This window comes from Sutterella massiliensis, assembly GCF_016899755.1.
Lineage (GTDB): Bacteria > Pseudomonadota > Gammaproteobacteria > Burkholderiales > Burkholderiaceae_F > Sutterella > Sutterella massiliensis.
This window is the reverse complement of the sequence record NZ_JACJJC010000004.1, coordinates 1-57,671: the sequence shown is the minus strand read 5'-3', so window position 1 is coordinate 57,671 and position 57,671 is coordinate 1. Positions and strand designations below refer to the sequence as shown.

46 protein-coding genes, 2 tRNA genes and 2 rRNA genes (1 of these 50 running past the window's edge) are annotated in these 57,671 nt (G+C 60.4%); 27 read left to right on the top strand and 23 right to left on the bottom strand.

What is annotated here, in order from left to right:
• On the bottom strand, nucleotides 1-703 hold the beginning of the coding sequence (gene cysS, locus H6A60_RS03725; RefSeq protein ID WP_205102070.1) for a cysteine--tRNA ligase. The gene continues 704 nt to the left of window position 1, outside the view; 703 of the gene's 1,407 nt are visible here — the first part of the coding sequence; its start codon is at nucleotides 701-703; the stop codon falls past the left edge of the window.
• Nucleotides 704-1,005: 302 nt separating this feature from the next.
• Between cysS and H6A60_RS03720 the strand changes: the two genes are divergently transcribed.
• From H6A60_RS03720 to H6A60_RS03705, 4 genes are all read left to right on the top strand, one after another.
• Nucleotides 1,006-1,575, top strand: coding sequence for a tetratricopeptide repeat protein (locus tag H6A60_RS03720; RefSeq protein ID WP_205102069.1), 570 nt, complete (start codon nucleotides 1,006-1,008; stop codon nucleotides 1,573-1,575).
• An 81-nt stretch (nucleotides 1,576-1,656) separates the two neighbouring features.
• A complete protein-coding gene (locus H6A60_RS03715) occupies nucleotides 1,657-2,241 on the top strand; it encodes a peptidylprolyl isomerase (protein WP_205102068.1) in 585 nt (194 codons plus the stop codon).
• Nucleotides 2,242-2,411: 170 nt separating this feature from the next.
• The gene (locus tag H6A60_RS03710) at nucleotides 2,412-2,909 is read left to right on the top strand and encodes a peptidylprolyl isomerase (protein ID WP_205102067.1); all 498 of its coding nucleotides are present in this window, start codon (nucleotides 2,412-2,414) and stop codon (nucleotides 2,907-2,909) included.
• Between the two features lie 158 nt (nucleotides 2,910-3,067).
• Nucleotides 3,068-3,853, top strand: coding sequence for a UDP-2,3-diacylglucosamine diphosphatase (locus tag H6A60_RS03705; protein WP_205102066.1), 786 nt, complete (start codon nucleotides 3,068-3,070; stop codon nucleotides 3,851-3,853).
• Between the two features lie 262 nt (nucleotides 3,854-4,115).
• On the opposite strand, the gene H6A60_RS03700 is transcribed toward H6A60_RS03705, so the two are convergent.
• The 3 genes from H6A60_RS03700 to H6A60_RS03690 all read right to left on the bottom strand — a co-directional run bounded on the left by H6A60_RS03700 (nucleotide 4,116) and on the right by H6A60_RS03690 (nucleotide 6,756).
• Complete coding sequence (locus H6A60_RS03700) at nucleotides 4,116-4,508, bottom strand: NAD(P)H-dependent oxidoreductase (RefSeq protein ID WP_338054833.1); 393 nt, start codon at nucleotides 4,506-4,508, stop codon at nucleotides 4,116-4,118.
• Nucleotides 4,509-4,539: 31 nt separating this feature from the next.
• Entirely contained in the window at nucleotides 4,540-5,616 is a 1,077-nt protein-coding gene (locus tag H6A60_RS03695; RefSeq protein WP_205102065.1) for an alpha/beta hydrolase, read from the bottom strand.
• Between the two features lie 252 nt (nucleotides 5,617-5,868).
• The gene (locus tag H6A60_RS03690) at nucleotides 5,869-6,756 is read right to left on the bottom strand and encodes a LysR substrate-binding domain-containing protein (RefSeq protein WP_205102064.1); all 888 of its coding nucleotides are present in this window, start codon (nucleotides 6,754-6,756) and stop codon (nucleotides 5,869-5,871) included.
• 185 nt (nucleotides 6,757-6,941) lie between these two features.
• Here H6A60_RS03690 and H6A60_RS03685 point away from each other — a divergent pair, with 185 nt between their 5' ends.
• Together H6A60_RS03685 and H6A60_RS03680 are read left to right on the top strand one after the other, a co-directional pair.
• Complete coding sequence (locus H6A60_RS03685; RefSeq protein WP_205102063.1) at nucleotides 6,942-7,580, top strand: flavodoxin; 639 nt, start codon at nucleotides 6,942-6,944, stop codon at nucleotides 7,578-7,580.
• Nucleotides 7,581-7,652: 72 nt separating this feature from the next.
• The gene (locus tag H6A60_RS03680) at nucleotides 7,653-9,065 is read left to right on the top strand and encodes a DUF362 domain-containing protein (protein ID WP_205102062.1); all 1,413 of its coding nucleotides are present in this window, start codon (nucleotides 7,653-7,655) and stop codon (nucleotides 9,063-9,065) included.
• 165 nt (nucleotides 9,066-9,230) lie between these two features.
• On the opposite strand, the gene H6A60_RS03675 is transcribed toward H6A60_RS03680, so the two are convergent.
• Entirely contained in the window at nucleotides 9,231-11,057 is a 1,827-nt protein-coding gene (locus H6A60_RS03675) for an aryl-sulfate sulfotransferase (RefSeq protein ID WP_205102061.1), read from the bottom strand.
• Nucleotides 11,058-11,341: 284 nt separating this feature from the next.
• Here H6A60_RS03675 and H6A60_RS03670 point away from each other — a divergent pair, with 284 nt between their 5' ends.
• Complete coding sequence (locus H6A60_RS03670) at nucleotides 11,342-12,400, top strand: LysR substrate-binding domain-containing protein (protein ID WP_205102060.1); 1,059 nt, start codon at nucleotides 11,342-11,344, stop codon at nucleotides 12,398-12,400.
• A gap of 98 nt (nucleotides 12,401-12,498) precedes the next feature.
• Here H6A60_RS03670 and H6A60_RS03665 read toward each other — a convergent pair whose 3' ends face one another.
• The 7 genes from H6A60_RS03665 to H6A60_RS03635 form a co-directional block, all read right to left on the bottom strand.
• Complete coding sequence (locus H6A60_RS03665; RefSeq protein WP_205102059.1) at nucleotides 12,499-12,900, bottom strand: thioredoxin family protein; 402 nt, start codon at nucleotides 12,898-12,900, stop codon at nucleotides 12,499-12,501.
• 101 nt (nucleotides 12,901-13,001) lie between these two features.
• Nucleotides 13,002-13,682 carry an ABC transporter ATP-binding protein gene (locus tag H6A60_RS03660; protein ID WP_205102058.1) on the bottom strand — a complete coding sequence of 227 codons (681 nt, stop codon included), beginning with the start codon at nucleotides 13,680-13,682 and terminating at the stop codon, nucleotides 13,002-13,004.
• Nucleotides 13,683-13,686: 4 nt separating this feature from the next.
• Entirely contained in the window at nucleotides 13,687-14,886 is a 1,200-nt protein-coding gene (locus tag H6A60_RS03655) for an ABC transporter permease (protein WP_205102057.1), read from the bottom strand.
• A 136-nt stretch (nucleotides 14,887-15,022) separates the two neighbouring features.
• Entirely contained in the window at nucleotides 15,023-15,415 is a 393-nt protein-coding gene (locus H6A60_RS03650) for a DUF4418 family protein (RefSeq protein ID WP_205102056.1), read from the bottom strand.
• A gap of 148 nt (nucleotides 15,416-15,563) precedes the next feature.
• Nucleotides 15,564-16,046, bottom strand: coding sequence for a rhodanese-like domain-containing protein (locus tag H6A60_RS03645; protein WP_205102055.1), 483 nt, complete (start codon nucleotides 16,044-16,046; stop codon nucleotides 15,564-15,566).
• A gap of 278 nt (nucleotides 16,047-16,324) precedes the next feature.
• A complete protein-coding gene (locus H6A60_RS03640) occupies nucleotides 16,325-18,295 on the bottom strand; it encodes a multiheme c-type cytochrome (RefSeq protein WP_205102054.1) in 1,971 nt (656 codons plus the stop codon).
• A gap of 974 nt (nucleotides 18,296-19,269) precedes the next feature.
• A complete protein-coding gene (locus H6A60_RS03635; protein ID WP_205102053.1) occupies nucleotides 19,270-21,348 on the bottom strand; it encodes a sensor histidine kinase in 2,079 nt (692 codons plus the stop codon).
• A 373-nt stretch (nucleotides 21,349-21,721) separates the two neighbouring features.
• Between H6A60_RS03635 and H6A60_RS03630 the strand changes: the two genes are divergently transcribed.
• Complete coding sequence (locus tag H6A60_RS03630) at nucleotides 21,722-23,311, top strand: tyrosine-type recombinase/integrase (protein ID WP_239477562.1); 1,590 nt, start codon at nucleotides 21,722-21,724, stop codon at nucleotides 23,309-23,311.
• A 37-nt stretch (nucleotides 23,312-23,348) separates the two neighbouring features.
• On the opposite strand, the gene H6A60_RS03625 is transcribed toward H6A60_RS03630, so the two are convergent.
• From H6A60_RS03625 to mltG, 3 genes are all read right to left on the bottom strand, one after another.
• Nucleotides 23,349-24,389, bottom strand: a complete 1,041-nt coding sequence (locus H6A60_RS03625) for a DNA polymerase III delta subunit-related protein (RefSeq protein WP_205102052.1) — start codon at nucleotides 24,387-24,389, stop codon at nucleotides 23,349-23,351.
• Nucleotides 24,380-24,994 (bottom strand): dTMP kinase, encoded by a 615-nt coding sequence (tmk, locus tag H6A60_RS03620; RefSeq protein WP_205102169.1) that lies wholly within the window; start codon nucleotides 24,992-24,994, stop codon nucleotides 24,380-24,382. The genes H6A60_RS03625 and tmk overlap by 10 nt, the downstream gene beginning before the upstream one ends.
• Nucleotides 24,995-25,212: 218 nt before the next feature.
• Nucleotides 25,213-26,910 (bottom strand): endolytic transglycosylase MltG, encoded by a 1,698-nt coding sequence (gene mltG, locus H6A60_RS03615; RefSeq protein ID WP_205102051.1) that lies wholly within the window; start codon nucleotides 26,908-26,910, stop codon nucleotides 25,213-25,215.
• Nucleotides 26,911-27,172: 262 nt separating this feature from the next.
• Here mltG and ygfZ point away from each other — a divergent pair, with 262 nt between their 5' ends.
• From ygfZ to gsiD, 8 genes are all read left to right on the top strand, one after another.
• Nucleotides 27,173-28,117 (top strand): CAF17-like 4Fe-4S cluster assembly/insertion protein YgfZ, encoded by a 945-nt coding sequence (ygfZ, locus tag H6A60_RS03610; protein ID WP_205102050.1) that lies wholly within the window; start codon nucleotides 27,173-27,175, stop codon nucleotides 28,115-28,117.
• A 385-nt stretch (nucleotides 28,118-28,502) separates the two neighbouring features.
• On the top strand, nucleotides 28,503-28,835 hold the full coding sequence (locus tag H6A60_RS03605) for an H-NS family nucleoid-associated regulatory protein (protein WP_205102049.1): 333 nt from the start codon (nucleotides 28,503-28,505) through the stop codon (nucleotides 28,833-28,835).
• A gap of 179 nt (nucleotides 28,836-29,014) precedes the next feature.
• Entirely contained in the window at nucleotides 29,015-29,917 is a 903-nt protein-coding gene (locus H6A60_RS03600; protein ID WP_205102048.1) for a DMT family transporter, read from the top strand.
• Nucleotides 29,918-30,007: 90 nt separating this feature from the next.
• Entirely contained in the window at nucleotides 30,008-31,753 is a 1,746-nt protein-coding gene (locus H6A60_RS03595; RefSeq protein ID WP_205102047.1) for a C69 family dipeptidase, read from the top strand.
• A 751-nt stretch (nucleotides 31,754-32,504) separates the two neighbouring features.
• A complete protein-coding gene (locus H6A60_RS03590; RefSeq protein WP_205102046.1) occupies nucleotides 32,505-34,430 on the top strand; it encodes an ABC transporter ATP-binding protein in 1,926 nt (641 codons plus the stop codon).
• Nucleotides 34,431-34,681: 251 nt separating this feature from the next.
• A complete protein-coding gene (gene gsiB, locus H6A60_RS03585) occupies nucleotides 34,682-36,214 on the top strand; it encodes a glutathione ABC transporter substrate-binding protein GsiB (protein WP_205102045.1) in 1,533 nt (510 codons plus the stop codon).
• A 99-nt stretch (nucleotides 36,215-36,313) separates the two neighbouring features.
• Nucleotides 36,314-37,234, top strand: a complete 921-nt coding sequence (gene gsiC / locus H6A60_RS03580) for a glutathione ABC transporter permease GsiC (RefSeq protein WP_205102044.1) — start codon at nucleotides 36,314-36,316, stop codon at nucleotides 37,232-37,234.
• Between the two features lie 18 nt (nucleotides 37,235-37,252).
• Nucleotides 37,253-38,152 (top strand): glutathione ABC transporter permease GsiD, encoded by a 900-nt coding sequence (gsiD, locus tag H6A60_RS03575; RefSeq protein ID WP_205102043.1) that lies wholly within the window; start codon nucleotides 37,253-37,255, stop codon nucleotides 38,150-38,152.
• Nucleotides 38,153-38,467: 315 nt separating this feature from the next.
• On the opposite strand, the gene H6A60_RS03570 is transcribed toward gsiD, so the two are convergent.
• Complete coding sequence (locus H6A60_RS03570) at nucleotides 38,468-39,520, bottom strand: type II asparaginase (RefSeq protein ID WP_205102042.1); 1,053 nt, start codon at nucleotides 39,518-39,520, stop codon at nucleotides 38,468-38,470.
• A gap of 788 nt (nucleotides 39,521-40,308) precedes the next feature.
• Here H6A60_RS03570 and H6A60_RS03565 point away from each other — a divergent pair.
• Both H6A60_RS03565 and H6A60_RS03560 read left to right on the top strand, forming a co-directional pair.
• On the top strand, nucleotides 40,309-41,133 hold the full coding sequence (locus tag H6A60_RS03565; protein ID WP_205102041.1) for a nucleotidyltransferase domain-containing protein: 825 nt from the start codon (nucleotides 40,309-40,311) through the stop codon (nucleotides 41,131-41,133).
• Between the two features lie 104 nt (nucleotides 41,134-41,237).
• Entirely contained in the window at nucleotides 41,238-41,711 is a 474-nt protein-coding gene (locus H6A60_RS03560; RefSeq protein ID WP_205102040.1) for a peroxiredoxin, read from the top strand.
• 102 nt (nucleotides 41,712-41,813) lie between these two features.
• On the opposite strand, the gene dnaA is transcribed toward H6A60_RS03560, so the two are convergent.
• Complete coding sequence (gene dnaA / locus H6A60_RS03555) at nucleotides 41,814-43,193, bottom strand: chromosomal replication initiator protein DnaA (RefSeq protein ID WP_205102168.1); 1,380 nt, start codon at nucleotides 43,191-43,193, stop codon at nucleotides 41,814-41,816.
• A 218-nt stretch (nucleotides 43,194-43,411) separates the two neighbouring features.
• Nucleotides 43,412-43,487, bottom strand: a tRNA-His gene (locus tag H6A60_RS03550).
• Between the two features lie 401 nt (nucleotides 43,488-43,888).
• On the opposite strand from H6A60_RS03550, the gene H6A60_RS03545 reads away from it, so the two are divergent.
• The 6 genes from H6A60_RS03545 to H6A60_RS03520 all read left to right on the top strand — a co-directional run bounded on the left by H6A60_RS03545 (nucleotide 43,889) and on the right by H6A60_RS03520 (nucleotide 50,535).
• Nucleotides 43,889-45,166 carry a nickel-dependent lactate racemase family protein gene (locus H6A60_RS03545; RefSeq protein WP_205102039.1) on the top strand — a complete coding sequence of 426 codons (1,278 nt, stop codon included), beginning with the start codon at nucleotides 43,889-43,891 and terminating at the stop codon, nucleotides 45,164-45,166.
• 329 nt (nucleotides 45,167-45,495) lie between these two features.
• Nucleotides 45,496-46,179: a nickel pincer cofactor biosynthesis protein LarB gene (larB, locus tag H6A60_RS03540; RefSeq protein ID WP_205102038.1), complete on the top strand. Its 684-nt coding sequence runs from the start codon at nucleotides 45,496-45,498 to the stop codon at nucleotides 46,177-46,179.
• A 35-nt stretch (nucleotides 46,180-46,214) separates the two neighbouring features.
• Nucleotides 46,215-46,958: a nickel pincer cofactor biosynthesis protein LarC gene (gene larC / locus H6A60_RS03535; RefSeq protein WP_205102037.1), complete on the top strand. Its 744-nt coding sequence runs from the start codon at nucleotides 46,215-46,217 to the stop codon at nucleotides 46,956-46,958.
• Between the two features lie 51 nt (nucleotides 46,959-47,009).
• Nucleotides 47,010-47,861 carry an ATP-dependent sacrificial sulfur transferase LarE gene (larE, locus tag H6A60_RS03530; RefSeq protein WP_205102036.1) on the top strand — a complete coding sequence of 284 codons (852 nt, stop codon included), beginning with the start codon at nucleotides 47,010-47,012 and terminating at the stop codon, nucleotides 47,859-47,861.
• A 165-nt stretch (nucleotides 47,862-48,026) separates the two neighbouring features.
• Nucleotides 48,027-48,572, top strand: coding sequence for a CreA family protein (locus H6A60_RS03525; protein ID WP_205102035.1), 546 nt, complete (start codon nucleotides 48,027-48,029; stop codon nucleotides 48,570-48,572).
• Between the two features lie 49 nt (nucleotides 48,573-48,621).
• Nucleotides 48,622-50,535, top strand: coding sequence for a class I SAM-dependent methyltransferase (locus tag H6A60_RS03520; RefSeq protein WP_205102034.1), 1,914 nt, complete (start codon nucleotides 48,622-48,624; stop codon nucleotides 50,533-50,535).
• Here H6A60_RS03520 and H6A60_RS03515 read toward each other — a convergent pair whose 3' ends face one another.
• Nucleotides 50,536-50,928 (bottom strand): hypothetical protein, encoded by a 393-nt coding sequence (locus H6A60_RS03515; protein ID WP_205102033.1) that lies wholly within the window; start codon nucleotides 50,926-50,928, stop codon nucleotides 50,536-50,538. It lies immediately after the preceding gene.
• Between the two features lie 15 nt (nucleotides 50,929-50,943).
• A tRNA-Ser gene (locus H6A60_RS03510) sits at nucleotides 50,944-51,034 on the bottom strand.
• Nucleotides 51,035-51,791: 757 nt separating this feature from the next.
• On the opposite strand from H6A60_RS03510, the gene H6A60_RS03505 reads away from it, so the two are divergent.
• Nucleotides 51,792-52,676, top strand: coding sequence for a DMT family transporter (locus tag H6A60_RS03505; protein WP_205102032.1), 885 nt, complete (start codon nucleotides 51,792-51,794; stop codon nucleotides 52,674-52,676).
• 192 nt (nucleotides 52,677-52,868) lie between these two features.
• Here the strand turns inward: H6A60_RS03505 and H6A60_RS03500 are convergent, their stop codons facing one another.
• Nucleotides 52,869-54,299 (bottom strand): C69 family dipeptidase, encoded by a 1,431-nt coding sequence (locus H6A60_RS03500; protein WP_205102031.1) that lies wholly within the window; start codon nucleotides 54,297-54,299, stop codon nucleotides 52,869-52,871.
• Between the two features lie 265 nt (nucleotides 54,300-54,564).
• Here H6A60_RS03500 and H6A60_RS03495 point away from each other — a divergent pair, with 265 nt between their 5' ends.
• A complete protein-coding gene (locus H6A60_RS03495; RefSeq protein WP_205102030.1) occupies nucleotides 54,565-56,139 on the top strand; it encodes an FAD-dependent oxidoreductase in 1,575 nt (524 codons plus the stop codon).
• A 96-nt stretch (nucleotides 56,140-56,235) separates the two neighbouring features.
• Complete coding sequence (locus H6A60_RS03490; protein WP_205102029.1) at nucleotides 56,236-57,186, top strand: LysR family transcriptional regulator; 951 nt, start codon at nucleotides 56,236-56,238, stop codon at nucleotides 57,184-57,186.
• An 86-nt stretch (nucleotides 57,187-57,272) separates the two neighbouring features.
• On the opposite strand, the gene rrf is transcribed toward H6A60_RS03490, so the two are convergent.
• Nucleotides 57,273-57,387: ribosomal RNA gene (rrf, locus tag H6A60_RS03485) — 5S ribosomal RNA — on the bottom strand.
• Between the two features lie 100 nt (nucleotides 57,388-57,487).
• Nucleotides 57,488-57,671 (bottom strand): 23S ribosomal RNA (locus tag H6A60_RS03480); the annotation flags it as partial.

Here is a 57,671-nt window from a genome sequence, read left to right as displayed (position 1 = left end):
GCGGGAAGACGAGGTCCGGGCCGCCGCCGTGAATGTCGATCGTTTCACCCAAGAGCTGCATCGACATGGCCGAGCACTCGATGTGCCAGCCCGGACGACCCTTGCCCCACTTCGAATCCCACTGCGGTTCACCGGGCTTGGCGCGCTTCCAGAGCACGAAGTCAAGCGGATCGCGCTTTCCGGCAGCCACCGCAACGCGCTCGCCCGAGCGCAGGTCGTCGATCGACTTGCCGGACAGATGACCGTAGGGACGGAAGCTGCGCACCGCGTAGTCGACGTCGCCGTCTTCGGCCTTATAGGCAAAGCCCTTTTCTTCGAGCTTGCCGACCAAGTCGAGCATCGCCGGAATGTATTCGGTCGCGCGCGGCTCGTGCGTGGGCGCAAGGCAGCCGAGCGCGAGCATGTCTTCCTGCATGGCGCGCGCAAATTCGTCCGTGAGCTCGTCGGTCGTGATGCCGCGTTCGGCCGCGCGGCGGATGATCTTGTCGTCAACGTCGGTAATGTTACGAACGAACACAACTTCGTAGCCCGACGCTTCGAGCCAGCGGCGGATCACGTCGAAGGCGACGAACGTGCGGCCGTGGCCGATGTGGCAGTAGTCGTAGACCGTCACGCCGCAGACGTACATGCGCACGCGTCCGGCTTCAATCGGTTCGAAAGGCTTCTGTTCTCGGGAAAAAGTCGAATAAATAGAAAGCGACATGACAGTCCTGCATCCCTTGCGGCCGCAAGGCGGCCGATGCTTGATGCGGGTTCGCCTTCGGGCGCCCGTTTGACCGTCGGGGCGACAAGTCCCGTAGGGCCGCAGGCGGCAAACCCGCTAAAATCATTGGTTGAATTTTCGAAAGTATAGCCGTCCGCGAGCGGTAGCCACCTTCGAGCACAATTGCTCTCAGCCGTAAGGACTAACCGACCGGCCGCCCCTCGGGGCTCGGGTGCGAAGCGAGCGATCGTCGGAGAAGCTTTCGAAAAGATGCTTACGACAGAATTCAACAGCCAACTCACATGCGAAGCACCTCCTTCATTGCAGGGGCTGCCGCAGCGGTTCTCTGCTGCGCGCTCTTCGGCCCGGCGCCCGCCGCTTATGCGGCGCCCACGGAAATGCAGACGCTAGCGTCGACCCTGCACGACTCGCAGTTCTCCGAGCGCGTCGAACGCCTTCTCAAGCAGAATCGCCCCGCGCAGGCGGTCGAACTTGCCGACATCGGCATCGCGCGCAACCCGCGCAACGCACAGCTGCAGTTCATGCGCAGCATCGGCCTCGAGCGGCTCGGCCGCACGGAAGAAGCCGCGAAGGGCTTGAGAAGCCTCATCGCCGCTTATCCGGAAATCCCCGAGCCCTACAACAACCTCGCCGTGATCGAAGCGGGCTTCGGCAATCTGGAAGAAGCCGTGCGTCTCCTCAATCAGGCGCTCGCGATCAATCCGGAATTCGCCACCGCAAGAAAGAACTTGGGCGACGTGTTCCTTGCGCTTTCGATCGAAAGCTACGAGCAAGCCGCGCCCGTTCTTACCGGGAACGACGCGCTGCAGACGCGCCTCAAGACGCTTAAGCGTCTCGTCGAAAAGCGCTGAAACGGATAACGGGGAACTTCGGAGCGCCTAACGCCCTTCCCCGAAAACATTGACCAACCGCAACATACGAAAGAGCCACCCATGCAGCTACGCAACCGCCTTCTTATTGCAGCGCTTCCCCTGACGCTTCTTGCCGGCATCTCGCAGTCGGCTTCTGCCGCCCCTGCGGCGCCGCGCGTTGAACTCGACACCTCGATGGGCAAGATCGTCGTGCAGCTCGCTCCTGATCGCGCGCCGATCACGGTGAAGAACTTCCTGCGCTACGTCGAGGAAGGCCATTACAACGGCACGATTTTCCATCGCGTCATCGCCGGCTTCATGATCCAGGGCGGCGGCTTTACGCCTGCGATGCAGGAAAAGCCCACGCACGATCCGATTCCGCTTGAAGCGCGCGGCGGCCTTCGCAACGACACGTACACGATCGCCATGGCGCGCACGTCCTATCCGCACTCGGCGACTTCGCAGTTCTACATCAACGTCGCCGACAACGACTTCCTCAATGCCGACCAGGCGCAGGACGGTCAGGGCTACGCGGTCTTCGGGCGCGTTGTCTCCGGCACGGAAACGGTCGACAAGATTGCCGCCGTGAAGACGGGCGTAAAGAACCGCATGAGCGACGTGCCCGTTGAACCCGTGATCATCAAGAGCGCCAAGGTGCTCAAGTAATCCCCGGAAGCTGTGCGAAAATATTGCCCCGCAAAGCTTTGGACGGCGTGAAGGCGTCTTTAGACCCCTTCGCGCCGCCGCCCATTCGGACGCTCCCTTGCGGCAGCCTGAAGGCCCTTTGCCGAGCGTCCGACCATCGATTTTTCAATCAGTACATTCATTAAAAGAAAATGATCCGCTTTACGACCAACAAAGGCATCATCGACATCGAGCTCGACCACGAACACGCTCCGAAGACGAGCGAAAACTTCGAGCACTATGTAAAGACGGGCTTCTACAACGGCACGATCTTTCACCGCGTCATCGCCGGCTTCATGATCCAGGGCGGCGGCTTTGAGCAGGGCCTCAAGCAGAAGACGACGCTGCCGCCGATCGAAAACGAAGCCGCCAACGGCCTCAAGAACGATCGCTACACGATCGCCATGGCCCGCACGACGGATCCGCACTCCGCCACGGCGCAGTTCTTCATCAACGTCGCCGACAACGACTTCCTCAACCACACCGCTCCCACGCCGCAGGGTTGGGGCTACGCCGTCTTCGGTCGCGTTGTTGCCGGCCAGGACGTCGTTGATGCGATCGCCCGCGTGCGCACCGCCACCCGTGGCTTTTACGGCGACGTGCCCGTTGAAGACGTCGTAATCGAAAAGGCCGAAATTATCCCCGAATAAGATCGGCCAGAAGCGAACGCTCGCTTCTGGCGCTTCAAGCGCCGACGCGGGTGTTTCGCGCAAATTCTCCGCTCGCCCTGCCGGCCTCAAACCGCCGGCAGCGGACAGCCGACGCGGTTTCGGCACCGAGCTTCCCGTACGCACTCAAAGGCATTCCGATGGACATCACCAACGTGCCGGCCGCTGCCGGCCTCACGAGCATTGCGCCGCTCTCGAATCCGATCATCATTTCGGACCTGCACCTTACCGAAAAGAAGCCCAAGACCATCATGGCCTTCGTGCGCTTCATGAAGACGGTTGCGCCTCGTTATCCGGAACTCGTCATTCTCGGCGACCTCTTCGACTTCTGGATCGGCGACGACGCTGCCGAAGCCGCGGAGCCGATCATTGCGCTCCTGAAGCTTCACGCTTCGACGGGGCGGCGCGTGATCGTCATGCCGGGCAACCGCGACGTCATGCTCGGCAAGGGCTTTGCCGAAGCCTCGGGCGCCGAGCTCGTGCGCGATCCGATCGTCGTTGAAATCAAGGGCCGCAAGGTTCTCCTCGCGCACGGCGACCAGTGGTGTCTGCGCGACGAGGAATATCAGAAGTTCCGTGCGATGACGCACGATCCGCGATGGCAGGCCGCAGCGCTCTCGAAGAGCGTTGCCGAGCGCCTCGCCATGGCGCAGACGGCGCGCGCGCAGAGCGAAGGCGACAAGCGCGTTAAGAGCGAAGCCGAAATGGATGTTGTCGACTCGGCCGTTGCCGAAGCCGCGCACGCCGCCGGCGTCGACCTCGTTATCCACGGCCACACGCACAAACCCGCCGCCCACGTGGGCGCCACGATCGAGCGCTGGGTTGTGCCGGATTGGGAGCTGGACGACGTCGCCGAAGGCGCGACGGGCCGCAGCGGCATGATCTCGTTCCTTGAAGACGGCCGCCCGCAGATTCAGATGTTCTAACCGGCACTGACTTCTTGCTCGCTAGCCGACGCAATGATCGGCGATCCGGTTGGATTGGAAAAGGGAGCCTCCTCTGCTTTTCGCTTGAGGAAGCTCCCGTTCTTTATTTGCGATACTTTTTACGCTTTGAACTTAACGATCAATTTTCTCCTGCAGCCCAAAAGCGATTCCTGCTGCAAGCGGAACGCCTTTCGCCTTTTCCGGCTTGACCGATCGCTCGGCTAACCCGCACTCAGCAGTACTTTCAAGCGAGAAACGGCCGCTACCAGCGCATCACGCCATCGCAGAAGATCCGCTTCGATCGTCGGATTCTTATAGACATCCGTGACAGCGAAGGTCGAACCCAACGGTCGCATGCCCATGTACGCGTTCGCCCGTCTGCTCCGCAGACCTTCGGGTGAGTGAGTACTTCATCCTGCCAGCGAATGTACTGCCTGGGTGCCGTCATCGCCCAGATTGGCGTCTGCACAAGAAGAAGGCGTGCTGCCGCAACCTTCGCCACCCCTTCCTCGAGAACCCATGCCTTTTTGAGGTCGGTCTCTAGAACAATGAAGTCAGCCGCGGCGAACGCCTCGCGCGCAAACGATGCCAACGTATCGTTGAGACGTCCGCCTTCGCCGTCGAGACGCTTTACGCCTGCGTTGACAATCAACACTTTTTCGTTCTTTGGCTCATTTCGCAACCTGTCACTTCAAATACGTCTTAAAGAAATCTTCGATTCTCTCGAACGGCACTTTCCTGTCGTAGAGATCCGTGTGATTCGCATCTTCCACGATGAGAAGCGATTTGTTGTCGCCTTTGAGCCGCTTGAAGAGGTCTTCGCTAAAGTAGCGCGAATGCGCCTTTTCGCCGTGCACGAGCAAAACGGCGCTGCGGATCTCTTCCGCGTAGCAGAGGATCGGCATATTGACGAACGAAATCGACGAAGTCGTGTTCCAGCCGCCGTTCGAATTGAGCGAACGCTTGTGGTAGCCGCGCTCGGTCTTGTAATAATCCCAATAGTCAAGAACGAACTGCGGCGCATCGGTTGGCCGCGCATCCGGCAGACCGCCCGCGAGCGTGTAGCGGCCCGCGCGGTAGTCGACCGTGCGCTGCGCATTGAGCGCTTCGCGCAACGCGAAACGTGCGTCGACATCGGTCTTGTCGAAATACCCTCGGGCATTAACGCGGCTCATGTCGTACATGGTCGACGCCACGGTCGCCTTGATTCGCGTGTCGGCCGCTGCGGCATTCACCGCCATGCCGCCCCAGCCGCAGATGCCGAGAATGCCGATGCGTTCGGGATCGACGTCTTCGCGCGAAAGAAGATAGTCAACGGCTGCCGAGAAGTCTTCCGTATTGATGTCGGGCGAAGCCACATAGCGAGGCGTACCGCCGCTCTCGCCCGTAAAAGACGGATCGAAAGCGATCGTCAGGAATCCGCGCTCGGCAAGCGTCTGCGCATAAAAGCCCGAAGCCTGCTCCTTCACGGCTCCGAAGGGGCCGCTCACCGCGACGGCCGCAAGTTTACCGTCTGCATTCTTTGGCAAATAAAGATCTGCCGCGAGCGTGATGCCGTAGCGATTCACGAAGAGAACCTTTTCGTGCAGAACCTTCTCGCTCTGCGAAAACACTTTGTCCCACTGAGACTCAAGCTTGAGTTTCTCCACTTTGATCAGACTCGATTCGGGCATATTTGCCTCCTCTGCCGAAGCCGCGCCGACGCCGGCGCCGATGACGGATGCCGCAAGAAGCGCGGCTAAACATGCTTTTTTGAGCGGCATGGTGCGACTCCCAACAAACCGCGCGCACTCGGTATGCCAAGCGGCACTCGAACGCGGCAGCGGCTCTTCTGTGCAAAAAACTTCCGGGAGTGCCCTGCCAAAAGAAGCTTGCGAGCGTCCCGACCGGCGTTTGAGTGTAGGAAAAAATCCAATGAATAACAAATGCTTATAAGCAATTCCTATTTATGCTTTTTAGGCATTTGATGGACTACGAGCGAACAACGAAAAAAACAGCGAACGGCCAATTGAACGCTACGCGTCGAGCGCCGCTTCTTCCTCGCGAAGCAAATCGAGCAGAAGCTGCGCGGGCTTAGAAAGGCGCCGCTGCTTCTCCCAAGCGACGATCACGTCCGCCTCGAGCTTCGGATAGAGCGGCAGCCAAATGACGCCGCTACCCGGTTCCGGGTTGATGATGCCGCGCAGCGCAAGCACGTGACCGACGCCGGCTTGGGCAAGGAGATAGGCGTTGTAGAGGAGATTGAAGGTGCCAACGATATGAAGGTCTCGCGCGAGGTAATTGAGCCAGCCCGCGAACTCGTTTCGCTCAAACGCCTGGCTCGAACAGAGAATTGGCTCGTCAACAAGGTCGGTCACCTCAATGCGGGTCTTGCCGGCATAGGGACCGTCTGCTCGGGTGAGAACGCCCCAGACATCCTTGGCATGCAGACGCAGCGTCGAATAGGCCGAAATGTCGGCCGTACCCACAAAAACGCCGAAGTCCGTCACACCCGAGTGCAGTTCGGCTTTGACGGTCGGCTCCGCACCGCTCACGATCGTGCAGCGCACCTTGGGGGCGACCGCCTGCAGACGCTTGATGGCGCGCGCAAGTGTTTTCAAGGCCGGGGTTTCGCCTGCCGCGATGCGGATTTCACCGGCAAGCTCATCCTCTTCGAGCATTTCGCGTTTAGCACGATCGCAAAGCTCAACAATCGACTTCGCACGTTCATAAAACCGCTCGCCCTTCGCCGTAAGGCGCAGCTTGCGATTCGAGCGAATGAAGAGCGCATGACCGAACTCTGCTTCCAGGTCCATGAACTGGCGCGACAGCGTCGGCTGCGTGACGCCGAGCCGCTCGGCCGCGCCCGAAATGCTTTCCGCTGCGACAGCGGCGATGAAATAGCGAAGAACACGGACTTCCACGAGAGCCTCCCGAAGCATGCCTTATAAGCATAAAATCATCAAAACCAAAAGCATTTGATATCTTATGGCCGTTCTTCGATACTTGGCTTAAGTGCTGAAGCGAAAGCCCGCGCCAAACAGGTTCTTCGACCTCGCATTGACGGCAAGCCGCTTTTTCGCCAGTGTCTTTTTCGCCGAGAATCGCCATGAAAGATCCGCGAACTGCTTTTCGCCCCAACCACTCGAACGGCGTGCGGCGCACGCTTATCAAGCGCTCGCTCGCTGCAGGCGCCCTCTTCTTCACGCTTTCAAGCACCTCGTTGCCGCTTTGGGCCGCGGCCGGTAGAACGAAGCGCGCGGCGCCTCGCATCGTCGTTCTGTACTTTTCGGCGACGGGCACAACGAAGCGCGCGGCCGAAACGATCGCGAGGATGACGGGCGCGCCCATTTGGCGCATTGAGCCCGAAGTGCCTTATCCGGACAAGATGCGTGCCGTCGCCGACAAAGTCAAAGCCGACGAGAAAGCCGGCATTTGCGTCCGCCCCAAAGCACCGCTCCCTGAAGCACTTCGCAATGCCGACATCTACATCATCGGGTCGCCCGTCTGGAGCGGCACGATGCCCGCCGTGCTCGCGGACTTTCTGCGCAGCGAAGGCTTTGCCGGGAAGCGCATCCTGCCGTTCACGACGCACATGGGAAGCAATCTCGGCGACATTCCGGAAGCGATGGCGGCTGCCTGCCCGCAAGCGCAAGTCGCCCCCGGTCTCGCGCTCCGTGCGCCCGCTGACGACACGATTCGTCCGGAAGTCGCCTTTTGGCTCAAGCAAACGGACGCTCGACCTTAACGAGCGCTCGAACAATCGGCCGAGAAGTTCAGCCTTCCCGCTCTTTCCCATCGCCTCCCGAGGAATTCCATCATGTCGCTCTCCCGTCGTTCACTCCTAGCCGCTGCCGCCTCCGCAGCAGCAGCAACAGCTGCCGCGACCGACCTCTCTGCCGAGCGGACCCGCTCGAACGAAGTCGGGACGCCCAAAGCCGAGTTTCCGGACGCAAACGTTTTCCGGAAACACGCGGCGCTCGGGCGCGGCATCGGCGTGATGCCGGGGCGTGTTGCTTGGGTGCACGCCCCGAACGCCGTTCACTGGACGGGCGAAGGCTACTGGTGGGAGCTCGAGCACTATAACCACGAAGTCGTTCGCCGCATGCTCGAGCGCGCGATTGCGTCCCTCGCGGGAGAAACCGTGCCGGCAGCGATTGACGAGGCGCCGCCGGCGGACGTCATGCGACGCGCGTGGATGAAGCTTTTTGTTGCGCACAACCGCAGAAGGCTTGGCAACTCGAGTGAGACGCAGACGGGCTACCGCTCGCGCGAAAAAATTGCCGTCAAAGTGAATATGAACGGTTCGGGCGCCTACGGCTCTAGCGCGCCGGGCTTCACGGAAGAGAGTTACGGCAATGCCGTCCTCATGCGTGCGCTTCTCGACAATCTGGTCGAGCACCTCGGCGCCTCGCCAGAAGACATCGTCTTCTACGACGCGGGGCGCATTTTTCCGAATTACCTCATGCAATACGTCGCTGCCGGCCAATACGAGCACGTACAGTTCCGGCATCGGGCGCCGGGAACTGCACTCGACGCCGAACCCGACCGCTCGGCACGCATTCGCTGGGCGGGTTCGATTCGCGGCGAAGCTTCCTATATTCCGCACTGCGTTACCGAAGCGACATACCTCATCAACCTCGCGAACCTCAAAGGCCATTGCTACGGTCTTACGCTTTGCGGCAAAAACCATTTCGGTTCGTTTGTCAACGGCGACCGCATGCGCGCTCCGCAAGCGGCCGGTCTGCACGGCAATGTTGCGGGCGCTAGCCGCGGCGACTATTCCGTACTCGTCGACCTGATGGCACACGCGCATCTCGGCGGCAAAACCGTGCTCTACCTCCTCGACGGCCTTTTGACAGCGACGGGCGAGAGCGTCGCTTTGACGGAAGCGGCAGCAAAGTGGTCGATGCCGCCCTTTAACGGCGGCTTCTCTGCGAGTCTTTTTGCGTCGCAGGATCCGGTCGCAATCGACTCGGTTGGAGCCGACTTTTTGATGAACGAGCCCAACATGACCTCGCGCAATTCGGCATTGAAAGGCAACGACGGCGTCGAAAACTACCTGCACGAAGCCGCACTCGCGGGAAGCGCCCCGTCGGGCACCCCCTACGAAGACGGCTCGGGTCGGCGCGTGCTGTCGCTCGGCGTGCACGAGCACTGGAACAACACGGTCGACAAGCAATACGGACGCAATCTCGGGCATGCGGAAGGCATCGAACTTGTTCGCGTCTGAATTCGCGAAAAGCAAGTCCAGCGTTCGAAAAAAATCCCGAGTCGGCGCAGAGGCTTTCCCGGGACGAAGTCAGAGAGAAACTGACGAAGGTGAAGATGCGTTGCAGGCGGGGCGCAACGGCTGAAGATCCGTTGATGTGCGCCCCGCTGCGGCGCTCTCGAAAAATTACTTGGCGTTGAAGGCCTTCTGAACGTCAACCACCATGGCCTGGTAGCCGGAGGTGTTTTCGAGCTGAATTTCAAGCGACGGTTCCTTCGCACCCCACTTGAACTCGTTGATGAAGGGGTTCGGGGCCGATTCGAAGGCGCCGGTCTTGAAGTTGAAGGCCGCGCCGGCCGTGGCCGAGTAGACGAACACCGAATCCTTGTCCGGCATGTATTCGGTGAGCGACGTCACGGGGCTGTACCATTCGTGGCCGCGTTCCTTGCCGTATTCCCAAACCTGTTCGACCGTCATCTTCTTCTGGTCGATCTTGTAGATCACGGCACGCGAATACTTCATGTCGGGCATCGGGGGCTGTTCCATGCCGCGGGCGTCGCCGTTGTCGAAGACCGAGAGATAGAAGATGTTCTTGTCGGACTTCGAGTCGATGCGCCAGCCCGTATGCTGCGTCCAGCTCCAGTCAAAGCCGCCTTCGCAGGTCGAACCTTCGCACTTGATGGGCTTGCCGTCCTTGTCGACCGGCGTGAGGACCTTGTCTTTGTACTTGTCGCTCCAGCCCTCGGGCGAACCCATGATCCACTTCACCTGCTTGTCGCGGCCGATCTTGATAAGCGCGGACTGGTGACGGGAAGAGATGATGATCGAGTCGTCGGTCGGGTCATAGTCGACGGAGTTGACGTGCGCCCAGTTGCGGCCCGCACCCGAACCCACGATATCGCCGAACTGGTCGTTCTTGTCCTGCGCGGCGAGCTGATCGGCCGTCATCGTCTGACCGGCCTTCGAGGCATCGATGTTAAGGCACACGGCACCCTGGTCAAGCGCCTTCAGAACGACGTCGCGATAGGGGTCAAGGATGTCGAAGAGACGCCATTCGTCAACGACGACGCCGTTTTCATCGACTTCAATGATCACGTCGCGGACAGAGCGGACATGCTTGCCGTCGGGGCGCTTGACGTCGGACGAAGCGACGCGAACGAGATAGTGGCCGTTTTGCATCGGATCCATCGCGTGCGAGAAGTCGTTGTAGCCGTCGGGCAGGCGGTGGTTCCAGATTTCACGGCCCATCAGGTCGTACTTGACGTAGCGCTGGCCGTAGCCCCACGTGAAGGCGCCGTCCTTGTTCTGACGGAAGCCCATCATGATGCCGGCCTTGTAAATGTCGTTGAAGTCGAAGATGGGGTCTGGATTCATGTACCAGCGGATTTCGCCCGTCGTGTCGATGATGGCGTTCTGCGGATAGCGGTTCCATTCGAGCGCGCCGCCGATCGGGTTGTTCCAGACGGCACGCGTCGAGTCCGCAGGCGCGGCGATCATGTTGTTGACGAGGATGAGACGGTCCTTGAATTCGGGGTCGACTTTCTTGACGTTGACCTTGAAGAAGGAGTCGCGCACGCCGGCGTAACCGGCCTGCTGCAGCGACGCGGGCTGCGCATAGATCTTGTAGCTTTCGGAGACCTTTTCGGATTTGCCGAACGCCGTCTTCGTGTAGGAGACCTCAACCGTGTTGCGATAGCCGCCGTAGAGGCCGAAAACCGGGATGCCGCCGTGCGTGCGCGCCTGCGCGTCGCTCACCTTGTACTTGATTTCCTGGCCGCCTTCCTTCGGCACGATGCGAACCGTGATGTCCGTGAGGACATAGCCGCCGTTGCGAATGACGGCCGTGAGCGGCGCAATCTTGTACGGGTTCATGATCACGGCGCCGATCTTGCCCGTCGTCGGGTAGGTGACGTGCGCACCGCTTGCGCCGCCCATTGCCATGGCGCCGCTCGAAAGAGAGGCGGCGGCGGCAAAAGCAACGGCACCGGCAAGAATCGTTTGGCGGATATCCATCTGAGTATCTCCTTTTGTTTGTTGGAATCGTCTGCGTGGATTGGGGCCTCAAGTTGCGTGCTGGTCGTTTCGCACGTCTAAATCAGCCCTTTGCAACAGAACGCAGCCCGCGAAGCACAGAGAATTTCCACTCGGAACGCCTCTTCGGGCTCGCTAAAATTCTAGGAAGAGCCCCGCCGCAGCAATAGACTGATGTTCCTCAGGTCTCTTGCTGAAAGTGCGATACACAATTCCTTTTTATGAAGATGTCTTCGGAACCGTCCTCAATTTCATCGAACGAAGCTTTGCTTGATGACATTTCGCTCGGCGACATGCGCTTTCTCTGCGCACTGATCGAATCTCGCTCACTCACGGAAGCCGCCAAAGCCACGGCGAGCAATCTCTCGAGCGCCTCGAGACGCCTGAAGCGCCTGCGCGAACTCCTGGGCGATCCGCTCTTTTTGCGCTCGACGCCCAACATGATTCCGACAGCGCGCGTTCTCGCGCTCGAGCCCGTGATCCGATCGATCATTCGTTCGAGCGCCGATCTGCTCGAGCCGGAAGTATTTTCGCCCGCAACCCTCAAGCGAACCTTCCGCATCGGGGCGGTCGACAACGCCATTTTTGCCGTTATGCTCGGCGTCCTCGAGAAGCTCTGCGAAAGTGCCCCCGGGGTGAGCGTCGAAATCCGCCAAATCGAAGACGACCTCTTTGACGAACTCGCGTCGGGTGCCATCGACCTCGCCGTGCTGCCCTCAACGCGCCCGATCCTGCCGAGTTTTCGCGAGAAGCTTCTCTATCCGGTGACGTATTCGCTTTGCGTGCGAAAGGGGCACCCGCTCGAGAAGTACTGGCTCGAGCATGGTGAGCTGCCGATTGAGGAGATCTCTCGCTACCGCAAGATCGTGGTCTCGAACCGTTCGCTCAAAGAACGCCAGCAGTTCGTTCTCGACGAGAGTCGCTTTCTCGGACGCAGCGTTCAGGATGCCGCTTTCTCTGTGCCCTATTTCCTAGCCGTTCCGGCACTCCTCGAACGCACGAATTTCACGGCCATTCTTCCGAAAGACACGGCGCTCGCGCTCACAACCTATCTGCGCGAGCCACTCACGGTGCTCCCCTACGGTCCGAACGGCCAGGAAGCGACGCTCTACTACACGCGCATCATCTGGCACGAGAGAACGGACCGAGATCCGGCTCTCGTCTGGCTGCGCGGCCTCTTCGCGACCTATGCGGGCTGCGACGTATCGGATTCGGCGGATACAACGCAGGAACCATCTGCCGTCAACCGTGAATCGTCGATGCCGGAAAAACTGTCTGCCGGGCTATTGAGCGACAGACCGTTCAATCCAGCTCGGTCGCGCTAAAAAGCCGCCCGGCATTCGCTGCCGAGCGGCTTCTCCAATTGAACGATTGGTTTTCGTGCCGCCCGCCATACAAAGCTTGCGGACGGCGCACCCCAAGATCACTTCTTATCGGATTCATCCGGTCCTTCGAGCAGGATGTTGACGCGCTCGCGAAGCGTATCGTGATCGATCTGGCCCTTGTGGATCCAAATCGGTTCACCCGTCTTGTCGTAGAACATCTGCGAAGGCATCGTTTCGATAAGATACTTGTCTTCAATGCCGCGATACTCGTCGACATTGATGATGACGAACGCGACCTTATCGCCGTACTCCTTCTGCAGGTCGCGCATGACCTGTTCGGTTTCGGGGCAGCCTGCGCACCAGGGCGCACCGAAGTCGACCACCGTCACCTTGCCCGCGACGGGGAAGGGCTCCTTCTTCTGTTCGGCAGCGGCGGCACCGGCGGAAAGCGCAATGAGGGCCGAGCCGAGGACGGCTGCGACGAATTGACGACGAAACATGTTCCTGTCTCCTAGATGAGGAAATTGATGCGGTCTGATGCGTCGGATTGTAGCGAGCAAAGCGCTCGTTCAACCTTAAGCACCGTCTGCGGCAAGCCGCTTCAGGCTTTCGCGCGTTCGGTGAGCACGCCTTCGGCCATGTCGTAGAGCCGGTCCGAAACGTCGACGCTGAAGGTATCGTGCGTCACCATGAGAACGCCCGTCCCCTTGTCGGCCAAGCGGCGGAAAATCGAAACGACTTCGCGCGCCGTCTGCGCGTCGAGACTTGACGTAGGTTCGTCTGCGACAATCACCTTCGGTTCGCACATGAGCGCGCGCGCAATCGCGACACGGCGCAGCTCCCCACCCGAGAGTGCACTCGGATACTGGTTTGCGAGGTCGCCAAGGCCGACCTCTTCGAGAAGCTGCTGCGCGCGGCCTTCGGGTTCCGGACCACGGTGGGCGAGGTACCACGGCAAACGAACGTTGTCGAGCACCGTCAGCGTCGAGAGCACGCCCGCGCCTTGCGGGACATAGCCGACCGAGCGGTTGCGCAGCTCCGAAGCTGCCTCGTCGGTAAGCCCCGAGAGGGGCGTCGAGCAAAGCACGGCTTCGCCTTCGGTCGGCGAAAGGAGCCCTACGATGATATTGAGAAGCGTCGATTTGCCCGAGCCGGAGCGACCGAGCAGCGTGACGAATTCGCCTTCAGCGACAGCGAGCGTCGCGTTGCGAAGCGCCCAGAACGGGCGGCCGCCGCGTTCGTAGCGCTTGCCGACATTCTTCACTTCGATGAGATTGGCCATTTCGCTATTCTCCTTCGCGCAGCGACGTGTAGATGTCCTTGCGGCCGATGCGCCAGGCGGTCGGCAGCGCCGCAAGCGGGCAGGTGATGACGCCGGCAACGAGCGCAATCGCAAAGGCTTCGATCCAAGCGGCCGCTTCAGGCGCAAGGTACGGCAGCCCGATCGTCTTCGAAATCGACACCGAGAAGAAATTCACGACAATAAAGCCGAAGAAAATCCCGACGACGGCCCCGATTGTCGAGAGCATCGTCGATTCGCCGAGGACGATCCCGATCACGCGGCGCTTCGAGGCACCGAGCGCGCGCAACGTGGCGAATTCTTTCTGACGTTCGTTGAAGGCAAAGAAGTAGACGACGAACATGACAAGCGCAGCGACGAGCCAGAAGACGCCCGCGACCGAGTACATGACGCCTACGATCTTCTGAAGTTTCGCCGACGTGTCGCTCATCATGTTCGAAGCGAAGACGAAATTGACGTTCGCACGCAGCCCCAATTGGTCGAGCACGCCGTCGGAAATCGAAATCGGGTCGACGCCGGGCTTAACGCGCACGAGGATGGCCGAGAGCGATTTTTCAATCTGATCGGCTTTTTCGGGCGTGGCGATTTCCCCGAGCTTGCGCGCCATATCGAGCGTCATAAAGATCGACGAGTCAAAGCCCATGCCCGTCGGTTCAAGTCGTCCGACGATCTTGAACTTCTGGTTGTAGAACATGAGCTCGGAGCCGATCTCGCCGAAGATGTAGTCGCCGACGATGACTTCATTCTCTTTGAGCGGATGGTCGGATGCTTTCTTCAACCAAGGACCGACAACAAAGTCCGTTGCCTGGTCGATACCGATCAGCTGCACCTTCACCGAACAGCACTGCGCGTCAAGCGACGAAATGAAGAGCTGCCCCGAAGCCTGCGCGACGCCGTCGATTTTCTGCACGACATTGAGGAGCGACTCGTCGATGTAGAAGGTCGTGGGTTCGGCACGAAGAATGACGCTTTCGATTTTCTTGCCTTCGCCCTGCGGCACGACGAGGAGGTCCGCCCCCATGCGGGCGGAGAGCGACTGAATGCCCGCCTGCAGATTGGCCGAAACCATGGTGCCCGAGAAAAGCATGAAGGAGAAGATGGCCACGATGAGCGCGAGACTCATCGAGCGGAAGGGCTTTTGCGAGAGATTGGCGAGCGCAATGCGCAATGAGGAGAGTGGCGGCATCGTTCTACCGTATGGAAATGCCCGCTTGCCTGAGGAAGCGGGACGTCTGCAGTCCTATCGGTCCCCTCGCGGGGCGGCTGCAGCTTCGTCAAGCGGCTGCGTACGCTTCAGGCGCATGCGACCGCTCCCAAATTCGTCAGTCGTGCTTCTTCGAGAGGCGCCAGAAGTCCGCAAGCGCAACGAGCGCAATGGCGGCACCCCAGACGACGAGCACGGGTTCGGTGATCGTGTGGCAACGCATGAGCGGATTCGGGCAGGCACCGATCAGGAAGGTCGCAAGCGACACAACAAGGATGCCGTTCAACGCGTTGGCGATCTGCAGCCCCATCGCGATCTCGCGAGCGGCAAACTGCATCGCAACGCCCAGAACGGCGATAACCATACCGAGTCCGCCCACAGCACGCAGCATCCAAATGCAGCGCATGGGCGTTTCACCGCCGCAGTGCGGCAGTCCGTACATGGCGGCGAGCGCAAGCGCTGCGCCGACGATCATCATCACAAAACCGGAGAAAAAGGCGGGTTTCTTCATGACGAGCTCCCGAATCGGAAAAGGACGGACTCAAAGCGACAGGGGAAATCCGTGCGACGCAAGTCCGCACGGGCGTACGCCTTCAGACCGATCGAGGGTATCGGCCGGCAATTGAGCGCAGAGACGCAGCCGGCCGGGAGGTTGCAGCTTACTGCTGCGCTTCGCGGCGTTGACGCGCCGCTTCGAGCCCCGGATCCTGACGACCCGTGCCTTCGAATTCATAACCGTGCTGTACCCAGCCCTGGATGCCGTCGGGCATGAGATAGACGTTCTCGTAGCCCATTTCAATCGCAACCTGCGAGATCTCGAACGAGACATTGCAGAGGCGATTGATGCAGTAGAAGATGAGGAATGTGTTCTTCTTGTCTTTGGGCAAGAGCTTTTCCCAGCCTTCAACGTTCGTCTTGATGGCGCCCTTCAGATGGCTCTGCTCGTAGATGTCTTCGGGGTTGCAATCAAAGAGATAGACACCGGGCTGACCGATCACCTTGGCGACGCGGCTCAGGGACAGCGGAATCGCCTGGCGCATCTGCTGCACCGTCTGACCTTCGGCGGCCTGTACGTTCGCGGCGGGAACAACCGCAAAGGCGGCGAGCGCCGCACAAATGGGCGCAAGAAGCTTGGTCTTCATATGTATTTCTGCCTGATCTGAAGTGGAGCCTCGTGCGGCTCCTTCGCAAGCCGTTCATATCGAACGCACGAAGCCGCATCATGCGTTCAGCTTATCGAGACAACATTAAGCAGACGTTATTCGAGGATCGGCCCCTCCTGCTCGTTTTCCCGATCGGAGAAGACTTTGCATCCGACTTATCGGGCCCAATAGGACGAAAGCGCCGATCGTTTGCACGATCGGCGCTTTCTACTAGCCTAGCGACTTTTCTCGAAAGTCAGGCAAGATTCACGCAGGAATTACTTCTTGGCGGTCTTGCTGGCGCCGTTGATGATAGCGAGAGCCTGTTCGCAATACGTCTGGGCTTCGCTGATCAACTGCTTCGAGAACTGCGGCGAGTGGACACCCCAGGAACCGTCGTCCTTGATCTTGGCGGCGTTGATGCGGGCTTCTTCAGCATAGAGCTGAGCCTGAGCACGGTCGGCCGTCGAGAGCTTCGCGATCTTGAGCATGTCGTTGATGTTCGTCAGGTCGGCGATGACCTTCGCATAGCCTTCCTTGACGGGGGTCTGCCAAGCGAGAACCTTGTTGTAGATGGTCTTCTGATCCTTGAAGCGCATGCTTTCCGGGAACTTCGACTGGATCGGGCTGTGGCAGCCCATCGCATCGACAACGTACTTATCGGCAAAGGCCGTGCGGCCGCAGGTCCACATCAGGTCAAGGTAGGGACGACCATCGTCCTTCGTGAGGTGCCAGCCCTTCGGGTTCGTCAGCTTGCGGTCCTTGGCGCCGTCAGGCGGGTTGATCGACTTCTTTTCCGGGTCGACCAGGATGCGCCAGATGTGCGAGCGGCGGACGTTGTCGAAGCCGGCGAGGTCAGGACGCTGGATCGAGGCGAAGTTTTCGCACGAACCCATCATCGGCATATGGCAGGACGTGCAGCTGTTGCGGCTGTGCGTACCGCCCTTCGAGAAGAAGTAGGCAGCCGTCGTATGGCAGTCCTGGCATTCCTTCTTGAGGTTCGGGACGGTGTAGTGCGAAGCCCAGTCGTTCGACGTCACTTCATGCGGGTCATGGCAGGTCGTGCAGCGCATGCCCTTCTGATAGTGCTTCGTGTAGTGCGACTGCGAACCTTCGGTACCGCAAGCCGGGCAGAAGCTCTTGAAGTAGGTGTTGAACGGGGTCTTGAAGTTCTTGGCGGCATCGTCGGCGTTGTAGACGAAGCGCTGGTGGCAGCGTTCGCAGTTCGACGGCATGCCGGCACCGCGGGCACCGTAAAGGTGAGCACCTGCGCCGTGGCATTCTTCGCAGGAGACGCCCTTCGCAACCGTGTGAGCGCGAAGCTTCTTGGCGTCGCCGAGAGCGGCGAAGAGTTCATCCTGGCTCTTGAAGTCGAACTTCCACGTATGGCAGATTTCGCAGTAGGACGAACCCGGCTGGAACATGGCCTGCGTGCGGTTCGAAGAACCGTAGGAGTTGAAGCCCCAAACGTTCGAGGACTGAGCGCCGAAGTCTTCGAGCTTGGTCGGGAAGGTCGGATCCCAAGCGTTGATCTTCTTGGCAACTTCAGGGGTGATGTGTTCGGCCCAGTTGCGGGAGAACTGGTTACCGCCGGCGACCATCTTACCGGTACCGGCAGAGAGGTTACCGCCTTCAACGTGGTAGGTACCACGGACAAGCCACTTGTCGACGAAGCCGTACTTCGTACGCGGCGTACCCATCGTGACGTAGATGTCGTCGGCTTCAACGCCTTCCGGCAGGACGGAGGCCTTGGAGTTGTAGAGCGGCTTCTTCAGGTCGCCGCCAACTTCCGTCAGTTCTTCCGGGAAGCGGACGATCTTGTTGTGACGCGAACGTTCCCAACGTTCGTACTGCGCCGGGTGGCATTCGCCGCACTTCTTCGGGCCGACGAACTTGTTCGGCAGATCGAGGAAGGATTCATACGGCAGACGATACGTCACGGCAGTGTGACGGCCCGTCTTTTCGGCGTACTTGTCGCCGCCGCCGAATTCAACCCATTCTTCGTTACGGTCGGACATCGTGAACTTACCGACCACACGGCCTTCCTTCAAATAGGACTTGAAGTAGGGGTGATTCGCCTTGAGGTAGTCCCAGAACGCCTTGTCCTGAGCGACATAACCTTCGAGCGTGCGCGGCAGATCCACCTTCTGGGTGTCGGCAGCAGCCGGGGCGTCAGCGGCAAAAGCCGTCGCGGCAAAAGCGGTGCTGAGGCAAGCGGCCAGAGACAGAAGCTTGTGTTGCTTGGTCATATTTAGCTCCTTACGGGTCTCTTCGTAGGGGGGTTTATCGGGCCTCTTCTTTCGATTCGGCTTCTTTGAGGTCAAAAGCAGTCCCTCGCGGAACCACGCCTGCACTGTACTCCTTAATTTCGATTTAAGAAAGATCTTTGTCCCTCAAAGCTCGATTCTTTTCGTCGGCGTCAACAGGCAAATTTTTCGACATCGCGTTTTTACCTACTCTCTTAGAGGTGAATTTAAGTAACTATTCTGATTTTTATGAATTTTTAACACAAAATTGATGTCCCTCTTCACCTAAAACAGGTTATTCAATAAAACCGAACGAATTTACCTCTCATTAAGTAATTCTTAAAGATAAAAAAGCCTTTTCATCGCATTTTTTTCCGTTTACCGTAAACGTCGATTCCAATACTGCGAAAATTCATGCAAGATCCCCTATCACCTGACTACTTTAAGCTTTTTACATAAAACAACTGTAAACAGGGACTTTTGAGGGATTCGATTCTTAAGAATTCATCTTAATTAGGGTTTATCCTCATCTGTTTTTAGATGAAATACTATCGATGATAAGTGTTCAATAGTTAAGAAAATCTAAACGCCGACCTTTCTGCTGCGGCTTCCTGCTGCCGACCTGTAGGCATCCTCCCGCAGTACTAGACCGTCGGACGGATTTCGCGCATGACCGCGCTCCCTTGCAGGACACCGTTCGAGCACGATTCGCCGCGTCTTTTTGTACTCCCGTCCGCGCGCTCGGGAAATAAAAAAATCGACATTTCGCTCGTAAGACGAATATCGATTTCGCGTCTGGTGCCGAACCGGTACACCGCGATCCCGCCCAATGAGCAAACGCTCAAAATGCAAAAGACGAAGCGGCGCCCGAATTTTGAATTGGGCCACCGCTTCGTCTTTTACGCGTTTGCGTTCAATCGGCTGCCGCCGCGAACTTCCTCTTTGGCAGCCGCCACCCTTGAGACGTTTGGATAGGCTCAGTTCTTTTGTTCGCCCAGAGGGAGCGCCTTCGGTGGATTTTCGCCGCGCGTCTTGTCCTCGCCCTCATAGACCGCAAGCTGCGGCGGCAGCATGACGTCTTCGAGCTTTTCCTCGGGATCGGGAATGCGCGGCAGCGTAAAGGTGAACTTCACGCCGCGCGCGCCGTTGCGCTCAACCGTAATGCGGCCGGCATGCCGTTCGGCGATGTTGGCGATGATAGAAAGCCCGAGTCCAAGCCCCTTGGCGCCCTTGGTTGTTTGCAGGGGCTTAAAGAAGAGGGCGAGCTGCTCGTCGGAGAGGTAGGGGCCGTTGTCCGCCACCGTTAGCGCCCAGGTTTTTGCGTCAAGCGGCTCGAGCGCCACCTCGATCTGCGGGTGGAAAACGCCCGAAACGGCGTCTGCCGCGTTCTTTAAGAGATTGAGGACCGCCAATTCGATTTCCCAAGCGTCGACTTCGGCCATCGAGTGCCGGCTCACGCGCACGACAATCTCGGCGCGCGTCTGACGCGAGCGACGGAATGTCGTGATGGCGTTCGAGATGACGTCGGCCAAATCCGTCACCTTTCTCGGCGGATAGTCATGCTTGGCGTACGCGCGCACGCGGTTGACGATTTCACTTGCGCGGTCGGCTTCCGAAACGATCTCTTCGAGCGCCCAGTTGAAGCTCTCCTGATCGAACTTACCCGCCTTTGTCCTTCGGTGCAGGCCGTTGGCGTAATTCATGATCGCCGAAAGGGGCTGCTTCAATTCGTGCGCAATGATGGTCGACATCTGCCCGACGATCCCCGTGCGCTCGAGGTTCGCAATATGCGCGCGCGACTGTGCGGCCTCCGCTTCAATGAGGTCGCGCGCTTCGAGCGCCTCGCGCAGCTCCTTTGTCTTGCGGCGCACGAGCACCGACAAGCTCACAACATAGGAAATGACGATGAAGGTCGCGAGAATCGAGAGTGCGAGACCTTCTGCGTTCTCGCGCATAAAGCGCTCAAAGCTCCAGGACGCAAGGTCCGCGTAAGGGCCGATCTTCAGTTCGTAGAACATGTCGAAGACCGCGCGGTTAAGCGCCGGAAGTGTCCACTCGCCGCCGTAGCTCGCATTGCTCATCGAATAGAGGAGCGCGTTCATGCTCTTTTTGAGTGCGGGGTCCGTCGTGGGAAGCGTCGAAAAGCTCCAGCCCGGATAGGTTGCCGTCGAGTGCACGCAGGCGAGCCGATCGTTGTGCGCTGCGCCGAGAATCGTGAGGTCTCGGGCAATGTGCACTTTTCCTGCCGCCTGCATCCGCTCGAGCGAGCAGCTCGGCAGCATGCCGATGCGCTCTTCGCCGTCGAGCACCGCACGCAGTACCGCCTCTTCGTCCTCGCCGTAAAAAGTGGTATTGGCGTGAATCTGTTCGAGCCGAATGCCGTGACGAACCAGAGCGGCCGCCGGCGCGAGCCAGGCAGCCAGCTTGTCGGGCGCGGTCGCCGCCATGCTCTTGCCGCGAGCGAATTCGATCGGCACCTCGCCGGGCGCCGAAGGCGATGCCTGTACGGTCTGACGCTTCATGAAGAGAACGCCTGCCTGACCGTCTTCGGCGCGCCCGGCTTCGTTGGGCTTAAAGGAGGCGAGCGTCTCCATGACGTCGCCGCGCTGCATGCGAAGCACGGTATCGGGGTCGCTCAGCACGAAGTCAAGCTGTCGGCTCTGCACGCCCAAAAGAAGCGAATTGTCGTCAAGCCACAAAATGCGCACGCGTTCGCGGCCGATCGCGTAACGCAGTTCCTCGACCGTATAGGCGAGCCACGGCGCGTAAATGCTTTCGCCGAGCGAAGCCTGAATGCCGATACGAAGCACGCGGCGAATTTCCATCGGCGTCGGCAGCGAGAAGAGATCGCTGGCTTCGACTTTCGTCGCAAGAACCCCATTGGGAACGCTCAACGTATGGAGCTGCGGCTGAATCGCCGCACGCACGTCGCCCGAAGGCGTCCCCGTTGCCATCCCCATGCCGATATAGGAGCTCGTGCTCTGTCGCGGCGGCTTTTCTTCGGCGCCCAACGTATCGGCAGCGGCCGTCCATGCAAATGTCCAGGCAAAGAGCAAAGCCAAAAGTACCGTACAAAGACGGGACGCCGCGCGGCGAGATTGAGACGCGGGCAACAATGAACAATGGAAACGCAGCAGTGAGCGCAAGCTGAACATGGTCGACAGAGATGCTGAAGACAACCGACCGCCCCTTTATGTCTCACGTTGCACAAAGAGCGGCGGTTTTTTGTGATTCTTTTCGGAAAGTATAGAGGTGTCGCCGGGCTTTACGGTGCGGCCTCGACGCCCGAACGGCTCATTGCCGTCAATCGGGCTCGATTGCGGCACACCGAAACGGCACGCACCGCAGAACAAGCCGCCCATCAAACCGAATCAAGGAAAATTCATCATAATGTGACGTCTCGGTTTTTATTTTTCCGCCCAAACCCCCATGCGCAGAGAAGATTTGGATCGACTGGCAGCCGCGCTTCCGCAGCGCGCCCTTCGCTATGACGAGGCGCTTCAAGCAGTGCTGCCCGCCGACCTTGCGCAGCCGCTCGCCGCCAAAGGACTCGAGACGCTCGAAGACCTCTATGAGTGCGCCGCCACGCAGGGCGCCAATTGGTTTCGTGTTTTTGAAGGAATCGACGCACAGCGAGCGCAGCTCCTGATGCTTTGGCTCGCGAAGTTCGGCGAAGCGATCGGCGAAATCACCGCGCGTTTTTTTCTTCCGGGGCAAGCCCCGGCCGGCATCGCTGGCGCGGAGCCGCCCAAAGGTGCGACAACCCCACAGTTGGCAGCACAAAGTCGAATGAATGCGACGTCGACAGCCAGAACGCTCCCCGAATACGACCCGCAAGTTCGGCCGATCGAAGAGATTGTTCTGCCCGAATCGCTCAGCGGCGCGAACGGCATCAACCGCGCACCTTTGATCGGCTGCGCGCTCAATGCCGACAACGACCTTGAAGCGATCCGCATCTGGCTCAATGCCCGCGCGGGCAATCCCAACACGTTCGGCAACTATCGAAAAGAAGCGGAGCGCTTTCTTCTTTGGTGCCTCGTCGAAAAGCGCACGGCACTCTCCTCGATTCGCGCGGGCGACGCCGCGCAGTACCTGCGCTGGCTAGAAAATCTCGGCCGCTTGGACGACAAAGCGTTTGCCGCCAAATGGCGCGAGCCGCAGTCGCGCTGGCTCGGTCCGAAAAACGTGCCCCGCAGCCACGGCGGCTGGCGCCCTTTCAACGGCCCGCTTTCGGTCGCGAGCCGCCGCAACGCCATCGTAGTCGTGCGGCAGCTCTTCAACTTTCTCAAGAAGACGGGCTACCTCATCTTCAATCCGTTCGACCAGGTCAGTCCCAAAGTGCCGCTTTTGAAGGGCGAAGGCGCTCCGCAGGCATTTGCCGACCGATCGCTTACGCCCGAGCAGTGGCACGCCGTCACGGCACGACTGATGCTCCTGCCGGAAGGCTGGCCACGTGAACGCATGAAGCTCATCCTCATGATGGGAAAAAGCCTCGGCATGCGCGCCTCCGAAATGCTTGACGCCCGTGCGGGCTGGATCACGACGCGGCGCATCGGCTTTCGCGAGCGCCGCGCGATTGAAATCGTCGGCAAGGGCAGCAAAGTGCGGCGGCTGCCGCTCAACGCCGAACAGGTCGAGATCATCGAGTCGGCCCTTCACGCGCGCAATTTGGCCGGTGTTGCCGGGTGCGATCCGGAAACGCCGCTACTCGTCAACCTCGGGCGCGGCCGCAACCCGGGCGGCGCCATGAGCCGCAGCGGCCTCTACCGCGTACTCGAAGCTTTCTTTGAAACGGTTGCCAATGACATTGCGGCCGAGAGCCCCATGGACGCGGCCAAACTGCGCGCTTCATCCACGCACTGGCTCCGCCACACGTTTGCCGTGACCGCGCTTGGGAAAATGAGCGTGAACGTCGTGCAGGCGGCGATGGGGCACGCCTCGGTTGCGACGACCGGGCGCTACCTCTCGCCCGAAGAAGAAAAGATGAGCGAAGCCATGGCCGACATGAAGGCGCTCTGATGGATGAGCATCTCCTGCCGGCAGAGCGCCTCGCATCTCAGCGCGCCGACGACCAGAGCGAAGCGTAGTGAAGGAGCGCCGACTCCCAAACCTGCTTGGGGTTGAGCGGATGCTCGTCGCTGCGTCGCACAGAGGCGACAAGCTTTTCGAGTGCCGAAAGGCGCTCAAAGTCCGTACGGGCAGCGAGGCGCGCGAGCGCATCAGCGCGCTTAATGAAGTAGCGCGGCGAGAGCCCCGACTTCGTTCGCATGAGGTCGTGCGACCAACGCGAGAGCAAAAGTCCGAAAGCAGGCACCGAGTAGCTTTTGGGCGCGGCGATGAGAATCTCGTCGGGCGCAATCGTGCCGCGCTCGAGCATGTCAAGCAGCGCCCTTTCGAGCGCCGCGTCGAGCCGCTCAGCCGGGTTTCGCTCGAGCGCCTCCAAGGGTGCGCCGCCCGCGAGCGCAAGCGCCTCTTCGGGCGAGGCAACGCCTTTGTCGCGCAAAAAGTCGAGCGCCATGGCCTTCGGGGGCACCGCGACGCGCAAAAGCCGCGAACGCGAACGAATTGTCGGGAGCACTGCGTCGATATCTTCGGCCGCCAATATATAAATGAGGTCCGCGGGCGGCTCCTCCATCGACTTCAAGAGCGCGGCAGCCGCCTCGGCGCGCACCATGTCGGCGGGGTAAATGACGATCACGCGGCGCCCGCCGCGGTTGGCATTGAGGCCGACAAAGTCCGCAAGTGCGCGGATCTGATGAATGCGCACTTCGCGGCTCGCCTTTTTTTTGCTGTCGGGGCGCTCGTTTTCGGCGCGCTCATAGGGCACTTCGTAACGCTCGCACATCGCCTCGGAGAGCACGCGCTTGTAGTCGGGGTGCGAACCCGCGGCCGTGAGCGCACAGGCGGCGCACCGTCCGCAGGCGCTCCCGTCGGGGTTGGGCGACTCGCAAAGGAGTGCTCTCGCGAAGCTGTCGGCGAGCTCGTAGAGCCCGATCCCGGGCGGCCCGTAAAGCAAAAAGGCGTTGGGCAGTCGATCGATCTGCGAGGCAAAGGCCTGCGCCGCCTCTTCAAACCACGGATAAGGAGCTAAAGCCACGACGAAACCCTCTCGGCAATTTGAGCGGCAATCGCTTCCGGGGCAAGCGACGCGTCGACAACAAGAAATCGCTCGGGGGCGGCGGAAGCGCGCTCCAGATAGCGGCGTCGAACGCGCGAGAAAAAGTCGAGTCCCTCGCGCTCGAAGCGGTCTGCTGCGGCGCCGCGCGCGCCGCGCCGCGCGGCCGCACATTCGGGCGAGAGGTCGAAAAGAACCGTCAGATCCGGCGCAAAGCCCGAGAGCGTCCAATCTTCGATCGATCGGGCCTTTTCTTCGGCAAGCCCCTTGCCGCCCACCTGATAGGCATAGGTCGCATCGGCAAAGCGATCCGAAATCACCCAAGCGCCTCGCTCGAGCGCGGGACGAATGGTCTTGGCGACATGCTCGGCACGCGCGGCAAAAAAGAGCAGCGTTTCGGCCTCGAGCGTCATTTCGTCGCCTAAGAGCATGCCTCGGATTTTTTCGCCCAAGGGCGTGCCGCCGGGCTCGCGAGTGAGAACGACATCATAGCCCGCCGCGCGGATGCGCTCGCAAAGCGACGCAATCTGTGTGGTCTTGCCGGCGCCGTCAATGCCTTCAAAGGAAATAAATCGACCGCGGCACACTGCTGGCGCCGCCACGTCGGATGCAATCTCGGACAAAAGAAGCTCCTTCAGTGCCTGTTTTCTTGCCGGGGCGACTCGCCTCACTTACCTGCGCGGCGCCAGCCGGCGCCGCTGCTTAGGGGCCGGCTTTTTTTCGAGCGAGCATTTTCGCACAATCGCGAACAAATCAGAACCGCTCAGATGCGTTCAAAAGGCGTTCTCAAACGCACAGCCGCGTATTAGTGCCGCTCGGACGATTGATCGGCCTCACGCACACCGCTTCTCGCAGAAGCGCTCCCGCTAGAAGACTTCCCGACGACCGGGCGCCGCTCCTTGGCGTAGCGGGGCTTGAAGGGCGTCGATTTCTTGTCGATCAGGTAGTGGCGAACGGCGCGATTGTGGTCGCGCAGATTCGTCGTGAATTCGCTCGTGCCGTCCCCGCGCGCGACGAAGTAGAGAAAATCCGTGTCGGCGGGATTCGCGGCCGCCTCAATCGATGCGGGCGTCGGACTCGAAATGGGCGTTGGGGGAAGCGCTCGAATCTTGTAGGTGTTGTAGGGCGTCTCCTTCTGGAGGTCTCGTTTTGTGAGTCGGCCGCGCCAGTCAGGGCCGAGCCCGTAGATCACGGTCGGGTCGGTTTGAAGCGGCATACCTCGCTTGAGTCGGTTGTGGAACACGGAACTCACGAGGTGCCGATCACTCTTTTCGCCCGTCTCCTTCTCGATAATGGACGCAAGAATGAGAAGCTCGTAGGGGCTCTTCAAGGCGCTCGCCAAAGGGCTTCGCTTCTCCCAGGCGGCAGCAAGAAGCCGCTTCTGGCGATCAACCGCCATGCGAAGTACCGAGAGGTCGCTCGAACCCGAGCCGTAGCGGTAGGTTTCGGGGGCAATGAAGCCTTCGAGCGACGGGTAGTCCTCGAGCCCCAAACGCTTTCTGAGTTCTTCGGGCGCGAGCGCCGCCGCATCCTGCTTGAGATTGACGCCCCCGGCAAGAATGCGTTCGATCTCCCAGACGGGCGCGCCGTCCGGAATGCGGATGCGCTGATCGATGAGCGGATCGCCCTTCAATGTTTCGACGAGTCCCTCGGCCGTTATGCCGCGCTTAAAACGGTAGAGCCCGATATGAAGCCGCGAGAGTGCCTCGGGCTGCAGGCGCGAGAGCACGCGGACCTGATGGTCCGCCACCCGGATCCCGGCGCCGCGAATCTTATCGATCACGCGCCGTGCGCTGTCGCCCTCTTCAATCATGACGTCCACCGTGTCAGCCGTCCCGGGGAAGTCTAGCGGCCGCTTGAAGACATCCCAATAAAGCCAGCCGGCACCGGCAGCGGCAAGCAGCGCACAAAACAGAATAAGGAGAAATAGCCGCTTGAAAAAGCGGGCAACGCCCGACCCCGAGCGCTTTTCCGCCTTCTCGGCCGTTTCGCGCGCTCCGCGCTCGTCGCTCAACGGCATTTCTTCGGGCGCAGCACGATCGGTCAACGTCGGAACACCTGAATCTGCGGGCGCTGCATCGAGCACCGGATCTGCGGCAGGCTTTGCTTCAATAACCTTGACGCCCTCTGCCGATCCATCGAGCGCCTTGGACTCATCGGACCCAAGCGGGGAAGCCGCTGCCGCTGCCGCCGAAAGCGTTTCAGTCGCCGCTTCGGGCACGTCGGTCTTGACCGCATCGGTCTGAACCGCAATATCGGCGCGCTGCGCGTCGACCGCTTCACTCGGCTCGCAAGACCTGCCGGGCTTGACGCCGTCGGAGTGAAGCACATGGGGCTGTTTCTCAACAGCAGCCCGAGAGAGCTCCGCTTTCTTGGCAGACTCGGCGGCCCGACCGTCCTCGGGCATGGCGCCCTCGAAGCGAGCGGCCGCTTGCGGGTCGCTGTTGCCGTGCGCATGTCTGCGCTTCTGTTTTCCGTGTTTGCTGCGGTGCTCTGCCGTCACGCTCGAAATCTCCGAAATGGGAAGGTGCCTCGTCGAGCGTCGATTCGCGCTCCCGCAGCACAGGACCGCCTCGAGTTTAGCGCAGACGCGCGCAGCCTCCGCCTGGACGAAGCCGCCCGCAGTGCAACGAACCGTGAGCTTCGGCGCTTCTGAGAAACGAATAGGAACGAATCCGTTCGCAAAGGTTTCTCCACAGACATCCGCGGGACGGCTATGCTTTTGCCTTCGAATCCATTTCCCGAATGCTTTTTCGGTGACTCACATGAACACTTCCACGATCACGCCCGCCGTTGCCCGCGTTCAAGGCCTTGCGCTCGTTCGCGTCACGGGCGCGGACGCCGTCGATTTCCTTCACGGCCAATTTACTCAGAAAATCCGCGGCCTCGAAGGTGCCGTGCGCGCCTGCGGCTATTGTTCGCCCAAGGGGCGGCTCCTTGCGGTGTTCCGCGCTTTCCCGATGACCGACGGCGCCGTCGGTCTTCTTGTGCCCGCTTCGATTGTCGAAGGGTTCGTCAAGCGCCTTCGCATGTACGTACTGCGCTCGAAGGTAACGCTCGAACTTGCCGCAGCGTCGATTGCCGTCGCAACGGGCGAGGCGGGCGCTGCCGCCCTTGCGGCTGCGGGCCTTGAAGCGCCGCAGACGGGCCGCACGACCCGCGCGGGCGACGCTTACCTTCTCGGGCTCACGCCCGCCGCTGCCGTTGAAGGCTTTGCCGCCGCCGGCGCCCGAACGCTTCTCGTAAGCGAAAACACGCTCTCCGACAAACTCCCCGTGGTTGAAGAAACGGACGACCGTACGTGGCGCGCGAGCGAAATGGCCGCGGGGATGCCCGTCGTGCTCGCCGAAACGCTCGAGCGCTTTACACCGCAGGCGGCGAACCTCGAACTCGCCGGGGGCGTCGTTTTCGACAAGGGCTGCTACCCCGGCCAGGAAGTCGTCTCGCGCCTGCAGCACTTGGGCGAAACAAAGCGCCGCGGCGCGCTCGCCCTTTTCGACGCCGCCGCGCCGAAAGCGGGCGACGCCGTCTACTTTGAAGGCAGCGAAACGGGCGCCGTGATCGACGCGGTTTCGCTCGATGGCCGCACGCTCGTGTTCGCAAGCGTCGCGCTCGAAGCAGCGGCCGCGGGCTTCGCGCTCGCCCCCGAGAGCGCCGCGGGCACCCCCGCAGCGCTCCCCTACGTCTATCGGAACGTGCTCAAGGACTGACGCTCGCGCTTTATCCGACGCCTAGGTTCCCCAAGCGTCGCCACAATTCACCCAACTTTTTTATAAACGCAGCCTGAACAAACATTCGGGCTGCGTTTTGTATTTCCGAACACCCCTCTTTTCACCCTTCCATTCCCGCCATTTTTGGGTTCGATTTCCGCTCCTCACTTCATTTACAGGCATGTTGCAACTCCCGCAACAGCAAGCGACTCTCTCTTCTTGCGAGGCATTTAGTTGTATACACTCAAGAAAAAACCCTTGCAGAATCAGCAATTACTTGGTAGCCTTGATGCTAATTTGTAAGTAGTTAAGCGAAAAAATTTATCAGCCGCCGCCGACTTTCGGTATCACGCCTGCCAACGGCTTACTGATTTCCACTCATCAAATGAACGCAACATCCGAGCGCGTGCTCAAAGCCCTCAGCCGTCTGGAAGCAGCCCCTGCGAAGCCAGCCAACGACCCCGTTCGCCGCCGCGGCATCGAACTTGTGCAGGTGCTCGTGCGCTATTTCCATATCGAGCGCGACGAGCTGCGCTTTCGGGACTGGTTTTCGATTGTGACCGAACAGGATCGCCGCACGATCAATGTCGGCCGCGCCAAGCCGGTGCGCTATCTCGGCCCGAACGGCGAGCGGTGGGCAGGTTGCGGCAAAACGCCGCGCTGGGTGCGCGAAGTTGAAGAAGAAGGCGGCGACCGCGAGGACTACCGCATCTTCTAAGGCGTTACTTCCTTTTGAACGCGCCTCTCAGTGCAGTTGAAGCACGCTTAGCGCGGCCGCGCTAGAATCCGAACTCGATCCCGAGGAGGCCTTTTCCCGAAGGCCTCCTTTTTTCGAACCTGCGCCGCAACCGATCGGGACTTTTGCGCCCGGCGCCGCGCGGCCTACGATTCCGACCCATGTTCAAGCAGTCCCTCTGGGCGCTCGCCGCCGCCCTGCTCTTCTCTCTCATGGCCGCGTTCGTGAAGCTCACGAGCAGCGAACTCGGCACGCTCGAGCTCGTTTTCTACCGCTCGATCTTCGGCGTTCTTTCGATCGGCTTTTTCGTCATTAAAGGCGGCCTCTCCATCAAGACCCCGTATTTATGGGGCAACATCAAGCGCTCTGTCCTTGGGACGCTTTCCGTTGCGCTCTGGTTCTATACGCTCGGCAAGCTCCCCTTCGGCACGAACATGACGCTTATCTACACGACGCCGCTCTTCATGGCGGCGAATTTCTGGATCCTCGCACTCATGCGCCGCGAGCGCGCGCCCTGGGCGCTCATCCTCTCGATCGTCGCGGGCTTTGCGGGCATCACGATCGTGCTGCAGCCGAGCTTCCACAGTGAAGACCTCGTGCCCGCGCTCATCTGCCTCTCGGTCGCGCTCGTCGACCTCGCCGTCTACTGGCAGATGAAGGAGCTCGGCCGCCTCGGGGAGCCCTCCTGGCGAATCGTCTTCTATTTCACCGTTTTCGGCTCGGTTTTCGGCTTCGCGGGCGCGTGGCTTTTCGAAGGTGGCATGCACCTGCCGACAGGGACGACGCTTCTCGGCATCCTCGGGATGGGCCTTTGCGCGACGCTCGGGCAGATCTGCACGACGCGCTCCTACGCCTACGGCAACATGCTCTTAAGTTCCTGCCTCGGGTTTTCGGCCATTCCGATTTCGGCCGTGATCAGCTTCCTTCTCTTCGGGGAAACCGTCACGACGACGGCGCTCGTCGGCATGTCGCTCATCGTCGCCGCGGGCATGACGGCTTCGGTCACAACGAAGCGTGAAGAGGCCGCCCAGAAAGCGCGCGAAGCTGCGCAAAAAGCGGCTTAAACCGCATAATTTGACGGCGCGCCCGAGGCACTTCGGGGGCGCGCCTTTTTTCTTTTCCCAAAATTTCAACGACAAGGACTATCACGCACCATGTGCACCACGATCATCGTCGGCAAGCGCGCATCCAAAACGGGGCGCGTCATCGTCGGCCACAACGAAGATGCGGGCGGCCGATCGCTGCATCAGCAGTTTTTCTGCCCGGGCGGCAAGCACGCCCCGGGTGAAGTCGTCTCGGGCGAACCCGGTATGGCGAAAGTGCCGCAGGTCCCCGAAACGCTCGGCGTCTATTGGTCGAACATGCTCGCGCCCGCGCCGGGTTCCTCATTTGATCAAGGCTTTGCGAACGAAGCAGGCCTCGTCATCTGCTCGAACGCGGGCGGAAGCGCCTTTGACGCGGAAAGCACCGATCTCACGGACGGGGGTGTTGCCTTTCTCCTGCGCCGCCTCATGGCCGAGCGCGCCAAAACCGCGCGCGAGGCCGTCGAAGTCGCCCGCGAGCTTCTCGAGCGTTACGGCTATGCGGGCGAAGCGCGCAACTATACCGTCGCCGACCGCGACGAAGCCTGGGTGATCAATGCCGTGCGCGGCCGCCGCTTTGTCGCCAAGCGCGTCCCCGACGACTGCGTGATGCTCATATCCAATGCGCTCGCGATCCGCACGGTTGACCGCTCGGACACGGCCAATGTCGTCGCGTCGGCCGATCTGGTCGAGTATGCCGTCGCGCAAGGCCGCTACACGCCCGCACACCCGAGCTCGTTCGACGATTTCGATTTTGCGCGCGCCTACCAGAGCGACGACAACCGCCGCAACCCCGAAAAATCGATTCGCCTGCGCGAAGGCTGGTTTGCGATCACAGGGAAGTACTTCGAGGACGAGCTTCACTATCCGGAAGCGATGCCGCCCAAAGCGCCGATGGCGGTCGAAGACGTGATCGCAATTCTTCGCACGACGGCGCCCGAAACCTACCGCACCCGCGGCGACGGGCGCGCCGACGCCTTCCACGTGAGCGCGATCGACATCTCCCGCTCGCACACGCGCGAATCCTGGGTGATGGCGCTCGGCGAGCGGCCGCTCTTCAATACGCTCTGGCGCGTGAGTTCCTACCCCGACACGGGCGTCTACGTGCCGTGGTTCGTGCTCGCCAAAGGGGATGCGGCGAATCCCATCCCCGAAGGGTACGCGTGGACCACCCTCGAAGAAGCGCACAAGGTGCAGTTCGCGATGAAGCCCGAGTACCTCGACTTCGACTACGCCAGGCACTATTACCTCAATGCAGTTCTGGGCGAACTCGTCAATTTCAACCGCGGCCTCATGGCGGGCGTCTGGCCCTCGCGAGAAGCGCTCGAAAGCCGTTTCCGCATCGAGGTGGAAGCTACGCTTGAAAACCTCACGCGCTCAGCGATGAGCGATGCCGACTGCAGGACAGCGCTCGCGAACTTCACGCGAGAGGCGCAGCGGCGCGCCGACCAACGAACTGCCGAGCTTCTCGCTCTCCTTGACACGCTCGACGTGCGGGCAAGCCGCACCGAAGTCCCTTTGAGCGACACGGGCGAAATCGAACTCTCGATCACGGCCGAAGCGGGCTTTGACGCGCTTGCGGTCGACCCCGAAACGCTCCTCTGGAGTTTCGGCTTCACGACGGCGAAGGCCTCCGTGAACGAACCCGCCAAACCCGTTGCCGTACGCATCCAAGACGAACGCACGCTCGTCGCTGCGTTCCGGACGTCCGATCTCGCGCGTTTTGCACCCGCAGGCGTTCTCTGCGACACGTACGTGCGCGGCTTCTGTGCGGGTCGACGCTTCGTCGGCATGGTACCGATTCGCTTCACGGCCTAAATAAGCTCAAAGACAGCCGAAATCTGCGTGCGCCGGTGCCGCTTCGCTGATGCGCGAAGCGATCGGCGCACGTTGCTTTTGTACGCGTCTGCCGTGCCGACCTGCGTCGTCTTTCGCTTCGCGCGAGAAAGCAACGCTCGCCTTATCACGCTCGAATGCAGTCTCTTTTGCTTCCGATCAAAAGTTACGCAGTTGCATACTCGACGAATCGTGCAGAACCCGCCTTCCGAGCGCCGACCCGCACACATAGGCTGAAATACGTATCGAGTCTGCAGTCGGATCAATCCGCCGAGGCGTTTATTCGGTGAGACGCCTGAGCACTATCGCCTAACTCAAGGCGCTCAGTGCACGAAAAACGCTCGAACAGAGCACACTCGGGCGCGAGAATTGTGCAAAAAATCCGCCCGACACACAAAAACACGATTTCGCGTCGGGCGTTATGCTCAGAAACACGCACGAACAAAAACAAACGGCGGGCAACCCCTCGATTTTCCACCGTCGGCGTCTTCGCGCTCTGCCCTCGGCAAAACGGCAAGCGCGTTCGCAAATCACAGAAACCGGTGTTTCTAAAAAGCCCGCAGAGGCTTCGGCATTCAATGCGTACCACCGGTTCGAACGATTGGGCGAACTGAAGCCCCTGCGCTTCAAGACGGCGGAAACCCCGAGCACGGTTCTTTCGAGCACGCGCCCCGCAGCCCCGATCCGGTCTGCGCCCCGCCCACTCGGCCGCCAGACACGGGAACAGAAAGACATGACGAAAGCCAATTCTGCGGGCGGCACCGCCCCCGAAGTCCTGCGCGCCGCGGCGAACCCGAACGCGCCCGATGCAGCCAGAGCATCCGCGCAGCCGATTCTCGAAGTAAAGGACCTTCGCGTCGAATTCAAAACGGAAAACGGCACCGTCACGGCCGTTCGCGGCGAATCCTTCGTCATCCGGCCGGGCGAAACGCTCGCGCTCGTCGGCGAATCCGGTTCCGGAAAGTCCGTCACGAGTCTTTCGATCATGCGGCTCGTGGAAACAGGCGGCGGCCGCATCACCGGCGGGACCATTCATCTCAAGCGCCGCGACGGCACGACCGTCAACCTCGTGAAGTGCTCGAACCCGACGCTTCGCCAGATTCGCGGCGCCGAAGTCGCCATGATCTTTCAGGAGCCGATGACGTCGCTCAACCCGGTCTTCACGGCGGGCGCGCAGATTGAAGAAAGTCTGAAGCTTCACCGCGGCATGACCGCTGAAGAGGCCGAGGCCGAAGCCGTACGGCTTCTCGAACTCGTGCGCATCCCGGACGCGGCGCGCGTCGCGAAGCGCTACCCGCATCAGCTCTCCGGGGGCATGCGCCAGCGCGTCATGATCGCCATGGCGCTCGCCTGCCGCCCGCAGCTTCTCATTGCCGACGAACCGACGACGGCGCTTGACGTAACGGTACAGGCGCAGATCCTTGCGCTCATCAAGAAGCTCCAGGAAAAGATCGGCATGGCCGTGCTCTTCATCACGCACGACATGGGGGTCGTCGCGCAGATTGCCGACCGCGTCGCCGTGATGCGCTACGGCGAAATCGTCGAGACGAACGACGCCAAAACGCTCTTTTCAGCGCCGAAGCACCCTTACACGAAGGCGCTCCTCTCGGCGGTGCCCAAACTCGGCGCGATGCGTACGCTCGACCGCCCGGCGTTCTTCTCCCTCATCGACCCCGATTCGGGCCGTGCGGTGGAGCCGCCCGCGCAGGCGGTGAGCGAACCACAAGAAAAAATCCTCGAAGTCAAGAGCATCGTGAAGACCTTCCCGGTCCGCACGGACTTCTTCGGCCGTCCCACCCACGTCGTTCGCGCGTGCGACCGCGTCTCCTTCGACCTGCACGCGGGCGAAACGCTCTCGATCGTGGGCGAGTCGGGCTGCGGCAAGTCGACAACGGGGCGCGCGGTGCTGCGGCTTCTGAACGTCGACAGCGGCGACATCCTCTATCGCGGCCAGTCGCTCACGCACCTCGCCGGGCGCGAAATGCAGCTCGCGCGCCGTCGCCTGCAGATGATCTTTCAGGATCCGTACGCTTCGCTCGACCCGCGCCAGACGATCGGCTTCTCGATTGCCGAGCCGCTCCTCATTCACGGCATCGGTTCCAAGTCGGAAACGGCCGACCGCGTCGCGGCGCTTTTAAAGCGCGTCGGCCTCTCGCCCGATATGGGCAACCGCTATCCGCACGAATTCTCGGGCGGTCAACGTCAGCGCATCTGCATTGCGCGTGCGCTCGCACTGCAGCCCGAAATCATCATTGCCGACGAATGCGTTGCGGCGCTCGACGTCTCGATCCGAGCACAGGTGATCAATCTCATGATGCAGCTCCAGGAAGAAATGGGGCTCTCCTTCCTTTTCATCTCGCACGACATGGGCGTCGTCGAGCGCATCAGCCACCGTGTGGCGGTGATGTACCTCGGCCAAATCGTCGAAATGGGGCCGCGGCGTGCCGTTTTCTCGAATCCGCGTCACCCATACACGCAAAAGCTCCTTTCTGCCGTACCGATTCCCGACCCGAACGAGCGCAACCTCTTGGGGCTTCTCAACCTCTCGGATCTGCCGAGTCCGGTGCGACCCGTCGGTCAGGCGCCGCACGTCGATCCGCTCGTTGAGGTCGAACCCGGACACTTCGTTGCGATGCACGAGATCGGCGGCGCGAACTGACGCGCCCAAAGCGCAAGGCAAAAACACCAAGAACGTAGAGAACGTTAGGACCGCATCCCGAAACCCCGACATCAAAAGTCGACAACCGAATCGCCCGTACGCCCGCAGTTCCGAACCGGACGCCGCGCCTTCGTGCCTCGGAAACCGAAAGCGCGGGTTCGATCGCCCGAACCAAGAACGAAACTTATTCGTCTCGGCACTCGAATACTTGGAGCGACAGGTCGATTCACACGCACATAGGAGAAAAACCAATGAAATACGCACGTATTCGGACGCTTGCCGCGGTTCTCGCGGGGCTCGCGATCGGCGCACAGGCGTGTGCCGAAGAGCTCATCGTGGCCGTTCAGTCGACCTTCACGACGCTCGACCCGTACGACGCCTCCGACACGCTTTCGCAGGCCGTGGCGAAGTCCTTCTACGAAGGCCTCTACGGGTTCGACCGCAACATGAAGCGCATCCCGGTCCTTGCCGAAAGCGCCGAGCCTTCCGCCGACGGCCTCGTCTACACGATCAAATTGAAGCAGGGCGTCAAATTCCATGACGGCACGGAATTTACGGCCGAGGCCGTCAAGGCCAACTTCGACCGCGTCACCGACCCGAAAAACGGCCTGAAGCGCTATTCGCTCTACTCGAACATCGCCAAGACCGAAGCGCTCGACCCGTACACGGTGCGCTTTACGCTCAAGCGTCCGTTCTCGGCCTTTCTCAACCAGCTTGCGCACCCCTCGGGCGTCATGATCTGCCCGAGCGCAATCGAGAAGTGGGGCGGCAAGGTCGCCTTCCACCCGTGCGGCACGGGGCCCTACACGCTCAAGGACTACAACCCGAGCGAAATTCTGCACGTCGTCAAGAATCCGAACTACCGCGTGGCGGGACTGCCGAAACTCGACGGCATCGTCTGGAAGCCCGTTGTTGAAAACAGTACGCGTGCGGCGATGCTGCGCACGGGCGAAGCGCATTTTGCCATGAGCCTGCCGCCCGAACAGGTGAAGCTCCTCGAAAAGGAAGGCAGCGTCACGATCGAAAAAACGCCTTCGATCATCACGCGCTACCTCTCGATGAACGTTTTGAAGAAGCCCTTTGACAACGTGAAGGTCCGCGAAGCGGTCAACTACGCAATCAACAAGGAAGCGCTCGCCAAGGTCGCCTTCAGCGGCTACGCAACGCCGGCCACGGGCGTTGCGCCTGCGGGCGTCGCCTTTGCGACGAAGCTCGGCCCCTGGCCCTACGACCCGAAGAAGGCGCGCGAACTTCTCAAAGAAGCGGGCTACCCGAACGGCTTCCGCGCGAAGCTCTGGAGCGCCTACAACCACACGACCGCCAATAAGGTCATCCAGTTCCTGCAGCAGCAGCTCGCGCAGGTCGGCATCAAGTGCGATATTCAGGCACTTGAAGCCGGGCAGCGCGTCGCGCTCGTCGAAGACGTGAAGGACCCGAAGGACGCGCAGGTCGAGCTCTACTACATCGGCTGGTCGAGTTCGACGGGCGAACTCGACTGGGCCGTTCGCCCGCTTCTCGCAACCGAAAGCTGGGCGCCCAACGCGGGCAACACCGCCTACTACTCGAATAAGACGGTCGACGACGGGCTCATGGAAGCGCTCTCGACGACGGACGAAAAGAAGAAGCAGGCGATCTACGACAACGTTCAGAAGACGATCTGGCAGGATGCCCCGTGGGCGTTCCTCGTCGACGAAATGAATCTGAGCGCCTACTCGAAGAAGCTCACGGGCTTTTATACGCTGCCCGACGCCAACATCGACTTCTATGAGGCCGAGTTGAAGTAACGGCAGACGCCCGGCCGAGCCGCCGCAGCGCGGCCGGGCAAGCACACCTCAAAGCCGCGGCACCCCAGGCAGAACAACCATAAAAGAGAGAACGACAACATGCTCCGCTATTTCGTGAAGCGACTCCTCGGGATGATCCCAACGATGATCATCGTGACGATCGTCGTCTTCCTGTTCATACACATGCTCCCGGGCGACCCGGCGCGCCTTGCCGCCGGCCCCGAAGCCGACGAAGCCACGGTTGAAATGGTTCGCCACCAGCTCGGGCTCGACCGCTCGATCCCCGAGCAGTTCGTCTCCTTTGTCGCCAATGCGCTTCAGGGCGACTTCGGCACGTCCATCCGCACGCAGCGACCCGTGATCGACGAGATTGCCGAGCGCTTCGGCCCGACGATGTATCTCACGATCGCCGCCATGGGCTGGTCGGTGCTCTTCGGGCTCGCCGCGGGCGTCATTTCCGCCGTCTACCGCAACCGCTGGCCCGACCGTCTCTGCATGACGATTGCCGTTTCCGGGATTTCGTTTCCGGCATTCGCGCTCGGGATCCTTCTGATGGAGGTCTTCTCGGTCGAGCTCGGTTGGCTGCCGACCGTGGGCGCGGCGACCTGGAAGCACTACATTCTGCCCTCCATTACGCTCGGCGCGGCCGTTGCGGCCGTCATGGCCCGCTTCACGCGCGCGTCCTTTGTCGAGGTGCTCACGGACGACTACATCCGAACGGCGCGCGCCAAGGGCGTTCGCGGCTCCTTCATCGTGATGAAGCATGCGCTTCGCAACGCGCTCATTCCGGTCGTCACCATGATGGGGCTGCAGTTCGGCTTTCTCTTGGGCGGCTCGATCGTCGTCGAGAAGGTCTTCAACTGGCCGGGCATGGGGCGCCTCCTTGTCGACGCCGTCGACATGCGCGACTACCCGGTCATCCAGGCGAGCGTGCTGCTCTTTTCCGTCGAATTCATCGTGATCAATCTGATCGTCGACGTGCTCTACGGCTGGATCAATCCGTCCATCCGCTACAAGTAAAAGAATAGGAGACGACTCATGACTTCCGCCGCTAACGATCCGCGCCTCGCACAGTCGGGCGACAAACTGAGAACGCCGCTTTCGGAATTCTGGCGCAAATTCAAGCGCGAACCCGTGGCGATGGCCGCCGGCATTTTCGTGCTCTTTCTGATTTTCGTTGCGATTTTCGGGCCCTGGCTCACGCCCTTTGATCCCGAAAACTACTTCGACTACGACCGCCTGAACGAAGGGCCCTCTGCCGCACACTGGTTCGGCGTCGACGCCCTCGGGCGCGACATCTTCAGCCGCATCGTCGCAGGCACGCGCATTTCGCTCATCTGCGGCTTCACCTCCGTTTTCGGCGGCGCCGTGATCGGTACCGCGCTCGGTCTCATCGCCGGGTTCTACGAAGGCTGGGCCGACCGCATCATCATGCGCATCTCCGACGTGCTCTTCGCGTTCCCGGGGATCCTGCTCGCGATCGGCATCGTCGCGATCCTCGGGGGCGGCATGCTCAATGTCGTCGCCGCCGTCGCAATCTTCTCGATCCCGGCCTTCGCGCGTCTTGTGCGCGCGAACGTCCTCTCGCTCAAGACGCAGACCTATGTCGAAGCCGCCAAGAGCCTCGGCATCAGCGACGGGATGCTCTTGATCCGCCACATTCTCCCGGGCACGATCTCGGTGATCATGGTCTACCTCACGATGCGCATCGGCACCTCGATCATCACCGCAGCATCGCTCTCCTTCCTCGGTCTCGGCGCGCAGCCGCCGATGCCCGAATGGGGCGCGATGCTGAACGAAGCGCGCGCCGACCTCATGACGGCCCCGCACGCGGCGCTCTTTCCCGTGATCGCGATCTTCCTCACGGTGCTCGCCTTCAATCTCTTGGGCGACGGCCTGCGCGACGCCCTCGACCCGAAGGTGGACACGAACAACTGACTCTCTTTTATGAAGCTCGGCCGGCCCGTGCGTTTCACCACCAGGGCCGACCGCGCTGCGCATCCTTTCGGGCCCATTGCCCGCCCAACGGCCATGAAGCGGAGTACGTGGGGCGGCCCGACAAAGCCCGAAAATTTGGGGATCCTCGGTTTCACACCGGGATCCCCCTTTTTTTCGCCCGAAGCCTCAACCGAACGCCGCCCAATCGGCGCCGCCGACTCCGCGCAGAGACGGGCACTCGCGAGCCTCGCGCCTACGGTTCAAACGCCGTTCAAACGACAGACGCCCGGAAACGAACGCACCGGCACGCATCGATCAGTATTCGCTGAAGATGCGCTGGATTTCCTTCGGATCGTTCGTCTTCGTGAGCGCGAGCTGCAGCAGGAGGCGCGCCTTCTGCGGATTGAGGTTGCCCGCAAAGACAAAGCCCGCATTGACGTACTGCGCGTGCGACTTCACGACGCCGCCCGCAGGCACGTGCGCGGAGAGAACGACGGGCGTGCCGGACTTGTTGGCCTTTTCAAGCACGGCTTCGGCGCGGTCGCTCACGCTGCCGTTGCCCGTACCCGCCGAGACGATGCCCTTGGCACCGAGCTTGAGAACCGCTTCGACAACCTTTTCGTCCTGGTCGATGTGCGAGTAGACGATGTCGACGCGCGGCAGCGTATCGAGCTTCGCAATATCGAATTCGCTCTGGAAGGTATGGCGGCGGGTCGTTGCGCGGTAGAGAACCGGTTCGTTGTTGACGACGTACCCCAAGTAGCCCATTTCGGGCGCTGAGAAGGTCGCCACATTCGTCGTGTTGCCCTTCGTCGTTTCACGCGCGGCAGAGATCTGATCGTTCATGACGATCGTGACGCCCTGACCCTTCATCTTGGGAGAAGCGGCCGTCTGGACGGCTTCAAGGAGATTCATCGGACCGTCGGCAGAGATGGCGGTCGAGGGACGCATCGCGCCCACAAGCACGACGGGCTTGTCGCTCTTGACCGTAAGGTTCAGGAAGTACGCGGTTTCTTCAATCGTGTCGGTGCCGTGCGTGATCACGACGCCGTCGACCTTCGGATCGGCCACGAGCTCGTTGACGCGCTTGGCGAGCTTCAGGAGCGTCGGCGTATCCATGTTGTTCGAAGAAATCTTCGCAATCTGCTCGCCCGAAACTTCGGCAAAGTCCTTCATCTGCGGCACGGCGTTGATGAGGGTCTGAATGCCGACGGCGGCAGCATCGTACCCGGTCGTATCCGTGGCGCTTGCGGCAGCGCCCGCGATCGTGCCGCCCGTGGCGATGATCTTCACGGTCGGCAGCGCATTGGCGGCGGCCGAGAAGCCGAGAGAGAGCGCAAACGCGGCGGCAAGCAGTGTCTTCTTCATGTCGAGAATTCCTTTTCGAACGGTCAAAATCGGTTGTATATCGGCCGACGAGGCTTTAGGAACCTTTACGTCGGCCGCAGCGAGCATCATAGGGCACTCGGCCGTTTTGCGAAAGACGCGGATTCTCTCGAAGGACCTGCCGCAAGACACAACGCGTTCCGCGAATCAAGAGACACCGACAGGAAGCTCGACCAAGAAGCGGAAGGCATTCTACGGCGGGCGGATCGGGTGAAGGGGTCTCGACAAAAGGATCGACGGCGCAGCAGCGGCACTATGCGCGATTTCCCCGCCGCACACAGTGCTTCTCGAAGCGTCGGACCCCGCTTTTCGGGTGCTTCATCTGCTGCGCCGCCGATCGGTTCGGCTCTTCAACGTGAACCTAAAAATTGGGGCGGAGGCTCAAAAGCCAGCCGCCCCAAGGAGACCCTCGGAGACAACACTGCTGGCGGCGGCAGGAGAATCCGCTCCAGCAGCCGGTCTTTCCCATGGCAGTTCCCATCTGCCGACCGGTCGATCGTCCGAGAAGCGACCCCTGCTTCTCTCATTGGACGTCGTCGCTGTTCCGTTGAGTGAAATTTACTCCAAATGAGAATTATTTGCAATTGTATTCTCATGACAAATGAAACAATTTGTAAGCAATCTTGCGCAAGTGTCGGTGCCGCGCATCACCCTATCGCGCAAAAAACGCATCAAATTCGCGCAAAACGGTGCTCGCATCCGATAATGCCAACACACTTTCCCGACTTTTTTCCAAAACTTTTCTCAACCACTTCTCAACCGAAAAAGTCATGGACCTCATCGATCCCGCGATCCGCGCCGAAATCAATTCGCGTCTCGATGCGATCGAGCGCAAACACGGCATCCGCATTCTTTACGCCGCCGAAGCCGGCAGCCGCAGCTGGGGCTTCGCTTCGCCCAACTCCGACTACGACGTGCGCTTCATCTATGTACCCACCGACTGGCGGCGCTACCTGATGCTCGAGCCTTTTCCGGAAGTCATCTCGCTGCCGCCCGAAGGCATGTGGGACTTCGAGGGCTGGGACCTCAGAAAGACGCTGCGGCTTCTCGCCAAAGGCAATCCGAGCCTTGCGCAGCGCCTTTATTCGCCGATCGTCTATCGGGACAATCCGACCTTCCTCGGCAACATGCGCACGCTCCTGGCCTACGCCGTGCCGCGCGCGAAGCTCTACTGGAGCTACCGCTCGATCGCGCTCTCTCACCTCTCGCGCGGCGTGCAGGGGCGCGACGAGGTTTCGTTCAAGATCCTGCTCTACGTCGTGCAGGCGATCCTCGCGATGAAATGGACGGAAACGAGCGAAGAACTGCCGCCCGTGCTCTTTGCCGAACTCGTCGAAAAGACGGTGGGCGGCACCGAAAACGAGTCGCTTCGCATCGAGATCGAGTCGCTCGCGCGCATGAAGTCGACGGCGGCTACGCAAGAGCAGAACGCCAGCAAGCGTCTCTTCCCGAACATCCTTCGCTTCATCGAACGTTCGCTCGAAGAAACGCAGCCCCCGGTGGCGGGCGAAACGACGCTCTCGCCCTCGCAGTTGGACGGCTTCCTGCTTTCGACGCTCGGACTCGTGGGCCGTTCGGAAAACGCGCCGCAATAAGCCGATAAGCTATGGACACGAAGAGGCGGGCCGAAGGCGAACGATGCGTTTGCATACAACCCGCCCGACCTTTCAGTCCAACCACTTCTCAAAGGCAACTACTCATGACGGAAGAACTTCTCGTCGGCGCCGAAGCGCCCGATTTCACGCTTGAGAACGACGCGGGCGGCACGACGACGCTCTCCGCGCTGCGCGGCAAGGGCGTCATCCTTTACTTCTACCCGAAGGACAACACCGCGGGCTGCACCACGCAAGCCATTGCCTTTCGCGACAACCTCGCACGCTTTGAAGCGCTCGGCTTCACGGTGCTCGGCGTCTCGCGCGACAGCGTCAAGAGCCATTGCGGCTTTCGCGAACGCCAGGGGCTCAACTTCACGCTCCTTTCGGACAAGGCCGAAACGGTTTGCAACCTCTACGGCGTTCTCAAGGAAAAGATGATGTACGGCCGCCGCTGCTTCGGGATCGAGCGCTCGACCTTCGTCATCTCGCCCGAAGGCAAGCTCCTCTACGTAATGCGCGGCGTCAAGGCAAAAACGCACGTAGCCGAGCTTCTCGCGCTGCTCGAAGGCGCCGCCTGATCGAAGCGCTTTTTGCAGCGTCTCGGCAAACGAAAGCCGGTCGTCCGCCAAAGGACTCGACCGGCTTTTTCTTGGTGTCGACGTGAGCGGCGCCCGTGCAGCTCAGGCGCGGATCATCTGCTCGAGCACGTGAATTTCGTGGTTGAGCTCGGCGTCGGCCTGACGCTCCTTGTCGATCTTGCGCACGGCGTGCAGCACCGTCGCATGGTCGCGCCCCCCGAAGCCCTCGCCGATTTCCGTGAGGCTGTGATTGGTGAGCTGCTTCACAAGGTACATCGCAATCTGACGAGGCTTGGCGATGCTTGCGGGGCGCTTCTTCGAGTGCATGTCCGCCACCTTGATCTTGTAGTAGTCGGCCACCACCTTCTGAATGTTTTCGATCGTGATCTGCGTGTTGGCAACCATCAGCTGGTCGCGCAGCACCTTCTTGACGAGATCGATCGTGATGTCGCGTGCGGCGCCGGCTTGGAACTGCTGATAGGCGACAACCTGCTGGAGCGCCCCTTCGAGTTCACGCACGTTCGACTTGATGCGCTTGCCGATGAAGGAAGCGACTTCGTCGGGCAGATCGATGCCGATGTCCTTGGCCTTGTTCTGCAGAATCGCAACGCGCATTTCGTACTCGGGCGGCTCAATCGCAACGGACAAGCCCTGCGAGAGGCGCGACACGAGGCGCGGCTCGATGTCCTTCAAGCCCTTCGAGTACGTGTCCGACGTGATCACGATCTGCTTGTTGTGCGGCACAAGTGCTTCGAATGCGCGGAAGAACTGCGCCTGCGAACCCTTTGCACCCGAGAGCGACTGCACGTCGTCGATCAGAAGCAGATCGAGATTGCGGTAGCGCTCGTCAAAAGCTTCGAGAACCGAAGGCCCCTTCGAAGCGGACTCGCGCACTGCCGACGTGTACTCGTTGATGAAGTTCTGCGCCGTCACCGCACGGATGCGGCCGTTCGGATGCAAATCGAGATATCGATGGCCGACGGCGTGCATGAGGTGGGTCTTGCCGAGCCCGACGCCCCCGTAGATGTAGAGCGGGTTGTAGGAGCTCCCGGGCGTTGCCGCCACGTGCTGAGCGGCCGCAACCGCAAGCTGATTGGCGCTGCCGCTCACGTACTCTTCAAAGGTAAAGCGCGGGATGAGGCCCGCATCTTCGCGGCGGGCCATTTCCTGCGCGTGGCGTTCGCCGGGCGCGGCGTGATCGACGACGGGCTTCTCGTTTTCGCCCTCTTGTCCCGGCGCAGCGATGAGCGTGAGCGTCACGGAGCGGCCGCCGTTCACAAAGGTTGCGACCGTACGGATGTTCTCAAGATAGACCGCACGAATGTAAGGCACCTTTGCCGCAGGCGCCTTCAGCGTGAGCTTGCCGAGCGCGGGATCCCAAGAGACGGGCTCGAGCACGCCGAACCAAAGCTGGTAGATGCTCGGCGTAGAACGGACGAGTTCCTTCAGCTTCGCCTGGCATGCCGCCCAGAATTCGTTCATTGACTCCATGTCCGCTCCGTATAGACCCTTGGGAAAAGGCCGAAAACCATAACAGAAGCGCCGCCTCGGCGCAACTCGTTCGGGCGCGCGCAACTCGCGTGCGCTCGGTCGAAAAGGTGAATTTTAGAAAAAAGCGCCCGCGCGAGGCAAAGGAAATTCGGAACAAAAAAAATCCGCTCGGGGCCTGAGCTCCGGAGCGGCTTCTTTTAAGGAAGGAATGGGGTGGGAGATGGGACTCGAACCCACGACAACCGGAATCACAATCCGGGACTCTACCAACTGAGCTACACCCACCATTCTCTTCTTTTCCCCGCTCCTGCAGTCCGTTTCCGTACAGCTTGAAGCGAAGAATTTGAATTATACGTATTGTCGAAAATTTGTCAAGAGTTATTTTCCGATTTCCGTGCTTTTTCTTCTTTTTCGCCGTTTGAAGCGACAGTTCGCACCGCCTCGGGCGACCTGAAAACCTTTTGACCGTGCCGCCCATTTATAATGCGTGCGACCTGTGCAGGGCCGCTCTTCGCTTCGGCGACAGGCAAACTTCTGCACAGATTGACCGAACCCGCAGCCAGAGCGCAGACTGCTTGGACCGACACAGTCTGCCTTCTACCGGACGACCGGGCGCAGCCGCAAACCGTTGGCGACTTTGCCGACAAACGAACGGACGCGCCCCACAGCTGAGGAACCAAACAACCATGGCAAAAGAGACCTACACCTTCGCGTACGGCCGAGGCACCAAGACCTTCGAATACGAAGCCGACGACATTCTCAAAGTCGTTCGCACGGAAAACCTGCCCGTTCTTGAAGACGTGCGCGGCGCCGTTCTTGACGCGATCCGCCATCCGATCGGCACGAAGCCCCTCGAGGGAATCATTCGCCCGGGCGACACCGTCGCCTTCATCTGCAACGACCCGACGCGCGTTGCCAACAGCGAAATCTTCATGCCGATCCTCGTCGAAGAGATGAACCGCCTCGGCGTGCCCGACGAAAACATGCGCATCGTCTTCGCGCTCGGAACGCACCGCGCCATGACCCCGGAAGAAATGGCCTCGGAAGTCGGCGAAGACGTCGCTCGCCGCATCCGCCACTACAACAGCATCTCCACGGTTGACGAAGACTTCGTCTATTTCGGCACCACTTCGCGCGGCACGCCCGTTCGCATCAACAAGCACTTGTGCGACGTCGACCACGTGATCCTCACGGGCACGATCGTGCACCACTACTTCTCGGGCTACGGCGGCGGCCGCAAGGCCATCCTCCCGGGGTGCGCCGCGATGGAAACGGTGCGCAAGAACCACAGCTTCATGCTTGAGCCTTCGGCGGGCCTCGGCATTACGATCGGCAACCCCTGTTACGAAGACCAGATGGAAGGCGTCTCGCTCTTTGCGCGCGGTCGCTCGCTCTTCCTTTTCAATGCCATTCTCAACGCCAAGCACGAATTCCTTTCGATCTTTGCGGGCGACTGGCGATTGGCGCACAACGAGGCCTGCCGCTTCGTCGACCGCGCCTACGGCTGCGTGATCCCGAAGGAAGCCGACCTCGTCATCGCTTCCTGCGGCGGCTACCCGAAGGACATCAACGTCTATCAGATGCAAAAGACGATGGACAACGCCGCCTGCGCCGTGCGCGAGGGCGGCGTCGTGGTGCTTCTTGCCGACTGCGAGGAGGGCTCGGGCTCGGCGAAGCTCGAAGAAACCTTCCGCCGTCTCGTCACGCCCGAAGCGATTCGCAAGGAACTTGAAGAAAACTTCCAGATCGGCGCGAACAAGGCCTATGCCGTTTCGCGCCCGCAGTCGAAGGCGCGCTTCATTCTCGTGACGCGACTGGACCGAGAGCTCGCGAAGTCGATGCTCTTTACGGCTGCGGTCGACACCGTCGAAGAGGCGCTTGCGATCGCGAAGACGTACGTGGGCGATCGACCCAGCGTGATTCTCATGCCTGAAGGCAGCCTCACGGTGCCGCGCGTCGGCTGATCCGGCAAGCGCTTCTCAAGCTTAATGAAGTAAAGCCTCCCGTCGGGCACGCTTTGCGGCGTGCTCGACGTGCTTTCGAGTGCGGTGCTCGTGCTCTCCTGCGCACGCTTCTGTACGTTCCGTTTCGAGGAAGCGCTCTCATCGATTTCCCGTCAAAACGGGCGCGAAGCGCACGAGCACGCCGCTGCCATTGCCGAATCCGACCGCATTGCACGCAGATTCGACCGTTCGAGCGCCCTCGGCGCCGATTTTGCAGCGCCGCCTGCTAATCTCTGCGGGAAGCGCAGCCGCTACCCATTCAGACTGTTTTCCCGAAGCTCACGTTGACCATGACCGCTACTACATTGAGCGATACCACCGGCGCCGTTCGATTCGACATCGAGCGCGACCGGCGCATCGGGCTCCCCGAGGCCGTATTCTGCGAAGGCAAGCCCTTTTCGGTGCTGCTTGCGCTCCTCGAGCGCTTTGCCGACGACAACGAGAAGCCCATTCTTTTTACGCGCCTTTCGCCCGAAACGATGGCGAAAGTCCCGCGCGAACTCGCCGAGCGCTACGACTACGACGCGCTTTCGCGCACGGCCTGGCACCGCACGCTCGAAAAACGCACCGGGCGCGCTGCAGTTGTCTCAGCGGGTTCGGCCGATCTTTTCGTCACGCGCGAAGCCGCACGCACGCTTCACTATCTCGGCTACGAGCCGGTGCTCTTTGAGGACTGCGGTGTCGCGGGCCTCTGGCGCATTCAGGCCGCAATCGAAGACATCAACCGCTGCGACGTCGTGATCGTCGCGGCGGGTCTTGACGCGGCGCTCGCTTCCGTGCTCGGAGGCCTCACCTCAAAGCCCCTCTTCGCCGTACCGACCTCAGTCGGCTACGGCATCGCCGAACACGGCATGACAGCGCTCAGAAGCATGCTCGCTTCATGCGCGCCGGGCGTTTGCGTCCTCAACATCGACAACGGCTACGGCGCGGCCTGCGCTGCCGCGCGCGTGCTCGCGCTGCTTGAAGCGGCTTAAGACGCCGCTCATGCTTCGTAAAAGGAGATTCGATCATGTCGGGCACCGACAACAAAATCATTGCCGTACGCATTCACGCGGGCTTCAATGCCGGCGTTTTCCTGGGGGGCCTTCTCGTTCTCACCGAGCAGACGGCCGGTCTCGCGGGTGCCTATCTGCGCTCGCTTTTCCCGGGCGCAGAAGCCGAAGTCGCACTTGAAACCGCATCCGTGAACGGCATCGCGGGCTGGCGCGCCGACGTCGTTACGCCGTCCGAGCATGCGCATCGCCATCCGAGCGACATTTTCGAGATCTATGAGAAGAGCCGCCTTTCTGCCGCCGCTCGTGAAAAGGCACGCGCCGTCTGGATGACTGTCGCGCGAGCGGAAGCCAAGGTACACAACGCGCCGCTTGATGTCGTTCACTTTCACGAAGTCGGCCGCATGTCGAACATTCTCGCGATCGGCCTTTGCGCCGAATACCTGACGACGCTCGCACCCGCCGAGATCGCAGCGAGCCCCGTTCCGATGGGCGACGGCATCGTGCGTTGCGCACACGGCGAAGTGCCCTTCCCCGCCCCGGCCACTTTCGCTATGCTCGAAGGCGTTCCCGTTCGTCCATACGCGGGCACGGGCGAGCCGATTACGCCCACGGGCCTCGCAATCCTCAAGGGCTTTGGCGCGCGCTTTGGCGGCTGGCCCGAAATGACAGTCGAAAAAACCGCAACGATTTTCACGAAGCAGCGCTTTGAGGGTACGCCCAACGGCACGCTCTTTGCCATGGGTTCGCCCACGGTCTGAAGACCGTAACACCCTCCGCTTTTTTCAACACATTTAACAAAGCCGCCCGACATGCACACGAACCTCACCGACATCGCGGAACTTTCGCGCTTAAAGGACATCCTCGAAAGCATTGCGTCCGAAGGGCGCTTCGCGCTTGCCTATTCGGGCGGCCTAGACAGCCGCTTTCTGGCATTCGCGGCGGGTCGGCTCGGCTTTTCGCCCGTGCTGCTTCACATCATCGGGCCGCAGATTGCGCCCGACGAAACCGCGCAGGCGCTCCACGACGCGGAAGCCATGGGGCTTGAGGCGCTCTGCGTGCCGGCCTCGTCGCTCTCAATGCCCGAGCTCGCACATGCCGGGAAAGACCGCTGCTACGTCTGCAAACGCCACCTCTTCGAAGAGCTTCTTCGCATAGCACGCGACTCGAACCTCCGGGGCGCGGTGTGCGACGGCACCAATGCTTCGGACCTCACGGCCTTCCGACCCGGGGCTCGCGCGATTCGCGAACTTGGCATTCGCTCGCCGCTTGCCGAAGCGGGGATCGAAAAGCGCCGCATCCGCGAGATCGCGCGCGAGATCGGAATGCCCAACCCCGAGCAGGCCGCACGCCCGTGTCTTTTGACGCGCTTTCCCTACGGCATTCAGCCTTCACAGTCGGCGCTGGCGGCCGTGGCGGACGCCGAGCTCTTTGTCGGGCGCGACGACTTCGGCAGCAAGCTTCGCTACCGCATCCGCATGCCCGAAACGGGTCTCACGCTCTTACACGTGAGCGCGGCAAGCCTTGCCGCCGCAGAACCCGACAGCTACAAAGCCCGAGCGGCGCTCGATGCGCTTTTGCAGCGCCTTGCCAAGAAATTCGGCGACCGTCTGCCAGGACTTCGCGCCGAGGTGCTCGAAAAGCTTTCGGGCTACTACGACTAACGACAGGTGCCGCCTTTGGGTAAGCTCGAGCGCCGCGCACGCTCGGGCTTGCAAGTATTTGTTTCGCACGATTTCGCGTCCAGCCATGGCCGCGTCCCGAGCCGCTAAACTCAACGGATCGGCGCCAGCAATCGGCGCCATCGGATCAGTAAGGAGTTTTCTTTGATGCTCGGCCTCCAAAAGCGTTTCCTGCGACTCGCACTTCCCGTTGCTGCGGCAATAGCCCTCGTCGGCTGTTCGGAGAGCGAAGTCGCCGACGTCTCGCTCGGCATTCTCACCTTCAAGAACATTCAGCTCGACGCCTTTGTCGACCCCGATATCCCGGGCGTGACGTGCCACGTTGCAAGCATCAGCTCGCCGCTGCAGCTCTCCGACCCTTCGGAGAGCTCCGTCTCCTGCCGTCAGACCGGCGAGATCACGCCCGAGATGATCGCGCGCATCGATCAGACAAAGGAAGGCGAAGTGATTTTCACAAAGTCCAAGAGCGTGCTCTTCAAGACGATGAAGATCCGCCGCATCTTCGACCCGGAACACCAGACGCTCATGTACGTCTCCTACTCGACGAAGGAAATCTCCGGCAGCTTCAAGCACAGCCTCTCGACGATTCCGCTCTGGGGAACGGCCGCGTACGTGAAGCCCCTGCCGCCCGTCTCGGCAGGCAAGTCTCAGCCGAGTGCAGGCACCTCGAGCGGCGACGGACACTCGATCTGAGGCCGAAAAAGCAGCACGCCGCATGTGAAGCGCAATGCGTTTGAGAAGAATGCCGCGCCAGTTCGATCGAGAAGCCGGCCGCCGCCACTCGGAATCCTCCGAAGCGACACTCGCAGCCTACGAAGCTGCGGCGCCGGCACTCTGCGCGCAATATGAGGCAGCGGCCGAACCCGCGCTTGCCGGCCTCTATTCGCGCTGGATTGCGCCTGGAAGCGCCGTCCTCGAACTCGGCTGCGGGTCGGGGCGCGACGCACGCTGGCTCGCCGCGCGAGGCGCTCGCGTTCTTGCGACCGACGGCTCGAGCGCCATGCTTCAAGCCGCTGAAGCGCTTGCAAAAAGCGAGCGTTCACTCTCACAAAATCGCTTGCGCTTTCGTTCGCTTCCCTTGCCGCCCTCGAGCATTGAACGAGCGGCGCTTGCCGAGCAGCTCGGCATCTCGTCCGATGCGCCCGCCTTTCAGTCGATTCTCGCCGTCGCGCTGCTGCAGCACTTGGACGACGACGCGCTCTACCGAACGGCACTTCTTATCGACGTACTTTCGAGCGACGACACTACGCTGATCGCGAGCATCCCGATCGATCATCCGGGCGCTTCGAGCGATCCTTACGGCCGCCGGTATTTCAGTCGGGCGGCCGACGCCTACGTCGCACTTTTCGAGCGTTTGGGCTTTGAAGAGGTTCATCGCGAAAGCACTGCGCGAGCGGGCATCAAAGGCCGCGAATGCGTCTGGACCACCTTCGTGATGGTAAAGCGCAGCGCCCGCGGCGCCGCACGCACGAACATCACGGGACTGCTCGAATCCGATCAGAAGACCGCCACCTACAAGTTCGCGCTTTTGCGTGCGCTTTGCGACGTCAACATCGCTTCGCCCGGACGCGCCCGCTATATCGGCTCGGCTTCCGGCGTCGGACACGAAGCGGTTGCGATTCCTTTTTCACTCGTCGTCGAGCGCGTGATCGAGTACTACTGGTCGATCGCGCGGATGAGGTCGACCTCGGCCGGCCGCGAGCCGCCCCGACAGATTTCGGGCGGCAGACCGCTCGCCTTCGAAGCCTCCCTTCGCGCGCTCATGACCGCCTACATGGGCGACTGGCATGCGCTCAGACGCGACTTCTATGCGGGCAAATTCGCCGAGTCGCTCGACGCAGAAAAGGCGGCGCTCTTGACGACGCTCGCCGACGACGTCGCCAAAACGCTCCGCAAGGGACCCGTCTATTACTCGGGGAATTCGCTCGGCGATACCGCTTTGGAAGGGACTCACAACCGACTCTTTGCCGTCACGGGCTTCAATACGAAAAAGACGGCGCTCACGCCCTCGGGAATGGCCGAGCGCTACGGTGAACTCACGCTGCCCGCAGCGCTCTGGCGCGAACTCAACGTCTGCGCGCCTTTTGCCGCCGACGCCGTCCTTCTGAGATGGGCGCAGCGCGCCAAGCGCATGAGCGACCTTGCAGGCATTGGCTACACGCTCGGCGAAATCGTCGACGGCATGCTGCCCGCGAGCAGCGAGCGCGACGTCAAAATTGCGCGGGATGTCTATTTCGAAGGCATCCGCACCCAAGAAACACGCTGCGTCTGGACGGGCGGCCGTCTCACGAAGACATTTGCCGTCGACCACCTGCTGCCGTGGTCCCGCACGCACTCGAACGACCTCTGGAACCTCGTGCCCGCAAGCGTTCTCGCCAACCAAAAGAAGTCGGACCTTCTGCCGAGCGTGCGACTCATGGACCGCAGCGCCTCGCGAATCATTTCCGCCTGGCGCCTCATCGACCGCTCCAAGTATCGACTTTTATTCCGCGCGCAGGCCGAAAGCGCGCTTCTTTCTCGCGCGCTCCCGGAAACCCATTGGGAAACGCCGCTCTTTGATACAGTTCTGCGAACAACAGACGAAGTGGCAAGGCAATTTGCCGCTTCGCGCTGGGACGGACTCACTGCCGGTATTGACAGACGACTGCCGCTCTGATCAGCCGAAGGACGCTTCAACGAACAAAGCATCGATCCCGAAAATGGAATGGAAAACCGTTTGGCATTCCAGGGAAACGCTCGCGACAGCCCGCCGTTTCGATTGATCGGCAACAGGTGCGGCGCACAACATGCTGAAACGGTGCGCCAACGGTCGACCCTGACTCGTTCGATCCTGCGAGGAATTTTCCCAATAGACACACGAATACATAAAAATGCCCGCGACCGCCGGCTGCGAATCCGCCCCCGCGATCGGCTTTATCGCGCACATGGACACCTCGCCCGACGCTTCGGGCGCGGCCGACGAAGCATACGTCTCTCGCCGGGGAGAACGGCGATATAAAAGGCGGGCATTGCAAGCGGAGACAACAAAAAAGCCCGAAATATCAAACAATTCGGGCCATTCTCTTGGCGGAGGCGGTGAGATTCGAACTCACGATCGGCTATTAACCGACGCCGGTTTTCAAGACCGGTGCATTCAACCGCTCTGCCACACCTCCGTGTCCTTTCGAGCGAGTTATCGAGTATAGCAAAAAACGCTGAAAAAGCGGAGTCTTTTTTGAGGTGCCGCACCTGCACCTCCGCGAAGTCCGAACTGAAAGCGCACCTTTTCAACGACCGTGATACGTTCGCTGCCGATCATCTTCGGGCGTTTGAAGCGTCCGCTCGAAGCGAGAATGTGCTTGCGGGCCCCCTCGTCAAGAAGTGCGTGTCCGGAACTGACGACCGGGGCGGCCGGTTTCAAAATAGAACGGCCGAATCAAATCCAGGAGTTCGCTCCACGGGACCAGTTCGTCGAGCCGCTCGGTGAGGCGCTCAGTGCGGGTCTTTCGAATTTTTCTCCGAGCCTCAAGTTCACGTCCGTGAATGAATGCTGATGCATTGCTCTATCCAAATCATTTAAATGATATTTGACTTCTATCGTATACATGATTTTTATGCAACTTTCTGAATTTGCTGGGTAAGGACGAATTGTTCAGAGGATCCTTAAAAATCTTCACATGAAACTTATAGTGGACAAAACGAGACATTGACTAACCTCGCGGTTGGCGATACCCAAAAAACAGTAGACAGCACCTTGTTAAATGTTTCCCTGTAGTGCCCAATCGAAATCAAATGTTCCCCAGGATTGAACCCGCTGCATTGACAATGACGATGTGACACTCGCGACCATTCTCAGACAACGCCTCTGCAAATGGACTACGCTTCGAAAACGGTGAAATTGGCAACAGCGCAAGTCGTTTTAGGCAGACCTTTATGGATCGCAAACAGCTTCTAGGTATTGTGCTTGCCGCCTTGGCCGGCTTCTTCTGGGGATCGATGAGCATTGCGGCGCAGTTCCTGATGGAAAACTGCGGGTTTGGCGCCGTCGACCTCACGACGCTGCGCCTCGCTGGCGCCGGTCTTTTGCTGCTCACCTACACGGGACTCGTCAAACGGAGCAACATCTTCGCGGCGATCCATAAACGCAAGAACCTTTTCGACATCACGGTCTACGGTCTCGGACTTCTCGTCATTCAGCTCACGTTTTTTCTCTCCATCGAATGTTCGAATGCCGCGACCGCCGCCCTCATGGTGACGACAGGTCCGCTCTTCGTGATCGCCTGGACGGCCTTTGCCGAAAAGCGGCGCGTACTCAAGGTCGAATGGCTTGCGCTCTTGCTTGCAACCGGTGGCGTCGCACTCATCGTGACAAAGGGACGCCTCGACACAGTCGACCTGTCGATTGAAGGCGCTTTCTGGGGCATTCTTTCCGCGGCAGCGGGCGCCTTCTGCACTATCCAGCCCAAGGCGGTGATGCAGCGCGTACCCATTGATGTACTGGTCGGCTGGGGTATGACTATCGGCGGCGCCGTTCTCTGGGTCTTTTCGCCGCCCGACCTCATCTCGATGGCGTGGACGCCAACGAGCGGCATCCTCTACTTCTACATCGTTGCTTTCGGTACGGTGGGCGCCTTCTGTTGCTACCTCAAGAGCCTCGAATATGTCCCGGCGCCTGTCACGGCACTTCTTAACAGTTTCGAACCGCTTTCTGCTGTCGTGCTCGGCGTCGCTCTTCTCGGCCTTGTTCTCAATGCTGCAGAAATCATCGGCATCGTGCTCATCTTCTGCATGGTCGCAACACTGGCACTTCGCCGCTGATGCCGCAAGCAAGAACTGGCGATCCATCCGAGGTGCAGCTTCATCGCACAGCCGCCGTGCGCAACATGAGTAGCGCGGCATCCCGGCCGATTTGTGTTTTGGCCGGGCGAGAAAAAGCCGCCGATCACCGCGGAATTTCTTCCGACTTCGCTCGGCGGCTTCCGGCGTTTTTCAAACGTTCAGAGACTGATATCAGTCTTTAGCCTTATTGTTTTTGAACACCACGCTTTCTTCGATATCCGCTGTGCGAATCGTGAAGAGTTCGTTCATAAGACTTTCGGCGAGTGCTTCGGCCGCTTCGATCACCTTGTGGTTGAACATGTTGAGAAGCGCCTTGGCAGCGTTTTCGTCCTTGCCGAGCATGCCGAGATAAGCCTCTTCCATCAACGCCTGCTTCTTGGCCGTTTCTGCTTCAAAAGTCTTAAAGGCCTGCTTGACGATCGGCGCGAGCTTCGGATAGTCCGTCATCGCAAGCGTCTGCAGGCGGCGGAACTTCCAATAGGCGCTCTTCGAATCGGCCTTGTCGGTACCAATGCCGTAGGAAGCAGGCGCTTCTTCGAGGCCGGCGTAGAACGGCACGAAGACCGAGAGGTCGGCCATGCCCATCGCGAGATAGATCACTTCGCCGATCGCCTTCGGCAGCCACGGACGCACCTGCATCACATGGGCTTCGTACGTGCGGAAGACGCTGATCGGACGCCAGGGTTCATCACCGCGCAAGCCGTTGCCGTACGGGTCGTGTTCGGTGCCTTCGAAGTGCTCGCGCATCATCGCCTTGATGTCCTCGAGCGTCGCCTTCTTTTCGGGTTCGAGATAAACGGGGAAGTTGCGGCCGTCATCGGGCGCCTGAACAATCGACGGATTGAAATACTTCTGCATCACCCAGACGCGCGGATCGTTGTAGACGCGGTCACGGCCGTCGTCGCGCGTATAGGCCTTCGAGAAGTTGAAGGGGCCGTCCTTTTCCGGATCCCAGAAGCCGTGCTCCTGCGCCCAAGTCGTCAACGTGGCGCTGCCCATCATGTCCTTGGAGTTCGGATCGTAAGCCTGCAGACGCCCCTGGTTGCCCGAAGCGAAATAGCATTCGGCCGGAATGCGCTGCGCGATCCACTGGTGGCCCGAACCCGTTTCAAGGTACCAGACGTCGGTGAGGTCGACGAACGCCACGCCAAAGCCTTCGCCCGCACCGATCGTTTCGATGATTTCACCGAGGAGCTTCACGCCTTCGCGCGCCGTACGGCAGCGCGGCAGAATCACCTCGGGAATGTCGTCTTCGGTAATGCCCTTTTCCTTGTTGTAGGGGTCAATCGCGAGAACGGCGTCGGAAGCGAAGATCGATTCCGTGCCCGTGATGCCGAGACCGGCCTCATTGAAACCGACCGCACCGTGGAGCTGCGTCTTCCAGTTGGGCACCGTCGTGTAGCGCATGCCGGTTTCCGGGAGCGGATACGTGAAGTCGTTGGCGCCCCCATGGGCCTTCGTGCTGTAAATGCCGCTCTGCCCCGTTACGGCCGGATGAACGACGAAGTGCTGAGCCTTGAGCGAAGAGCTGTCGGCGCTGCGGGCAACAAGGAAGGAGCCGTCAGCCGTGGCCTTTTCGCCGACGATGATCGTGGTGCACATGTCTCGGAAATCTCCATGGAATGCGGTCGACGAGGCACTGCCGCGCCGATAACCGCAGTATGCAAACTGCAGAGAATTGTAGCGAAGCTAAGCGGAATGTCTTAGTGAAATCACATCTATTTGCGACTTGGAAGCGGAATTGCTCTCGAATTGACCCGATCGGTATGCCTTTTATTCGAGCGGCATGCGGAAAATCGAACGCTCAATTCGACCAAGCGAATGCTCGCCGCCGCATGATGAAAGCACCACATCAAGGAGGCTCATTATGCAAAGACGCGTATTCCTCTCGGCGGTCGCATCCGCCATGCTCGCTTCGGGTTTGATTTCGGCGCCGGCATTCGCAGCGACCAAAATCATCGACACCGACCTCGTCATCGTGGGCGGGGGCTTGAGCGGCGTAGCAGCTGCCGCAGAAGCAACCGACAAAGGCCTGAAGCCCGTGCTGCTCGAGAAGCTCTCGATTCTCGGCGGCGCCGGCAATTTCCCAGAAGGTTCGCTCGGCATCGGCACGCGCTACCAGAAAGAGCACGGCATCCATTGGGACGTGCAGCGCACGGTGAATCGTTTTCTTGAATTCAACCACTACCGCACGAATCCGAACGTGATCCGCCAGCTGATTGCGGAGTCCGGATCAACGATCGACTGGGTAGTCGACAAGGGCGTCGAAATTCGCGGCATCCGCACGATCATGCCTGAGGAAGAATCCTTCCACTGCTGGCATCTCTTTAAGGGCGGCGCATCGACCGTCATTGCAAAGCTCGCCGAATCCGCGAAGGCTAAGGGCGCCACCATTTTGATGGAAACGCCCGCGAAGAAACTCATCATGCAGAACGGTCAGGTCGCCGGCGTTGAAGCCGTCAATTCGAAGACGGGTGAAACCGTCATCGTCCGCGCCAAGAAGGTGATTCTCGCCACGGGCGGCTTCGCTGCGAACCCCGGCATGATCCAGCAGTATGTACCTGACTCGAGCGACCCGAGCGTCTCGGAACCGATTTGGCTGCGAAGCGCCTTGGTCGACGGCCGTACGGGCGACGGCATCAATATGGCGATGAGAGTAGGTGGCGCCACCGCCAGCATGTCTCAGGTGGTCGGCAATGCGCCGTACCTGCCGGACCGTCCGCCGATCAATCAGTTCAACGGCGAAGATTGGCTCAAGCAAGGCCGTTGCGCCCTCGCGCAGCCGTGGCTTTGGATCGACCGCAACGGCGAACGCTTCTTCAACGAATCGCGCGGTTCGGTCTTTACCGAGGTCTATGCGGCGATGACCGCTGCGGGCGGCATCATGTACAACATTCTCGACCAGGCGAAGTTCGACCAGCTGATGGCAACGGGCCCGTTGATTCCGTTCAACGCAATCGTCACGGTCGGCACGCCTTTGAAGGCGCTCCCGAAGACGTTTGAAGAAGGCATGAAACGCGGTTGGGCCTTCAAGGCCGATACCATCGAAGATCTCGCACTCCAAATCGGCGTGCCGTACGAGAACCTCAAAGCCACGATGGAAAAGGTGAACGAATACGCCAAGACGGGCGTCGACACCGAATTCGGCCGCAAGAAAGAGCACATCGCGGCGTTCGACATGGAAAAGGGACCGTACTATGCCTTGAAAGGCATCCGTACTTACTTCCTCACCTTGGGCGGCATCAAGATCAACCGTCGCTTTGAAGCCTTGAACGGCCAGGGCGACGCCATTCCGAATCTCTATATGGCAGGCGCAGACATGGGCGGCCTCTTTATGGATACGGACGACATCAAGGTCGAAGGTGCCACCTCGTCCTTTGCGCTCACTTCAGGGCGACTCGCTGCGCGCTATGCAATGGAGGCAATCGGCCACAAAATGTAATCCTGACGCAACCATTATCGGGTGAGTCTCGATAGCCGTCTAAGGGGACTCGATGGCAAGATCATCGAGTCCCCGCTTTACTCGAGACGCCAACCGATGCAGACGACGTCCTTTAACCTCAATCTGCTCAAAACCTTCGAAGCGCTCTTCCACTGCCGCAGCGTCACGCGTGCGGCGAGAGAACTCGGTATTTCCGCGTCGACCGTGAGCCAGCATCTTGCCTCGCTTCGCGAAGCCTATGGTGATCCGCTTTTCGTACCCGTTGACCGAGAAATGGTTCCGACGACTGCAGCGGAGGAACTCTTTCCGTCCATCGCCGATGCGCTGGGCGCCTGTGCGCGGGTGATTCCGACGGAAAGAAAGCACGCCAGGGCGGTTCTCATTGCCATGTCGGACGACTTCGAGTTCGTTCTCGGGCGAGCGATTGCCGACGCTTTCAAGAAAAAACTGCCCGAAGCAACGCCCATCATCCGACAAACCAATGCACTGCTCGCAGAACGATCGATTCTGTCGCGCGAAACGCATTTCGCTGTCACGGGCGGCGGCACGCACGCCAATACAGTTGCGCGCGAAGCGTTCGGCTTTCACTGGGACTGTTGCCTCTTTGAAGCGCAATACGATGATGAAAAAAGGAAAAACCTGACGCTTGAAGAGTACGTGGAGCGCTCGCACATCGTTGTTCATTACGGCGGTCCCTACGGCGTGGCTGACGGCTACCTGAGAAGGCTCGGGCTGGAGCGAAGCGTCGACGCGATGACGTCGCACTACGGCCTCATTGCGCCGTATCTGCTAGGCACGGAGCGAGTCGCACTCGTACCGGTCTATGTGGCGGAGGTTCTGATGAGGCGCCACCCGAGCCTCACCTGCTGCGACATTCCATTTCCGACGTCTCAAGATCCTGTTGAGCTCTCGTATCGGTACGACCTGATCGAAGAACGCCTTATGCAGCGTGCGGCCGAGCTGCTTCGCGAGATTCTCAGCCGCTTCGACTGGGATGAAAAGCCGAGTGAATTGCGAGCGAGGCTGCAGAAAACCGAGCGGATCTGAGCATGGATCGTCGTGCTTTCGCCTTCGAAGCCCACATAAGACGAAACCCCTCGAGCGCTGAGCATCGAGGGGTTTCTTTATAGGGAGCCTGGCAATGACCTACTTTCACTGGAAATACAACCAACTATCATCGGCCCTGAAGCGTTTCACTGTCCTGTTCGGAATGGGAAGGAGTGGTTCCGCAACGGTATGGTCGCCAGGCTGAAAACTTTGGAAGGAAATGACCGCAGGTTCCGACTGCGCTTCGATTCTTTCTGGAAATCCTCTTCGAGCTTCGACTCTTTCAAGGCTTCACGGTTATAGGATCAAGCTGCACGAGCAATTAGTATCGGTCAGCTAAACGCCTCACAGCGCTTGCACACCCGACCTATCAACGTCCTGGTCTCGAACGACTCTTTAGGGAGGTCAAGCCTCCAGGAAGACTTATCTTCAGGCAAGTTTCCCGCTTAGATGCTTTCAGCGGTTATCTCTTCCCCACATAGCTA

Coding starts and splice junctions, on each gene's coding strand:
- H6A60_RS03720 (WP_205102069.1), top strand. CDS start 1,006: ATGCGAAGCACCTCCTTCATTGCAGGGGCTGCCGCAGCGGTTCTCTGC.
- H6A60_RS03715 (WP_205102068.1), top strand. CDS start 1,657: ATGCAGCTACGCAACCGCCTTCTTATTGCAGCGCTTCCCCTGACGCTT.
- H6A60_RS03710 (WP_205102067.1), top strand. CDS start 2,412: ATGATCCGCTTTACGACCAACAAAGGCATCATCGACATCGAGCTCGAC.
- H6A60_RS03705 (WP_205102066.1), top strand. CDS start 3,068: ATGGACATCACCAACGTGCCGGCCGCTGCCGGCCTCACGAGCATTGCG.
- H6A60_RS03695 (WP_205102065.1), bottom strand. CDS start 5,616: ATGCCGCTCAAAAAAGCATGTTTAGCCGCGCTTCTTGCGGCATCCGTC.
- H6A60_RS03685 (WP_205102063.1), top strand. CDS start 6,942: ATGAAAGATCCGCGAACTGCTTTTCGCCCCAACCACTCGAACGGCGTG.
- H6A60_RS03680 (WP_205102062.1), top strand. CDS start 7,653: ATGTCGCTCTCCCGTCGTTCACTCCTAGCCGCTGCCGCCTCCGCAGCA.
- H6A60_RS03675 (WP_205102061.1), bottom strand. CDS start 11,057: ATGGATATCCGCCAAACGATTCTTGCCGGTGCCGTTGCTTTTGCCGCC.
- H6A60_RS03665 (WP_205102059.1), bottom strand. CDS start 12,900: ATGTTTCGTCGTCAATTCGTCGCAGCCGTCCTCGGCTCGGCCCTCATT.
- H6A60_RS03660 (WP_205102058.1), bottom strand. CDS start 13,682: ATGGCCAATCTCATCGAAGTGAAGAATGTCGGCAAGCGCTACGAACGC.
- H6A60_RS03655 (WP_205102057.1), bottom strand. CDS start 14,886: ATGCCGCCACTCTCCTCATTGCGCATTGCGCTCGCCAATCTCTCGCAA.
- H6A60_RS03650 (WP_205102056.1), bottom strand. CDS start 15,415: ATGAAGAAACCCGCCTTTTTCTCCGGTTTTGTGATGATGATCGTCGGC.
- H6A60_RS03645 (WP_205102055.1), bottom strand. CDS start 16,046: ATGAAGACCAAGCTTCTTGCGCCCATTTGTGCGGCGCTCGCCGCCTTT.
- H6A60_RS03640 (WP_205102054.1), bottom strand. CDS start 18,295: ATGACCAAGCAACACAAGCTTCTGTCTCTGGCCGCTTGCCTCAGCACC.
- H6A60_RS03630 (WP_239477562.1), top strand. CDS start 21,722: ATGCGCAGAGAAGATTTGGATCGACTGGCAGCCGCGCTTCCGCAGCGC.
- ygfZ (WP_205102050.1), top strand. CDS start 27,173: ATGAACACTTCCACGATCACGCCCGCCGTTGCCCGCGTTCAAGGCCTT.
- H6A60_RS03605 (WP_205102049.1), top strand. CDS start 28,503: ATGAACGCAACATCCGAGCGCGTGCTCAAAGCCCTCAGCCGTCTGGAA.
- H6A60_RS03600 (WP_205102048.1), top strand. CDS start 29,015: ATGTTCAAGCAGTCCCTCTGGGCGCTCGCCGCCGCCCTGCTCTTCTCT.
- H6A60_RS03595 (WP_205102047.1), top strand. CDS start 30,008: ATGTGCACCACGATCATCGTCGGCAAGCGCGCATCCAAAACGGGGCGC.
- H6A60_RS03590 (WP_205102046.1), top strand. CDS start 32,505: ATGACGAAAGCCAATTCTGCGGGCGGCACCGCCCCCGAAGTCCTGCGC.
- gsiB (WP_205102045.1), top strand. CDS start 34,682: ATGAAATACGCACGTATTCGGACGCTTGCCGCGGTTCTCGCGGGGCTC.
- gsiC (WP_205102044.1), top strand. CDS start 36,314: ATGCTCCGCTATTTCGTGAAGCGACTCCTCGGGATGATCCCAACGATG.
- gsiD (WP_205102043.1), top strand. CDS start 37,253: ATGACTTCCGCCGCTAACGATCCGCGCCTCGCACAGTCGGGCGACAAA.
- H6A60_RS03570 (WP_205102042.1), bottom strand. CDS start 39,520: ATGAAGAAGACACTGCTTGCCGCCGCGTTTGCGCTCTCTCTCGGCTTC.
- H6A60_RS03565 (WP_205102041.1), top strand. CDS start 40,309: ATGGACCTCATCGATCCCGCGATCCGCGCCGAAATCAATTCGCGTCTC.
- H6A60_RS03560 (WP_205102040.1), top strand. CDS start 41,238: ATGACGGAAGAACTTCTCGTCGGCGCCGAAGCGCCCGATTTCACGCTT.
- dnaA (WP_205102168.1), bottom strand. CDS start 43,193: ATGAACGAATTCTGGGCGGCATGCCAGGCGAAGCTGAAGGAACTCGTC.
- H6A60_RS03545 (WP_205102039.1), top strand. CDS start 43,889: ATGGCAAAAGAGACCTACACCTTCGCGTACGGCCGAGGCACCAAGACC.
- larB (WP_205102038.1), top strand. CDS start 45,496: ATGACCGCTACTACATTGAGCGATACCACCGGCGCCGTTCGATTCGAC.
- larC (WP_205102037.1), top strand. CDS start 46,215: ATGTCGGGCACCGACAACAAAATCATTGCCGTACGCATTCACGCGGGC.
- larE (WP_205102036.1), top strand. CDS start 47,010: ATGCACACGAACCTCACCGACATCGCGGAACTTTCGCGCTTAAAGGAC.
- H6A60_RS03525 (WP_205102035.1), top strand. CDS start 48,027: ATGCTCGGCCTCCAAAAGCGTTTCCTGCGACTCGCACTTCCCGTTGCT.
- H6A60_RS03520 (WP_205102034.1), top strand. CDS start 48,622: ATGCCGCGCCAGTTCGATCGAGAAGCCGGCCGCCGCCACTCGGAATCC.
- H6A60_RS03505 (WP_205102032.1), top strand. CDS start 51,792: ATGGATCGCAAACAGCTTCTAGGTATTGTGCTTGCCGCCTTGGCCGGC.
- H6A60_RS03500 (WP_205102031.1), bottom strand. CDS start 54,299: ATGTGCACCACGATCATCGTCGGCGAAAAGGCCACGGCTGACGGCTCC.
- H6A60_RS03495 (WP_205102030.1), top strand. CDS start 54,565: ATGCAAAGACGCGTATTCCTCTCGGCGGTCGCATCCGCCATGCTCGCT.
- H6A60_RS03490 (WP_205102029.1), top strand. CDS start 56,236: ATGCAGACGACGTCCTTTAACCTCAATCTGCTCAAAACCTTCGAAGCG.